Below are 56,827 nucleotides of genomic sequence, written 5' to 3'. Positions count from 1 at the left end.
GAAGTCGGCGGCGAAGGATGCGGAAGCCGGCGCGCAGTCGCTGGCGGAAGAGGGGGATATCGATACCCTGGTGCAGTGGATCCGCTATCTGCCTGCGAATCCTGACCCGTCCCGCATTGCGCTGCAGCTGAACCTGGCCTGGGCGCTAGCCCACCGCTTCCGGTTCAGCGAAGCCCGCCAGCTGCTGGACGCCATCGAGATGCAATCGGCGGCGCATGGCGAGGCGCTGGCCCACAGCGCGTGGGTTAAGCTGCGGGTGGTTCGCGCGATCTGCGAAGCCTTTGCCGACAATATCGACCGCAGTATCGCCATTGTCGAACCGCTGCTGCGCGAGGTGCCCTGCGGCGATATCTGGGTCGATGGTCTGGTGTGCAATATCCTCAGCTACTGCCATCTGGCGGACTCCCGGCCGCAACAGGCGCTGGAGGTGCAGCAGCGGGTATCCGGCGTTAGCCTCGCTAACCGCAACCTGTTCGTGACGGTTTACCGGGCGTTCGTCATGGCGCAGAGCTATCTGCGTCAGGGAAATCTCGCCGAAGCGGAACGCCAGGCGGCACGGGCGCTGCGCTACGCGGAGCGGCACGCCGGCGAGAACGCCAGCAGCGGCGCAACCCTTGCGCCCATCCTGGCGGAGATCGCCTGGGAGCAGGGGAAGGGAGAGCAAGCGCAAAGCCTGCTGGTTCCGCGTCTGGAGACCATCGACAGCTTTTGTCCGCCCGATGGCCTTAGCCGCAGCTACATCGTTCTGGCCCGCCAGGCCCGGGAAACGGGGCGGCTGGCGGAGGCCGAATCACTATTACTGCATGCCGAAGGACTGGCGGCCCAACGCGGCTGGCTGCGGGCGCAGGCGCCGCTGCTGGCGGAGCGGATCGCCGTCGCGCTTCACGCGGGCGACAAACAGGCCGCTGAGGCGCTGCTGCTTCGTCTGCAGAGCCTCAGCCAGACGGAATCCGTCGGCGGATATATCACCATCGGCCAGAGCCGCCTCCTTATTGCCGCCGGCGAACCGCTTGCCGCCGCGCGGCTGCTGGATACGCTGGCCGGCGTGCGGGAAAGCAGCGGCGAGCGGCTGTTCGCCGTGCGTTTGCGGCTCAGGCAGGCGCTGGCCCTCTGGCGTGCCGGCGAGCGGGAGCTGGCGATGGCTATCTGCCGACCGGCGCTTGCGCGCGCGCTGCATCAGGGGCTATGGCGCAGCCTGCTGGAGGGGAGGGAAGAGATGGCTGCGTTGCTGGCTGAAATACACAAGCGCGGCGCGGCGGATGATGCGCTGACCGCCGATATCGCCGTTTTGCTGTCGCGCTTCGCCGCCGCCGGGATCGTGATTGATAGCGCCCGCCCGCAGCCGCTCGCCCTGCGGTTGACCGAACGGGAGCAGCAGACCCTGAGTTTGATTGCCGACGGCTATTCCAATAAGGGCGTCGCGCGCGAGCTGGGTATTTCGGCGGAAACCGTCAAGTGGCACCTTAAGCAGCTGTATGAAAAGCTGCAGGTGAAGGGGCGCATCCAGGCGGTAAACCAGGCGCGCGAATGGCGCCTGTTAGGCTAGCGCAATGGGGCGTTCTCGCTCAGCGCCGGGCCGCGGTAATCGCCGCCCAGCGCTTTAATCAGGGTGATATCGGTGCTGAGCCGTTGGACCTGGATATCCAGCAGCAAAAGCTGCTGCGCGATAGCCGGGCGACGCGCCTCCTGCGCCGCATAGTAGCTGACCAGCCCGCGCTGATGGTGCGCGCTGGCGCTGCGGGTGGTCACCATCGCCGCCGTCACTTTCTGCTGCTGCAGCGCGGCCTGCTGGTTCAAATCGTTCAGCTGGCTGGAGCTAATCGCCACGTCGCGCACTGCGTCCAGCACCGCCTGGTTGTACTGCTTAATCAGGATATTGCTCGCCGTACGCGTCGATTTCAGGGTGGCGTTTAAGCGCCCGCCGTCAAACAGCGGTAAATAGAGCCCCGGCAGTATGTTGATCTGCTGGAAGGAGGACTTAAACAGGTCGCCGACGCTCAGCGCGTTGTAGCCCCAGAAGGCCTTGATATCAAAGTGCGGGTAAAAGGCCGCTTTTGCCGCGTCCACCTGGCTCATCGAGGCGCTGACGTAGCCGCGCAGAGCCTGGAGATCCGGGCGGCGGGCCAGCAGCTCAAACGAGAGCGAGTCCGGGAGCGTTTCCTGCAGCGCCGGCAGCGCCACCGGGTGGATCTCCGGCATGCTATGCGCATCAGCGCCGATCAGCGCCCGCAGGGTTTCCCGATACTGCGTTATCGTTCCCTGCGCCGTAATCACCTGCTGCTGCGCCGCCAGCAGTTCATCCTGGGCGTTGGCGACATCGACGCTATCCTCGACGCCGCGCGCGGTACGATGCTCATGGGCCTGCACCGAGAGACTGGCGATGGCCTCCAGTTGGTTGAGTAATTCGATTTTCTGGAAGGTTGCCTGCATCGCGAAATAGAGCTGGGCGACGCTGCTGGCGAGATCCAGCTCGATACCGGCGGTCTCCGCCTGGCGGGCGTTCTTTTCGCCAATCGCGGCGGCGACGCGGGCGCGGTCGGCGCCCCATAAATCGATATTCAGCGTTGCCCCGACGCCGACCGTATTCAACGTGTACCAGGGGCCGTTTTTATCCACCGGCAGGGAGAAGGAGTAGGGCCAGGTGAACTGTTTATTGGTCACCCGCAGGCGGTTTTGCGCCGCCACGGCGGTAGCCTGAACGCCCATTGCCGACTGCGCCAGCTCCACCGTGGACTGCGATTGTGAAATACGCAGCCGCGCAGCCTGCATAGTGGGTGAATTCTGCAACGCGCGGTTGACCAGCATATTGAGCTGGGGATCCTGATAGCCTTCCCACCATCGCGCCGTCGGCCAGCCGCTGTTCGCGAGGTGGATCACCTGCGCCAGCTCGGCCTGCTGCGGGTTGACCAGCGGCACCTGGCCGGGATCGTCCTGGATTAACGCGCACCCGGTTAACAGCGTCAGGGCGAAGGCAAGCGCCGAGGTACGCCAGATGCGCGGAGGAGGAGTGATTTTTATCATGAGCGGGTTGCCTGTCGCGGAATAACGGAGGATGCAAAGGGCCACGTTGGCAGCGCTGCCAACGCGTTGACCAGCGGCGCGCCAAACGGATTCGCCGGGTCCGGGAGAAGCGCCTGAGAGCGTTCTGCGGCGATTTGCTGCGCGTCGAGACCGGCGGCGTAGTCCTCAAGCCGCGGGGCGCAGCGGGCTAAAAAGGTATCCCCCGGCGCCGCGTACAGGCGATAGCCTTCACTGAGGCGCAGGATCTCTTCTGCCTGACGAAAACTCGCCCGCGTCGGCCAGTTTTTGGCTTCCGGCCACGGGTGGGCGTAGGTTCCCAGCGGCTCGGTGGACACCCGGTTGATTAAGGTTTCGCTCTCGGTCAGCGCGGCAAAGAGCGGTACCAGTTGAACCTCATCGTCGCGGGCGGCGAGGGTCTGCGCCAGCTGGCGATAGAGCTGCGCCAGACGCGCCTTAAGCCGCGGCGCTTCGCTATCGGGCCATAAATAGAGATGAACAATCGAGGAGACCAGCACGCCGAGCAGGATACCGATAACCCGGTCGCGCAGTTCGGTAAGGTTGCTAAGCGGGCCAAACCAGCTGAGGAACGCCAGCGCGAAGGTAAAGCCTATCTGAATGCCGGCGTAGGCGATGCGCTCTGAGCCTGCCGCAATCCACGCCGCCAGCGCGAAAACCGGCAGGGTCATCGCCAGCAGGCCGCTCAGCGAGTCGGTCCAGGGCTGCACAAAGACGATCAGCAGTAGCGCAATCAGCGTGGCCAACAGCGCGCCGCCGATGCGTAGCCACGTTTTCTGCATGGTGGCGCCCAGGCCCGGCTGGGCGACGATCACGCAGCTCAGCATGATGGTGTGGATGCCCTGCCAGTCTGCGGCGGTGTAAAAGACGTAGCACAGCAGCGTCGCCAGCAGCGTTTTCAGGGCAAAGTGCAGATAGGCCGGGTTGGACCACGCGTCCGGCAAAAGCAGCGGCGCTTTTTCCACTTCGCCCCGCGGCAGCGGAACGGCTTCGCCGCGCGCCAGCCGCGCCAGCACCTCGGCGATTTCCTGCAAAATGGCGCTGTTATCACTATCGCGTGGGACCACCAACGTCTGAATATCCGCCGCTGCCGTCGCGGGCAGATTGTCCGCCAGCGCGTTAAGTTCGCGGGCTATCCGCCGACGCGCATCGGGATGGTCGTCGCCCGGCTGGAGCAGCGCCGTCAAATGGTAGCAGCGCAGCGCGGCGGCCATCAGCGATTGCCAGGCCTGCGGGCTGGCGGCGATCTCCGGCGTGGCGCGCGCGGCCTGCTGATACAAGGACTGCAGCTGGTTAAACTGCCCGGCGATCTCGGTAAAGGTAGGCTGCGGCTCTCCTTCATCCGGTTGGCTAAGCACCTTCGCCGTCTGGCGCAGCATCACCACCAGCCGGGCTTTAAACTGATAGCCGGGAAAGGCCTGCTGGAAACAGGCATTGACCAGCAGCGTCACCAGAATGGCGGTATTAATCGCCACCCATAGCCACAGCAGCAGGCGTACCAGAATTTCGCTCTGGCTGGTCATCGACGGGAAGGTTTGGGCGTAGATGACCGCCAGCGCCACCACGAAAAACGCCAGCCCCAGCTTGCCGAGCACCCGCATCAGGTAAATGGCGCAGAAGAACAGGATCACCGAGGCGACCAGGCGAATTAGCGGATAGTCATAGGTCCACTTGATAATCAGCAGCACGCCGCCGAGCGCGACGCTGACGGTGAGCACGAAAACCACGCTGACCAGCTTAATCATCAGCACGTTAGGCTGGCTGACGTAAAACACCACGATCAGCGCGACGGCGAGGAAGGGAATATGCAGCGTCATAAACAGCACGATCAGCACCGCGCAGCTGAGCGTCAGGCGCAGGGTGTAGTTCGCCCGCCCCGGCGCATCGCGGAGTTCACGGGTGAGAAACGGCCACAGGCTCTGCATCCCGTCTCCTTATTGCGGCTGGAGAACGGCGCTGGCGGAGGCGCCCATACGGAACAGGGCCGGGTCGGGGTCTTTGACGGCGATTTTGACCGGGAAGCGCTGGGAGACGTGGACCCAGTTGATACTCTTCTGGATGACCGGCAGGCCCTCGATGACGCTGCCGCCGTCGGGCAGAACGCCGGTGCCGACCGAGTCGACCACGCCCTCGAAGGTGCGGCCGTGGTTGGTCATGACGGTGATTCTGGCCGGAACGCCGGGCCGCACGTTCTGCAAGTCGGTTTCGCGGAAGTTCGCCACCACGTACCAGTGGTCGTCATCCAGCAGGGTAAAGACCGGCTTAAGGGCGGAGGCGTACTGGCCGATCGTCGTTTTCAGCGCTACCACCACGCCGTTAAAGGGCGCGCGGACTTCGGTAAATTCGAGATGCAGCTCGGCCAGCGCAATCTGCGCGAGGATCCCCGCCCGCTGCGCCACCATGGCATCAACGCCGGTCACGGCGGCGGAAGCCTGTTTCGCCTGCAACAGGGTGGCCTCCAGTTCGGCGCGCGCCGCTTTTTCGGCCGTTCGCGCCTGATCAAGATCTTCTTGTGAGGCAAACCCTTGCGGCACCAGCGGTTCAAGACGAATGCGTGAAGAGGTGGTCTGCTTAACCAGCGCTTTAGCGCGTTCAACGGCGGCGCTGACCGACTGCGCGTTGTACTCCTGCGCTTTGATCGTGCGCTGGGTCAGCATAATCTGCGCATCAAGCGTGGTCAGCCGCGCCTTGGCATCATCAAGCATCGCCTGGTAGGGACGCGGGTCGATGCGGAACAGTAGATCGCCTTTTTTCACCCGCTGATTGTCGCGAATCGGCATCTCGACGATCCGCCCGCTCACTTCCGGCACCACGTCGATGGTGTCGGCATACACGTAGGCATCGTTGGTTTCCGGCGAGGTTTGCAGCTGCCAGATAACCACAATCAGCGCCACGATAGCGGCGAGAACGAGCGCCAGCAGGGGCCATTTTTTGCGGATAACGCTTGAGCGGGATTGAGTCATAGGTATCTAGTTTACGAAGAACAGGAACCACAGAATCGTGGCGAACAGGAACATCAGCGCCAGATAGCTGAAGACCAGCGGAGAAAATCGCGACTGCCATCCTTGACGCACAATCAGGATATGGCAGGGAATAAGTAATAGCGAGGCGCCTAATAAGCAGAAGAACCAGCCTGGAAAGGCGGCGCCTAATACCGGAATCGCCGGGGATAATGAGCAGCCGGTGAGCGTAAATAGCGAGAATAAGAGCGAAGGGCGCGCCAGCTTTACAATGCGATTCAAGACTAAATACCTGAGTGCTCGGGTTAGGATGGAATGAGTTTAATCTCACTGCCGGGGAAATTAAAGATGGATATAACAGAAGTGTCCGTATTTTATCGGCAATCAGAACATTTTCTTTGGCTAAAGAGTGCATAGAAAATCATTCATTCTGCATTAACGGCGTGCGGCTACCGAAATAAAATTTCACCCGTCGCCGATAGTCAGCGGTTGTTGGCAGGGCTATGCTTAAAGACAAAGCTATAAAAAATAGTCAGAACTGAGGCAATGTCATGGATAAAGAACTACTGGAAGCGGGCTATCGCGCCTATACCGGCGAGAAGATCGATGTCTACTTTAACACCGATATCTGTCAGCACTCGGGCAACTGCGTGCGCGGCAGCGCGAAGCTTTTCAACCTGAAACGCAAACCGTGGATCGTCCCCGATGAAGTGGACGTGGCCACGGTGGTTAAGGTTATTGATACCTGCCCGAGCGGCGCACTGAAGTATCGCCAAAAATAAGCGAGGAAACGATGGAAATACTGGAAGGTCATAATAAGTTTTACGTCAATGACGCCGACGGGAATCAGGTGGCGGAAATTGTTTTTGTGCCCACGGGCGAGCACCTCAGCATTATTGAGCATACCGATGTCGACCCCAGCCTGAAAGGCCAGGGAGTAGGGAAAAAGCTGGTGGCGAAAGTGGTGGAAAAAATGCGCGGCGAGCAGCGTAAAATTATTCCACTATGCCCGTTTGCCAAACATGAATTTGATAATACCCGCGAGTACGATGATATCCGCGCCTGAAATAAATGCGCCAGCGCGCTGGCGCAACTATTTTAGCCTGGTGCGGCTGGCGACGTATTCTGGCGATTTTTCATCCGTCGATAAGGCTCAGATTGCGACCGGATAAAAGCTGGTGGATAAGGTCACTGACGTTTTCCCGCTCCACCGGCGGCGAGATGAGATAACCCTGAAAACGATCGATTCCCAGCGCTTTCAGTCGGTTGAATTTATCCAGGCTGTCCACGCCTTCGGCAACACAGCGGCTACCGGTTAGCTGGCAGTAGTAAAGCAGGCTTTTGATCAGAGCCAGGGCGTGAGGATCGCGCTGCATATCGTTGACGATGCTCATATCCAGCTTATAGGCGCTGAAGCTGACCGATCTCACCGGAAACATGACGCTACTTTGTGAAAAGCAGTCATCGAGCATAATGGCAAAGCCCTGCTTGCGTAGCCGGGAAATATTGTCGGCAATTTTACTCTGCAGGTTGAGGTCCAGGGTTTCAGCAAATTCCAGTACCAGCCTCGAGGACAGATGGGGCTCGCGCAGCTGCTGGCGCGCGGTCTCCAGCATGCGGATCAGGTTGTCATTGCTGGCGATAGCGGCGGGAATATTGACTGAGAAATAAAACTCACCTGGATGTAAATTGATATTCTCCACGGCCTCGCGAAGCACAAAGGCCGTCAACACCAGCCAGGCGTACGCGGAACGTATCTGCGGTAAAAACTCGCCGGGAAGCAGAACCTGTCCTTTTTGCCGCCAGCGAGAGAGGATCTCTAACCCTTTTAGCCGCATCCGATCGTCAGTGATGGGCTGGAAAACCGGGAAAATTTGCCGACAGTGAATCGCGTGGACAAATTCGCGCTCAAAGGCGGAAAGCGCGGCATCCGGCTGGCTCTTCTGCCCTTTTGTCTGGCTCCCGGGGAAACGGGTTGCCAGCTGAGGATAATGTTCCACCATTTTTTTCAGTCCTGCGGTTCGCTGGTTATAAAGCGTTTTGTGACTAATGCCGCGGCGCTTTGCCTGGGCGTTGACGCTGTATCCGCTGAGTAGACCGAGAATGGCATTGAGCTCCGGCCGGGTGAGCCCGCCAGGGCGCTTTCCGCCGAGGCGTATCTCTTCGTCGGCAAGCTGCTTAAGCGAAGGATATCTTTGCAGAATGTAGTCCTGGAGCACTGCGGTCAGGCTGGGGACGGGCAGGTCCGAGGCGGCGGATCGCACTTCAGAAAGTAAATGGTGATCGATGACCTGATGCAGCAGCGTATGCCACAGCCAACTGGCCGGGCTGCGGCTAAGGATCAGCATCGGCAGCGGCGTTGCCGAATGTTCGAGAAACGCAGCGGCTTGCTGTAGGGTGGCGAGCAGCCTGGCCGGGGTTTCCGGCAGAAAAACGATGATGCGGCGAATGTCCGCGTCGCCGGGAAGCGTCGTCGCATCCGACGGCAGCACAACGGGCTGCATGCTGTTGGCCATCATCACTTTGACTAATCCATCGGCGACCAGCGAGCAGGGCGAAAGAATATAGTCCATTCCCGTTCTATCACGCGCCGCTGGCGCGTTACTGGTAAACAAAGGTCACCCCAATAATGGATTGCACGTTGCCCGCGGTGACCTGGCCGCTGGTACGCGCATAGGTTGCGGTGAGTCCCAGGTTGACCGCGGAGGTGCCCACGGTTCCCATGGAGACGGTACTGTTTGAACGCAGGATGGTGCCATTGCGCAGTAGCTGAACGCCAATGCCCTGAGCCGGTGAGGCGGAGGAGGTATTGGTGAAAACGGTGTTGGCGCTATCCGCCGTGGTGCCGGAGAGGTAAAAACCTATCTTTTGATTTTGCCCGCAGCGTACCGTGAGCGGAACAGCGGTCGAACCCGGGTACTCAGGCAGCGTTACCGTGACGTTGCGAGCGGAAACATCGCAGCCGCCCGTCGGGATGATCACGCTATTGTTGGCATAGATGTTCCAGGTAAATTTTGAGGTACGAACGTTACCGCCGCCGTTGATATCGGAGCCCACCTGATACATCACCAGCGTAGCGATATGCGAGCCGGCGCTTATCGCCAGTCCGGAGGCGGTGGATATTGGCGTCAGGTAGAGCTGGGTATTCCAGCTCGTGTAGTTACCGGAAGTAAAGTTGTGGCTGGCAGTTGGGGAATTTAGCGGGAAACTGTAGCTAACCCCGTAATATTTTAAAGAGCCCGTGAAGTTGGTAAGCAGGCCGCTATAGGCCGATCCCTGTAGCATGCTTACCATGTCGTTGCGCCTGTCCGGTGCGTCATTTTTACAATAAATCGAACTGGATAAGTCGACGACCAGGTTCTGCCCGGCCCCGAGGCTTGGCTGCAGGTTAACGTAGACGTTGGATACTTTTCCGCCGGAATCGCTATTTAATATGGTGCCGGTGGAGTCGTAGCAGGTATAAGCTCTGACGCTGGTGGAAAAGCCCGCTAACACAAGCGCCAGCCACAGCGCCTTGACCAGCGCCATACGACATCTAAGGGGGGCGGTAATCCGCTGATTCATAACGTTCTCCTGCCTTATAGCCAGGTGTAGGTGACGTTAATCACCGCCTGGATTGTTCCTTGCGTTGGCCCGCCGTTAACCGTCAGCGCTCTGACGCGCAATGGAAAGCGGGTGGATTGCGTGGCATCGTTGATGGCCACCGTTTTGCTTGTGCCGTTGTTAAACCGGGCTCCGCTGGTGTCCTGCAACTCCAGCTGGAGGTTGCCCGCCGTTCCCTGATTTTTGTAGTAGCCCGTGCTGTCCGCCGTTCCGTTGAAGGTGGCGGTGACCCGCGAGGTGCCGACCGGACAGTTGCTGAGATCGAGGGTGACGTCATGCCAGCCTGATGCCGAGCCGGGTGAAAGCATATTAAAGGTGTATAAATCACCGAGGTCGACGGTGGCCTTCGGGGTGGCGATGGTGCAGGGTTTGGCCACCACTTTGCCGTTAACGGTAATGGTCACATCGGCGGCTTGGGGGGCGCTGGCGAAAGTCATGATTACCGCTAGCAGCCAGGGTGCATGAGTCCATTTCATTTCAGCCTCCGGTTACTGAAATTCAAGCGTGAAGGTTGCGGTGGCATTAACGTGTCCTGCCGTAATCGGGACGCGCGCGGCCATCAGCCGGGCGTAAAAGTTCAGGGTGTTGGTCTGCCCGGGTTTCAGCGTGGTCCACGCGATGTTTGACGAGGGGGCGTTGAGCAGCAGGGGGGCCCGGCTGCCGTTAAGGATCTGCACGCCGATGCCGGACGCTGCCGATACGCCGCTGTCCAGCTTAAGCAGGCTGGTGTTGTCGCTATCCGCTATGCCGGTAAAGCCGACTTTAACCGCGGTGACGGAGCCGCCGCAGGGCGACAGCACGATGCGAAACGGCACCAGCGGCGTGGTCGTGCCGACGGCATTAAACTGTTTGGCGGCGTTATTCATCAGATCGACGGTAAAATCTTTTGACTCACCTGCGACGGCGCAGGTGTTATCCCTGACATATCCGCTAATCGTGATGGTGCTATCGGCGGCAGGAGTGCTGAAGGAGACCAGAGAGAGTATGGCGCCCAGCAGATACAGGTTTTTTCTCATCATCATGGTTTCCTTAGCGGCACGCTGCCGACAGCTGGCTTAACGCCTGGTTCTGGCTTTCCGGCGGCAGACGGTAGTCGGCTTCACAGCTGGCATCGGGCCCGTCTCCCCACTTCGCGCGCACCTTGCCCGCCATCGGCATTCCGCTCAGATAGACCTGACCGTTATCGGCGACGATGCTGCTATTCTGGCTATCGACAGCGGCGGCTATGGCGCCAAAAGGAACCGGTTTACCGTTGTGGGTCAGCGTCATCAGCAGTTTCATGCCGACGCTGGCCTTAAATTCAGCGCGCGCAATCGCCCCGTGGGTGGGCACAATACTGACCACCGCATCATCAAGGTCGACGTTGTTGGCCAGCGTATTGGTGTTCAGCGCCACCCGGTTTTCCCGGTATTCGGTGGCGTAGGGCAGAACGGCGTAGCCGCGCCAGTCGGTCCGTACCCCGGTCTGGTTTTCTACCTTCACGCCATCCGCTCCGGGGGCTTTGATCAGCACCACCGTGTCGTTCATCGGCTGGCTCAGGGTGATGCCATCAGCGTGGGCCAGCACGCCGCCGCTCAGGCCGTAGTAGAGCTGTTTGATACCGTCGCTGCGGCTGTAGCCGACGTTGGCGTTACCGTAGCCGCCGCGGTAATTCAGCGCCGCGTATCCGGTGCCGCCGCTGTTGCCATCGCCGCCGCCGGCGTAGCCGGTCTGTACGCTGTAGCTCAGGTTGTTGTCCTCCAGCAGTGTGCCGTACAGCCCCGCCAGGCTGGTGGTCCTGCCGTTCAGATCGTTGGACATGCTGTAGCTGGCGTTTCCGTTTCTCCAGGCGGAGGTGCTGTCGGAGCGCATCCAGTGGCTGAACGGGATACTGATGTTGAGCGCCAGCATCTGGTCACGACCCTGCTGCCAGGCGTTTTTGGTCAGGCTGTAGCTCAGGGTCCAGTTGATATCGTCGACGGCGGCGTTAAGCCCGGCCTGGAGCTGCTGGTCGGCGCTGTTGGTTCCCCAGTAGGTCTGGTGGCTGCCGCTCAGGTAAAGCGTGGCGGTACGCCCCAACTGCTGGGTAACGCTGAGCTGTACTTTGCCGCGCTTGTTGTACGCGAGGTTGTAGTAATCGGTGAACTTCGGCTTCATCTGCATCACACCGTCCTGGGTCTCGACGTTGTAGCCGCTCATCCGGCTGTAGGTGGTGTCGGCGAAGCTGAAATAGCCGCGCGTCGAGTAGCGGTAGCCCACCAGTTGAATATTGGTGCCGGTATCCGTCAGCGACTTGTTATAGAGGAAACGTACCGACTGCCCCTGACGCTCGCTGTCATCGGGCAGGGTGGCGTTGGCCTGGGTGATATCCAGCGACAGCGCCCCCAGCTCCCCCATATTTTTGCCGACGCCGAGGTTAAAGGCGCGGTAGCGGTCCGCCAGCTGGGTGCCGCCGTACAGCGTCCAGCCCCCCGGGAGACCACGCATTACGGTGCTTTGGAAGAACTTTGGTTTGTCCTGCCGATCGTTACCGCTGCGGTACTCCCCGGCGGTGACGGCATAGCGGGTATGGCCCTCGCGCTGGAGCACCGGAACGGACGAGTAAGGGACGGTGAAGACCTGGCTGCTGCCGTCGGCCTCTTTGATGGTCACCTGCAGATCGCCGCCATTGCCGGCGGAGTAGAGATCGTTGATGGTGAACGGGCCGGGCGGCACCGTGCTCTGGTAAATCTCATAGCCGTTCTGCTTCACCGATACCTGAGCGGTGCCGCGGGCAATGCCGTGGATCACCGGGGCAAACCCCTTCTGGCTGTCCGGCAGCATATTGTCGTCGGAGGCAAGCTGCGCGCCGCGGAAGTTGATGCCGTCGAAGACGTCGCCGTTGGTGTAGCTGTCGCCGAGGGTCAGGCGCGAGCGCAGCAGCGTAATATCACGTTCAAGCCAGGTATTGATGTGCTGCCACTTGTTTTCACTGGTCGACGAGCTGCCGCCGCTGCTGTAGCTCCAGGTGGTGTTGTCGCGCAGGCGCCAGGCGCCAAGGTTCAGCCCGCTCTGCAGGTTCAGGTACGCGTAATTGCTGCTGCCGCCAACGTCGTTGTGCACGTTGTTGCCGGTGAAGTTGTAGTTCAGCAGGCCGGCGTTAATCCCGTGGTCCCAGAGCTCGGGCGGAATATAGCCGCGGGCGCGGTTGCCCATAAACGCCTGGGGTACGGTCAGATACAGCCGCTGCAAGCCGACATCGAAGCGGGTAGTGGCGTCCTTGATGGTTTTGGTTAACGGTACGCAGGCATCGGATGCCAGAGCGCCGATCCCTTCAATGGATAACGTGTTGACGCCCATGCTGGCCAGCTGTCCGCGCGTCAGGCAGGGGACCAGCGAGCGATCGTTTTCTCCGCTATTAAAAGTGACATCGCGGGTGGTCATAAACCCGTCATTGAGGTAAATATCGACGCGATAGGTTCCCGGAGGGACCTCCTGGCCGCTGGCGAATCCTGATAAATCCGCCACGGCGGCAGGGTCATCCGCTAAAAAACGCGGATTAAAATAGAGCTCCGCCTGCACAGAAAAGATCGGTGCGGCAAGTAACAGAGCCAGCGTGATTTGAGCGAAAGCGCGCGTATTCCCCGGCCCGTGGCTGCTTTTACGCTCGGAGTCCAGGTCGTCGAGTCCATATTTCAGATGTGACATAGTCCCTCCGGTCCAAAGTCGCCCGGCTGTCAGTTCTTATTTTTATTTCCGGGAGGACGTGGCCTCCCGTCAGTTATTGCGTGGCGCCCTGTATCCGCGGGGTCAGCGCGCCGTAGTCGTTAATCGTCCGGTATGTAATTTCGCGACCGGCATCGGCGGGCAATTTAACGCTGGCTTCACCCATCGGCGGAACCAGCGCATTTTCCAGCACTCGGGTACCGGCGTTGAGTTCGGTGACCGTCAGGTAGTAGGGGGTGGGATTGATCAGCGTAAGCGTGCCTGCGCCGCGGCGAAACCTCAGCTTTTCCGCAGCCTGATCCGGCGGCAGCGCCAGCTTTGCCGGGCGGTAATAGAGCTTGATGCGGCTGATGATCGCCAGCTGTAGGGTGTTGTCGCTGAGCTTTGATTTGTCCATCGACGGGATCGCCTTGACGTTCATCCAGAACAGCGTTTCCCGATCCTGCGGCAGCTGGTTGTTGGTGGCATCAATGATGCGCAGGGTGTTCTCTTTTTTCCCCTGCATGGCGAACAGCGGCGGGGTGATGACAAAGCGGCCATCCTTCGCGCCGTCGGCATTCTCCACCCATGACTGGATTAAATAAGTGCTCTTTCCGTCGTTGTTGGTGACCGCCAGCTGAACCTGTTTTTGTCCGGCAGGATAGATGACGCGGGTCGCCCCCAGCGCCACGCCAGCCTCGGCGCGAGCGGTAAATCCCATGGTGGCTATCATCAGCGCCCCCGCCAGTAAACCGCGCGTTATCGCCCGTGTTGTTCTCACGTTTACCCCTTTTATCGTCACCGTCTTTTCCTGTTTTCGGTTCGTCTGCTGATTCATTACTGGTAGGTCAGGGAGAACCAGGCCTGAGCGTTGGCTGCGCCTCCGGTGACCTGATGCCCTGTTGCCCTGTATTTCGCCACGAAGTGCAGCGTGGTTAGCCCGGTATACAATTTTGTCCACGCGGCGGGAGGGCTATTTAGTGGGATCAGATGGTCATCTTTATCAAACAGAGCAACGCCCACGCCGGTTGCGATTCCTGGTCCTTCACCGACCGAGAGCACGTCCGGGTTTTTACCATCGGCGATGCCGTGAAACGCCACGCCAACGCGCTCGCTGACTGCGGTGCTGCACTCCTGCAGGTGGATATCGAAGGGAACCGGATTCGTATCTTCCCCGGCTGAATGAAGCCGATTACTGCCGATCTGTCCCATATTGACCGTCATCTGCTGGTCGCCAGCTTCAACGCGGCAGGACTCGGCAATGATGATGCCCTGAAAGCGCATATTTCCGCCGGGCAGCGTGACGTTCCATTGATTACCGGCCAGCGCCAGCGATGGGAGCAAAAATATCAACAGACCTGACTTCATCCTTTGCATCGTTATCACCCGAGTTCCGTTATGGATAACGGGCCTTCCTGGCCCGATATGCTTCCCTGCCTGATGAATGAATTACTGGTATTGCACTTTGAAGGTCGCGTCAGCGTTAGCGGTACCGGCAGTGGCTGCAGCGGTCGCATAGTAGCGCGCCTGGAACGGGATGACGTTGGTGCCATCGTTCAGGGTGGAAGCTGCGCTGAAGGTCGCGCCATCCAGCACCAGCGGCGTACCGGTACGGTCCAAAATCTGCACGCCGACGTTATTCGCGCTGCCTGCCGCGGAGCTTTGCAGCGCCAGTACGGTGGTGTTGGTGCTGTCAATTGCGGTACCGGTGAAAGCGACGGCGGCCTTGGTGGCCACGGTGGTATCACAATCGTTCAGCTGAATATTGAAACCGACAGCCGTACTGGTGCTGCCTGGAGTAGCGAGTTTTGCCGAACGAACCTGGCCCATTGGAACGGTCTGATCGATTGAACCCGCGTCAATGGCGCAGGCTGCGTTGACGACTTCCCCTTTAAAATGCACCGTGCCGCCATTAACCGTGGTGTCGGCCAGCGCCGCCGCGGAGCTCAGAGACAGGGCTGACAGAACAACCATTGCCAGTGTTTTGATCTTCATGTTGTTTTCCTTTGTACAATATCGGGATTACGAACCGATCTGGCCGTCATCATGACCTCCAGGTATTTCATGTATCAGCCGAAGTTTTCGGCTGCGGTTCTGCATGTTTTTCACCCAAACAATGAGACATTTGGGGCCATTTTGACTCATTGGTGAATTTGACTTAAATTTTGATATTGAGGTTACGTATTTAGAGTTTTAAGCTTATTTTTTAAATTTTACCGATATAATAAGTTGAAATAATAAGGCATGAACGAGCCATGGATGGCTATCGGCAACGCATCGTCAGAAAGGATGGCCAGCGAAGAGAAGAGAGATTCTGAAAAAGAATTAAAATAAAAAGTCATGATTAATCAATGTGATATTGATTTTCATGCTCTGTTTGATACATTCGGTGGTTGCAAAAGGTTACTGAATATTTTTATGATGCACACAGTTTGGCCCCAATTGACCTGTTCGGTAAGTTATTTTCCCTTATTTATCAAATTCTTATTTTCAACTTTCTGATTTTGTAAATTCAACTCCATCAGGTTATGGCGTTCCCAGAGTCCGGCAAATCGCGCGGCGTTGCTGGCCGTATAGCGTACGGTATGGCGAATGTTTCGATGGCCGAGGTAGTCCTGGATAAGGCGGGTATCCGCTCCTCTCTCCGCCAGCTCGTAACCGCAGGCATGGCGCAGCATATGCGGGTGAGTATGCGTTGCCGTCCCTGCGTCTATGCCGGCGGTTCGGATAATTCGGTAGGCTTGTTGACGGGAAAGCGGGGTACCGCGTCGCGATATAAACAGCGCATCGGTTTTTTGCGCGCCTTTCCAGGCGGCGCGTAACTGGCTCCAGCACCTGATGGCGTCACATTCATCGATCATCAGGGGATGTACGGTGGAGAATCCATTCTTCAGCCGTCGAATATTGATGCGGCCTTCGACCAGATCGAGGTCGCGATAGTGCAGATCGAGTAATTCACTAATCCGCATACCATGACGAAAAGCGAGCAGGATAAGACAGTAATCCCTCTCTCCCGTTTGCCCATGACGGGCTGCCTGCATCATCGCCTGTACTTCTTTACCGGTAAGAAAACGACGTCGGTTCACAATAAATAACTCCTGATATGATCTTGAAAATTAACACGACCCAGCTGACCGCTGGGGGCGCTCACAAATAATCCGTAAGGTTAATCACGTATTATATGAAGGGGATTATCATAGTTGAATAATGACATTATATAGCGGCTGCGGCGCAGAATATTGTCAGATAGTAAATCTTATTCTTATAGATTTTATTGATAGCCACAACATCGGCGTCGTGGTTCTCTTTCAGGTGTATAAAAATGAAAGGAAAAAATATGGTTGCGAGTATTTTAAACGGATGAGTGTTGATGCATTTATATCCAGGGTTATGCGTGGGGTGTTAATAAGATAAATCATCACTGAACTGTGAACTTGCCGGAACAATAATCATAAACAGCGTATGGTTATCTTTTTAATGTTTGCCGCTGCCAGTTGGTTATTTTGACGCCATCCTTGGCATCGAGTGCTACGGCAGAACAGGGCTCCGCTGTCTGTCTCTGCTTTCGTCCCAGATACCATAGAAACGGCCAGCGTTGCTGGCGGTATACCATACGGTATGGCGGATGTTGCGGTGACCCAGGTAGTCCTGGATAAGACGAGTATCAATGCCCATATTGGCCAGGGCGAAGCCACATGAATGGCGGAGCATATGCGGGTGAATTTCGAGCGATAGCCCGGCATTATCGCCAGATGCGGAAATAATCTGATAAAACTGCTGGCGAGACAGAGGATTACCTTTTCGCGAAAGAAATAGCCATTCACTGTCGGATTGCGGGTATGCGGCGCGGACCTGTAGCCAGTTTTTTAATGCACGGATTTCTTTATTCAACAAAGGATGCGTTGTCGAAAATCCATTTTTGAGGCGGTGAATATAGATGCATTTAGAACTGAGGTCGATATCGGAAATTTGCAGGCGGCATATTTCACTTGCGCGTAATCCGTGAATAAAACACAATAATGTCAAACAATAATTACGCGTGGCATGTGCGCCACTGTTGGCCGCTTTGAGTAATGACTCAATTTCGTTGTGAGTCAGGAAGTTCCTTTTTTTTAAAATAGCATTGCTTTTCATTGAGTTCCCTTTATTATGCAGTCGGCTAACGCATTTTTTGGCCGTTATCAGGTAATGATTAAGCTCGTCTGCATGTGCATTATTTATTGCTGCTGCGGGCAATATTTAAGCGATGTGACTTCTTTTGGATAGGCAGTTTTTATATTTATATTTTTGTTTGGCGTTACTCTTTGGGATAGGGCCCATATCCTGCTCATTGTTTTCTCCTTAAGTGGGTATACAGCAGTATATAACTTCTAATATTGTTAACCATACTGCAAAAATCTTCTTATGAATAGGGGGAACAGGAAGCACAAGAATTCTGGCGGATGGTAAGAGTTATTTTATTTAAAGTGAGATAAACCTTAGCTGCTGCTAAGAGGATTATATCGGAAGGGCGCATAATCAAAAATGAGGCTGATAAGGATCCCGGAGTCGCGTGTGGGCTAATTTAAAGTGAGGTTATGGCTGATGAAAAAATAGCCGTGAAGCGGGGCGTTTTTTTAATAACGCAGTGGCGAGAGCAGACCGGCCGCTCACGCCTTATACTTCCCCCTACCTCAACTGCTCCACGAACAGCAGGGTGGCTACGGCGACCATCATCACGCCGGAAGCCATACTGACCTTTCGTGCGATTTGAGGCCGGGTCGCCAACAGCGCTCTGGCGCCGTAGCCGACCAGTAAATAGACCAGCGTGCAGGTCACCAGATGTATACCGCCCAGCGCCGACATCTGCTGGGCCAGAGACCAGCTCCCCTGGGGGTCGGTAAACTGCGGCAGCAGGGCCAGAAACAGAAGAAAGACTTTTGGGTTCAGACCGCTAATGCATAGCCCCTTAATCGCCCAGCGATTCCAGCTATCCGCGCTGTATTGCTGGCTGCCTGGCGTTGGCGGATGGCGCAAAACAGCGATCCCCAGCCACATCAGATAGCCTGCGCCCAGCAGGGTAATCGTCGACAGCGCCAGCGGGTGGCCGGCGATTAACACGCCGATTCCGGCGACGACGATCAGCGTGGCCAGCAGGTGGCCAGACATGAGTCCCGCGACGGCGGGTATCACGCGGCGTCCGTTGATTCCCGCGCTGATGGTATAGGCCCAGTCAGCGCCCGGCGTGATGATCAGCAGAAAGGAGACCAGCCAAAAGCTGGCGATAAAGCTCATTTCCATGGTCAGCGCACCTCTGCGTGGTAACGGCAGTTTCTCATCATTTTCCCTCGTTAAGCGGCGGTTGTTTGAGGGAAAGAATATCGAGTTTATTGCGCAATGAGCTTTCAATGTTATGCTCTTAAGCGGTCTTCTGAGGGAAAATATTCCAAATGGATAGCATCGATCGAAAAATTCTTGCTGAGCTCCAGGCCGACGGGCGACTGTCGATAACCGAGCTGGCCGAGCGGGTGAATCTCAGCCTTTCGCCCTGTCATCGACGGCTGCGGACGCTGGAGCAGGAAGGCGTCATTACCGGCTACCGGGCCAATCTGGATCCGGCCAAAATGGGCTTCAACTTCCTGGCGATTGTCTTCGCGACGTTAAAAGAAGGCGATAAGAAAGCGGTGAGCGCGTTTGAGGACGCGGTAGAAGAGATCCCGCAGATCGTGCTGGCGCAGCGCCTGTTTGGCGATCCGGACTACCTGATGCACGTGGTGACGCGCGATCTCCCGGCGTTCCAGAAACTGTATGATGACAAGCTCTCGGCGATGCCGGGCGTGCAGCACCTGCGCTCTACGCTGGTGATGAAGACGGTTGTGCAGGATCGCCCATTTCCGCTCGGTAAGGGGTGAGCGTAACACGGAGGACAGATGCAGCATCGCCTCCGGGAAAATAATGGCAACAATGTCAGCGACTTATTCCAGGCCGGCGTGGGTTAACCCTTTTCCAGCAGGCGCATAAAAACCGTCAGCGCTTCATCCAGCTGCTGGCGCTGCGTTGCGGAAAGCCCGCTCAGCAGCTGCCGCTCATTCTCCACGTGGCTTTCCACCGCCTTATCGATAAGCTCTCGTCCCGCTGGCGTTAGCGCCACCAGCATACTGCGGGCATCTTCCGGGTTCGGCTGGCGGCTTATCAAGCCCCGTTTTTCCAGCGCCTTCAGACGATGGGTCATGGTGCCGGAGGTGATCATTAACGTTGAAAAGAGCTGGGTTGGCGACAGCATGAACGGATCGCCCGCCCGGCGTAACGTCGCCAGCATATCAAACTCCCAGCGCACCAGATCGTGGCGCACAAAGGCCGCTTCGATGCGCGGCTCCAGCAGCATCGTGCAGCGTTTCAGGCGGCCGATCGGCCCCATCGGGCTGCAATCGAGATCGGGGCGCTCCCGTTTCCACTGTTCAAGAATGCGATCCACGGCGTCGGTCTGCGGTGATTTGTCCATTAATGCTCACTTGTCTTGATATCAAGATAATTGTCGGTACATACTTAGGCCACAATTTACCTTGATGTGAAGATAAAATCATGGCCTTTGTTTCACGTAATTTGATCGTTGATTTACTGCTGACCGCGCTGGCGCCCGTCATCTGGGGCAGCACCTATATTGTGACCTCGCAGTTTCTGCCGCCCGATCGGCCGTTTATCGCCGCGCTGCTGCGGGTTCTGCCGGCCGGGATCGCTCTGCTGATCTGGAGCCGCCGTCTCCCGCTGCGCGCCGAGTGGTGGAAGCTGATCGTCACCGGGATCCTCAATATCGGCGCGTTTCAGGCGCTGCTGTTTATTGCCGCCTATCGGCTGCCGGGCGGTCTGGCGGCGGTGATCGGCGCCATTCAGCCGCTGCTGGTGATGCTGCTGGCCTGGTGCGTCGATCGTCAGCGATCGCCCTGGCTGGCGGTGCTCTCGGCATTGATGGGGATCGCAGGGATGGCGATGCTCCTGCTGTCACCGCAAACCACCCTTGAACCGCTGGGGATTACCGCCGCATTTCTGGGGGCGATGAGTATGGCGCTGGGAACCTGGCTATCGCGCCGCTGGGCGATCGCTTTGCCGGTCGTCGCGCTAACCGGCTGGCAGCTGCTGATTGGCGGTATCGTACTGGCGCCGATGGCGTTTCTGGTCGATCCGCCGCTGCACCATGTGACGCTGACTCAGGCGGCGGGCTATCTCTGGCTGTGCGTTGCCGGGGCGATGCTGGCATACGGCCTGTGGTTTCGCGGCATCGGCCGCCTTTCCCCGGTGGCGGTGTCGGCGATGAGCCTGCTGAGTCCGGTGACGGCGGTGCTATTAGGCTGGATCTTCCTTGGACAAAAAATTGAGGGAATGGCGCTGGTAGGGTTGGTGATTGTGCTGCTCAGCGTGCTGTCGATTCAGCGTGCGTTATCGAATAAGAGAGCCGTAGTGGATCGCAGACGGTAATGAACCTGTAGCCCGGGCAAGGCGCGTCAAGCGCCGCCCCCGGGTTCAAAGCGCAGAGTCGCTGAATTTCCCGGAGGCGATGCTGCGCATCTGTCCGGGCTACCGGACTGCAGACGGTAATAAACCTGTAGCCCGGGCAAGGCGCGTCAAGCGCCGCCCCCGGGAGCAGAGCGCAGAGTCGCTGAATTTCCCGGAGGCGATGCTGCGCATCTGTCCGGGCTACCGGACTGCAGACGGCGGCGAACTCGCCGCCCGGGCTGTGGGTTCACTGTTCGCCAGCAACAAAAAAAGCCCCATTAAGGGGCTCGACATTGCTGCGTGCTTATTATGTGGCGGGAGCCAGACCAGCCGCCGTCAGGCGACCTGTCCGGCAGCTCCCTCTGCAACCATTCGGTTATTTAGACAGCTCGGCGGTCATATGAACCTGATTACCGGTATACGCTTCGGTAATGTGGTATGACTGGCCCTGATCTTTAGCAATGGCGGCGATTTTGGCTTCGGCGTTGTCCAGAGTGTCTGCGGTTACGCTAACAGGCTGAGCGAAGCTAGCGAAAGAGACCAGAGACAGCATACCGGCAGCGGCAAGTAATTTTACGTTTTTCATGGTGTTTATCCTTTTAACTTTTATGGTGGAAAGCGTGTTTGCTTTCGATGGACTTATAATAAGGCTGCTAACTATAACGTGCGTTGCAAAAAGTGCGATTAAGATCACATTTTTATGACGACAGGATGACGGGTGACTAAATTTTTGTTTTTTATTTTCAATAAAAACAAATGGATGAGTTAGCGTGAACGTGTTTTTCGTCACGGAAAATAATCTGACCAGAAACGCAATTTTCCTGCTTCGGCTCATTAATCATTGTTTTTGTGAATGCAATGGGCGCTTTTTGAGCGAATAGGGCGGCTATATTTCGCCCGTCAACGAAGCATTGGGCTCGGGTAAAAAGCTACTGTGACTCTCACACTGATTGCGTGAGGACGACGAAATGATTGCAGTACTCTTTGAAGCCGAGGTCACTCCGACGAGCCAGGAGCGTTACCTGGCGCTGGCGGCAGAGCTGAAGCCGCTGCTGAGCAACATTGACGGCTTTATCGCCATTGAGCGTTTTCAAAGTCTGAGCACGGCGGGGAAAATTCTGTCGCTCTCCTGGTGGCGGGATGAGGACGCGGTGCTGGCATGGAAACGCAACCTTTGCCATCAGGCTGCGCAGAAAGAGGGGCGGGAGAGTATTTTCGCCTGTTATCACATTCGGGTGGCTCAGATGCTGCGCGAATACCGTTCTTCCCATTCCGATCCCCTGTAATATGGCTACGGTTTGCGGGGGGAAAATAAGCGAGGCGCTATGTTAAAACCTGTTGAGCTGATTGAAGACGACGAGTCGCTGGCCGAGGCGATGGCGACAGTGGCGTCGGCGATGGCCGATGCCTCGCGGCTAAAGATCCTTTGCGCCTTAATGGATGGCCGGGCGTGGACGGCCACCGAGCTTTCCGCCGTGGCGGATATTTCCCCCTCGACCGCCAGCGCGCATCTTAGCCGCCTGGTCAACAGCGATTTATTGATTTGCCTGGCCCAGGGCCGCCATCGCTACTACCGTCTGGCCGGTAGCGACGTCGCCGATTTGCTGGAGAATATGATGACCATGGCCGGCAAGCGCGCGGTGACGCTCTCAACCAGCACGCCGGTGAATTTGCGCGTTGCGCGCACCTGTTACGATCATCTGGCCGGAGAAGTGGCGGTATCGCTATATGATTTTATGCTGCGCGAAGCGTGGATAGCGCCTGACGGTACGGCCCTGACGCCCGCCGGAGAAACGCATTTTGCCCGCCTGGGGGTGACGGTGAAGCGCACCTCGCGGCGTAAAGCGTGCTGCGGCTGTCTGGACTGGAGCGAACGCCGCTTTCACCTTGGCGGGGCGGCTGGGGCGGCGCTGCTGCAGCACGGTCTGCAGAAAGGCTGGTTTACCACCACCGCGGGATTTCGCGAAGTGACGATTACGCCGGCAGGGTGGCGCGCGTTGCATCTGCATTTTCAGCTGGCGGAAAGATCGTCGCGGATGATTAATTAAGCGTGTTCTCTATGGGGAGAAATAGCCTTTTATGGCAAGATAAGTTGCTGTTTTGTTAATTCCATATCGCCTTTCTCCGTTCAATGTAAATAACAATGCCTTTGTTTCTTGCTATCAATCCCCCACAATTAATAGTTGTGAGCTATCTGTTATATTGATTAACAGCTCGTGAACATATGTATATTTGTCAGCGAAAAATAGCATTCTTTGACGCCGACAGCCTCGACGAATTCTTTCATTGAATTCGTTCCTGACGCCTTAAATATTGCGGCTTCCGGTCAGTCGAAGTTTCTATTAACAGTTGCACAAGTGAGCATCGCAAATCGCTTCTGACTTTTGTGCGAATTAACTGTTTGCTCATTGATACTTAATTCACTCTGACAAGGAAATGGCAATGAAAAAGGTTCTTCTCTCTGCTGCAATGGCGACTGCGTTTTTTGGTATGGCTGCAAATGCTGCTGATACCAATGTAGGCGGCGGTCAGGTTAATTTCTTCGGTAAAGTTACCGACGTATCTTGTACTGTTTCCGTAAACGGCCAGGGCAGCGATGCGAACGTATACCTGTCTCCGGTTACTTTAACTGAAGTTAAAGCTGCCGCGGCGGATACCTATCTGAAACCGAAATCTTTCACCATCGATGTTTCTGACTGCCAGGCTGCTGATGGTACTAAACAGGATGATGTGAGCAAACTGGGCGTGAACTGGACCGGCGGTAACCTGCTGGCTGGCGCAACCGCTAAACAGCAGGGCTACCTGGCTAACACTGAAGCCGCTGGCGCGAAGAATATCCAGCTGGTTCTGTCTACCGACAACGCGACCGCGCTGACCAAAAAAATCATCCCGGGCGACAGCACTCAGCCTAAAGCGGTCGGCGACGCATCTGCCGTTCAGGATGGCGCGCGCTTCACTTACTACGTCGGCTACGCGACCAGCACCCCGACGACTGTTACCACCGGTGTGGTTAACAGCTATGCGACTTACGAAATTACCTACCAGTAATATCGACTGAGAGATAAAGCCGCCTCGCGCCGGGGCGGTTTATACCCGTCATTCAAATTATTCAGGGTATACAACAATAATAAAGCGGCCACTGCTGCCGCTTATTTTTTATTCTGAGGTCAGCATGAAGCGTATTGCCCTTTTTTTCTGTTTCATTTTTAGTTTTGCGGCCCACGCCAATAATATTATTGTCAACGGCACCCGCTTTATTTATCCAGGAAATGAAAAAGAAATAACGGTGCAGCTCTCTAACACCGCCGACCGTCCGGCGCTGGCGCAAGCCTGGCTGGACAACGGTAATGCCGACGCGACGCCGGATACCATTACCACGCCATTTATTATCACGCCGCCTATTTCCCGCGTAGATGCGAAAAGCGGTCAGACTCTGCGTATTAAACTCGGCAGCAGCGCGGGTCTCGCGAAAGATAAAGAGACGCTGTGGTGGCTGAACCTTCTGGAAATACCGCCGGTTGAGGCCAGCCAGAAGAATGAAGGGCAAAATATTCTGCAGCTGGCGATTCGTTCGCGCTTTAAGTTTATCTATCGTCCCAGCGGATTAGGCAATCGCGACGCCGCGGCAGAGAAATTAGCGCTCTCCGCTAACGGCAGCAGCCTGTCCGTCAGTAACCCGACGCCCTTTTATATCACCGTAAGCCGTATCTCCCGTAACGGCGGCAAAGCGCTCAACAGCAAAACGGTCATGTTTGCCCCACAGTCCAGCCAGACCATCGCCCTCTCTTCCGCAGTGAGCAAAGGCGAGATCCTGACCGTTAACAACATTAATGATTATGGCGCAGATGTCGCAGTGAAAGTTACCGTCAAATAAGGGAAACGATCATGAAGCAGAGGTCAATCTGCCCGGGAAGATTAAGCACGGCTATCGCGGTTGCGCTGTGCTGCTTTCCGCCATTTTCCAGCGGACAGGAAAACCCGGGAACGATCTATCAGTTTAACGATGGTTTTATCGTCGGCAGTCGCGAAAAGGTCGACCTGTCGCGTTTCTCGACCAGCGCGATTAGCGAAGGCGTCTACTCCCTTGATGTGTATACCAACGGCGAGTGGAAAGGGCGCTACGATCTGAAAATCACCGCCGGTAAAGATGGCAAAATGGGCATCTGCTACACCAAAGCGATGCTGATGCAATATGGGATCTCGCCGGAAAAGTTTAACCCGCAGCTCAGCGAAAAAGCGGGCTTCTGCGGACGCCTGCAGGAGTGGCGCAACGAGGCCAACGTCAAAGACACGCTGATTCAGTCCTCCCTGAGACTGGATATTGCCGTACCGCAAATCTACGAAGATCAGCGCCTGAAAAACTTTGTCAGCCCGGAATTCTGGGATAAAGGCGTTGCGGCGCTGAATTTAGGCTGGATGGCCAACGCCTGGAACAGCCATATCTCCTCGGCCAACGGCTCCGATAACAGCAGCGCGTATCTTGGCGTTAACGCGGGCCTGTCGTGGGACGGCTGGCTGCTCAAGCATATCGGTAACCTGAACTGGCAGCAGCAGCAGGGGAAAGCGCACTGGAATAGCAACCAGACCTATCTGCAGCGGCCGATTCCGCAGATTAACTCGATAGTCAGCGGCGGGCAGATTTTTACCAACGGCGAATTCTTTGACACCATCGGCCTGCGCGGGATCAATCTGGCGACCGATGACAATATGTTCCCGGACGGGATGCGCTCCTACGCCCCTGAAATTCGCGGCGTGGCGCAAAGCAACGCCCTGGTGACGGTGCGCCAGGGCAGCAATATTATCTATCAGACCACGGTGCCGCCGGGGCCGTTTACCCTGCAGGATGTGTATCCTTCCGGCTACGGTAGCGACCTTGAAGTGTCGGTTAAAGAGGCCGATGGCTCGGTCGAGGTATTCAGCGTGCCTTACGCCTCGGTGGCGCAGCTGCTGCGTCCGGGGATGACCCGCTATGCGCTCTCTGCCGGTAAAGTCGACGATAGTTCGCTGCGTAATAAACCGATGCTCTACCAGGGAACCTGGCAGCACGGTATCAATAACTTGTTCACCGGCTATACCGGCGTCACCGGATTTGATGACTATCAGGCGTTCCTGCTGGGGACCGGGATGAATACCGGCATCGGCGCGTTGTCATTCGACGTCACCCATTCGCGGCTGAAGAGCGATACCCTCGACGAGCACGGCCAGAGCTATCGCGCCACCTTTAACCGCATGTTTACCGAAACCCAGACCAGCATCGTGCTGGCGGCGTATCGCTACTCCACCAAAGGCTACTACAACCTGAACGACGCTCTGTACGCCGTCGATCAGGAGAAGAACTACAGCAGCAACTACACCGTATGGCGGCAGAAAAACGGGATGACGTTTACCGTCAACCAGAACCTGCCGGACGGCTGGGGCGGCTTTTACCTGAGCGGTCGGGTAGCGGATTACTGGAACCGTTCGGGGACGGAAAAGCAGTATCAGTTTAGTTACAACAACATGTACGGTCGGCTCTCGTGGTCGGTCAGCGCCCAGCGCGTCTATACCCCGGATAGTTCCGGCCACCGCCGCGACGATCGCGTTTCTCTCAACTTTAGCTACCCGCTGTGGTTCGGTGAAAACCGCACCGCTAACCTGACGTCGAATACCTCGTTTAATAATTCGCGTTTCGCCAGTTCGCAGATTGGCGTCAACGGTTCGCTGGATAGCGAAAACAACCTCAACTACGGCGTGTCGACGACCACCTCCACCGGCGGCCAGCACGATGTGGCGCTGAACGGCAGCTACCGTACCCCATGGACGACGCTGAACGGCAGCTATAGCCAGGGTGAAGGCTATCGCCAGAGCGGCGTGGGCGCCAGCGGGACGCTGATCGCGCATCAGCACGGCGTCGTATTCTCGCCGGAAAGCGGCACCACCATGGCGCTGATCGAAGCGAAAGACGCCGCGGGCGCGATGCTGCCTGGTTCGCCGGGGACCCGTATCGATAGCAACGGCTACGCCATTCTGCCGTATCTGCGGCCTTACCGGATTAACGCCGTTGAGATTGACCCGAAAGGCAGCAACGACGATGTCGCCTTCGGCAGTACCGTGGCGCAGGTTGTGCCGTGGGAAGGCAGCGTGGTCAAGGTCTCCTTCGATACTACGCTGCAGAACAACATCACTCTGCAGGCGCGCCAGGCAAACGGCCTGCCGCTACCGTTCGCCGCGACGATTTACAACCCGTCCGGGAAAGAGATCGGCGTGGTGGGGCAGGGCAGCATGATGTTTATCAGCGACGCCAGCGCGCCGAAGGCCACGGTTAAGTGGAGCGGCGGACAGTGCTCGGTGGAATTAAGTCAGGAAAAAACAAAGGAAACGCTATGTCGCTAATGAAAAAAATGACGCTTTTTATTGGCTTAATGGCGATGGGGATCACGTCGGCATGGGCGTACTGTACGCGCCTGTCGCAGCCGACGGTAAGCCTCGACATGGTAGTGGGCCGGGTGGTGGTTCCACCGGATCTGCCGGTAGGGTCGGTGATCGTTTCCCGCGACTGGACAATGTCGGCGCCGGGCGGGGCCAGCTATAGCTGTAGCAGCGGCACTAACCGCTTTGTGGCCAAAATCGTCGCCCCCGGGGCGACCGATCTGGGCAATAAAATTTATTCCACCAACGTGCCAGGTATCGGCCTGCGGTTTAGCCGCGGCGGGGCGACGGTCAATATCATCTATCCTGGCGCTTACTCGAGCTACGTTAGCAGGACCACGAATTATTCGCTGGAAGGCTCCCGCTTTACGCTGGAGGTGATTAAAACCGCGAGCGTGACCGGCAGCGGTACCCTGGCGGCAGGTAAGTACACCTCTTATGACTGGGAGAACGGCAATAACCCGATCCTCGAAACCCGCCTGAGCGCCAACGCCATCACCGTGGTATCGCCCTCATGTACCATCCTGAGCGGCAAAAATATGAACGTCGATGTCGGCACCATCAAGCGCAGCGATCTTAACGGCGTCGGCACCACCGCGGGCGGGAAGGATTTTAATATTGAGCTGCAGTGCAGCGGCGGGCTAAGCGAGTCGGGATACGCCAATATCCAGACCTCTTTCTCCGGTACGCTGGCGAGCGGCACTACGGTGAGCCGGGGCGCGCTACTGAACGAAAAAGCCGGCTCCTCGCTGGCGAAAGGGATTGGTATTCAGGTTCTGAAGGATGGCGTACCGCTGGAGTTCAATAAGAAATACAGCGCCGGGACGCTGCGCACGCAAGAAACGCGCTATATCACCCTGCCTCTGCACGCGCGCTTCTATCAATATGCGCCGACCACCAGTACCGGTGAGGTGGAGTCGCATATGATCTTTAACCTGACGTACGATTAATTCGGGAGGCGGGTATGCGTGATTCAGCACAATTGAAAAATAGCAAACGACTCATTCAACTGGCCCTGATAAGCGGGATGCTGATTGCCTCCCCGGCGTCGGCTTTTGAGACCAACTACGATCGGGGACGGGTGGATTTTGCCGGACGGGTTACCGATATCTCATGCAGCGTGGCCCTTAACGGCGGCAACAACGCCGGGAGCGGCAGCGTCTGGCTGGCGCCGGTCAGCCTGGCGGAAGTCCACGAACGGGGCGCCGGGGCATTTATGAAACCGCAGCCCTTCACGCTGGAGATCTCGAACTGCCAGCTGCGACACGGCGGCGGCGCGGCGGATAAAAACGCGATCCACCTGGTTAACGTGCGCTGGGTTGACGGATTTACGGTCAATGCGGTCAGCAATGAAAATGCTGGTTATCTGAGGAATACGCGGGCGGACGGCGCCAGCCATATTTTCCTCGCGCTGTCGACTAATGACAATAATACGCTGGATAAAAGCAATAAAATTGTTCCCGCCGACCCCTTACAAAACCGGGTGCCGCTGGTAGAAAAAGCGGTGGATGGCGGCGTATTTACCTATTACATTGGCTACGTTACGCCAGCGCCGGAAAAAGCAACCAGCGGTCCGTTGACCAGCTGGGCGACCTGGGAACTTGTTTATAATTGAAGGGTTGATGGTCTTGCGCAAATGTTACAATAAATGCCGGAATCATCCGGCATTTATTTAAACGGTGAGACCTTCTTTAACCAGTTGTTCAATGCTGACTTCTTTCCAGTAGTGTCCCTGAATAGCAAACCACTCCATCCCCTGTAACCACGCCTTATGCGCTTCGCTTTCTACGCCTTCAATAATTACGTTATGGTGGTTGCGGGCAAGAAAGGTGACCAGCGCATCCATTAACGGTCGGCCGGAATCTTTTTGCATTAAAAGCCAGAAGAAGTCTTTATCGATTTTGACATAATCGAAATGATAGTCGCGAATGGCGCTAATACCGGCGTTGCCAGAACCGAAATCATCAAGCCAGAGCGTGGTGCTTTGCGGATTGCTCCAGGCGGCGAGTGCATTATTTAATAATTTATTGGAGTTCTCGGTAACTTCAAAATGGACGCAGCCGATATGGTTGACGAGCGCTTTAATCTCCGGGCGTAGCAATACGTTAAGTATATGGTCATCAACGTTGATAGTCGCCGAGATGCGATTTTGCTTAAACCACTGTTTATGTTTTTCAATGAGTGCCAGCTGTTCCATAAAAATGCTTTCACGTAATCCGGTATTGGCGTAGCGAAAGAAGTTTTCCGGCGATATGGACATGCGGTCAAAACGGCTCAGGCACTCCACGGCGACGAGCGTACCTTCTGGGGAAAACATTTTTTGAAAGACATAACGAACGGATATATCGCTACGTGATAAATTATGGTCGGAAAACAGAGTGGCGTTCATTATCTCTCGTCAAAAATATGGTCAGAGGTAAAGAGAGGGGGATATTATAGGTGACCTTTCTGCCGATGGGAATGATTATTAATGGCTTGTTGCCAATAAATTATCGGCTTTGATTGGTCACCCACATATTTTTAGTTTTAACACTGATACATATTGACTATGCTTTTGTTCATTATCCGCGAACTATTCATTCCTAGTTTTTTCATAATATGTACCTTATGGCTGTGGACCGTTTTATGATCGATGTCGAGAAGCACTGCAATCCTTTTATTGTTGTTGCAGGCAATTATTAACTCCAGCACCTGAAGCTCCCTGGCGGTTAGCTTTCTGCGGGTGCACAGACCCTGGCAGCCCTCGGCGGTTAAGGGCCTGCTGAGGATGGCTGAATACGCTGACAAAGAGGATTTTTCTGTGAGAATCAATAGGTTTTCCAGATCAAGCAGTTCCCGGAACAGGCTGGAAAGCTCGCTTTTGACTATCAGAACCAGCATGGCGCAATGCGCGAGGCGATTGCGCAAAGTGTTCAGTAAGGCAACCGTTGTGGCCGCTGAGATATCTTTATGGATGATATTGATAATAACGGTCGCTGTCGGGGGAGCGCAGACTCCTTTCACTATATCCTGAAAGTTCAGGGTCGTGATGTCCGTGGCGTGATCGATCAAGTAATCATGAACTGATTGTCCGATGATATTATCATCAGTGTAAAGCAATATACTGTCCAATGGTTCAGACTCTCTTTTTTCTCTTGGCTTCCATAATCAAGTCGAGCAGCACTTTCTCTATTCTCTTCTTGTTATCAAGATGACGAAATTTAAACTGGCAGGAAATTTGGTAGTAGCTATCCGACTCCTCGTTATCATCTAACGTCACCATGACAACGTTTTTTATAACTAAATCTACGGTCACTTCGCCATATTCAGCGAGGGCCAGAATGGCGTTCTTAAGGATGGCGTTATGGCTGAGGAATTTCAGATTGGGGCTCTTGGTCATCAGAGCACAACCGCCATCCGAAATGTCTTTGATTTCGAATAGATAGTTTTCTCCATTTTTATGTCGACCGTGACAGAAGAATTCGTGCTCGTGGCGCAAACGGAATCGGGGATCGCGCCGACGTTGTACCACCTGGATACATTCCGGCAAGGTAAAAGCGACCTTGCGGCATTTTCCTTCGCCGCCGGCGTAGCTTTTCTTTAGCGTGGAGCAAAACTCGATTTTTCCTGAATCGCTATGCAGAATAAATTTAACTTTATGCCCGGTGGGGATTTTGCTGGTAGTTAAGATATGAAACTCGGCAAAATCCACCCGCGCTAGCTGGGTAATAGTGCTTTTGTTATTAACAAAAACTTCTATCTCCGCCTGCTTTCGGAGCTCTTCCCTGAAAATAGCAATGATTTCATACTTACTGGTCTTTATCGTTCCCTCTGTCATGTGCAATCCTTGTAAATTGTTATTGTGTGTGGTTGATTTTTTATATAGCAATGCAAACATTCTGATTGTGTTAACCAGATGTTTTTATGAGCGTTTGATGTTGTTAGCTATCTTTGCAGCTAAATTGATTTGTATAATCTTTGAATGAGATATTGTTTTTCCTGTAATCAAGACTCCGAAAATTTTGGCGAGACAAAAACGACAGAAGCCTCCAATTAGGAGGCCAGTCGGAAAAGTATAAAGCTATGCTTTGCATAGGGTTATCCGCAAGAGAATAAAGCAGATAACGCCTAATTTGTAGGATGTATAGTGCCAGCGGCGTTAAGGTAATTCCAGGCAAATATTGAGATGAAGGCTTCTGCGAATATCCATCCGCAGAAGCCTGAAATCAGGCGTGGGGCTGGAGATTATCGAGGGTGGCCAGCGCTTCAGGCGGAAGCGTTAATTGCGCGGCGGCGAGATTTTCATGCAGATGCGCTAGCGAAGAGGTGCCCGGAATGAGCAGGATATTCGGCGAGCGCTGAAGCAACCATGCCAGCGCCACCTGCATCGGGGTCGCGTCCAGCGAAGCGGCGACATCGTTAAGCTCCCGGGCCTGTAGCGGCGTAAAGCCGCCGAGCGGGAAAAAGGGCACCCAGGCGATATGCTGCGCCGCCAGCTCGTCGATAAGCGGGTCATCCTGACGGTTCGCCACGTTGTATTGGTTCTGAACGCAGACGATGGGCGTCATTTTTTGCGCATCGCTCACCTGTCTGGCGGTAACGTTGCTCAGCCCGATATGGCGAATCAACCCGCGCTCTTTAAGCTCCAGCAGGGTGGATAAAGGCTCCTCCAGCGACCCTTCTGCCGGGCCGTGAGTGCCGAGCATACTGCGTAGATTCACCACCTCGAGCACGTCAAGGCCCAGATTGCGCAGATTATCTTCCACCGCCTGAGTGAGCTCCGCGGGAGACATCGCGGGGAGCCAGTTGCCTTTTTCATCGCGGCGAGCGCTGACTTTGGTCACGATGCACAGATTGTCGGCATAGGGATGCAGCGCCTGGCGAATGAGCTGATTCGTGACGTGCGGGCCATAAAAATCGGAGGTATCGATATGATTGACGCCCGACTCGACCGCTTCCTGCAGGACGCGGATAGCGGTTTGCGGATCTTTTGGCGGGCCGAAGACGCCGGGCCCCGCAAGCTGCATCGCCCCGTATCCCAGACGATAAACCTGACGATCGCCTAACGTTGCGGTACCGGATAATTTTACGCTGGACATATAAACCCCTGCTCTAATGGTATGCAAGGGATCAGTGTATGTCCGTCAGGGAGATTGGGGGGATGAGAATGTTGGCAGAACGTGCGGCGAGCAAGACACTCGCCGCAGAGAAAGGATCAGCTAAAAAACATCACCGATACGCAGAGCAAACCGACAACCAGGGTAATGAAGTTACCCACCGAGCGGTAGGGCTTCAGCGTCGGAATAAGGTACGTGGAGAGGGTCGGCATGATGAACAGGATCATCGCAATAAGCGGGCCGCTAATGGCGTAAATCATTGAAATGGCATTGGGATTGATAAAGCACACCGCGAAGGTCAGCGTCGATACCAGCAGGATCGACATCGCCCGGTTGAACGCGCGGCTTTTACGAATACCCGCCTGGGCGAGCGAAGTTTTGACGATTTCGCTGGCCCCTTCAATCACGCCAAAATAGGTACCGAGGAACGATTTCGACATCGCCACCACCGCTACAATAATTCCGGTGACCGCCAGCCACGCCGGCGACCCCGGCATCATCGACAGGGCGGAAAGAATGGTGACCCCCTGATTGCGCGCGGTTTCGATATAGCCCGCCGGTATCGACAGCAGGCAGCTGAAGACGAAAAACAGCACGCTGGCGCAGATGAGGGTGTAGGCCACCTTCATGATTTTTTTGCATTTACCCATGGCCTGCTCGCCGTATTTTTCCTGCTGATCGATAGCAAAAGTCGAGATGATCGGCGTATGGCTAAAGGCGAAAACCATCACGGGAATGGAGATCCAGATTTGGTGGAACGTGTGCGGGGTCAGCTGCATCTGGCTGGTCAGGTAAGCCGGCTGCCAGCTACCCATTAAATAGATGGAGAGGAACAGGAAACAGGCGATCAGCGGGAAGACTAAAAAGCCCATCACCTTGATGGTGACGCGGCGGCCCATTAAAAAGATCAGATTCAGCACCAGCACGACGGCCAGGCTGAGCAGCGCCCGTACCTGCGAGGTGATGGGGACATGCCGGGATAGCTGCTCCGCGAGCGAGTTAGTAATGGCGACCGCGTAGATCAGCACGACCACGAAAAAGGCGAGGAAATAGAGACCGGTAATCAGGCTGCCGATCTTTTTACCGTAGTAGTGGTTAACGGCGCCGGTAATCCCCTCGCCCGGGGCGATGTTGGCGGAGAGAATAAACTGGCTCAGTGCTTTATGCGGCCAGTAGGTCAACGGCCAGGCGACCAGCGCGGTGATGAAAAGAACAATGGCGCCCGCGGATCCCAGTTGGATCGGCAAGAATAACGTGCCAGCGCCTACAGCAGTGCCATATAAGGCGAAACTCCAGAGAGTTTCTTCTTTAGACCAAATTTTAGACATTATGCGACTTTATCAACCAGAAAACGAACAAAAAGGAGTGCAATTTATCACATTTATGAATGGGCTGCGGCGATAGTTTCTGGCTAATAAGTGAAGCGGCGGGGCGCCCGTCAATCAATCGGGCGATCCGTGCAGGATGAGCGGCGGGCGGCGATTCGCTGCTGGCGAACCTTCATCACGCGCTCGCGCAGCGTATCCCACGCCCAGTTGAAGGCCATGGTGTAGGGCAGGAAGAACAGCATAAAGCCGATTTCCAGCATAAACGCCTGCATCAGCGAGACGCCCAGCACCAGCGCGACCATGGTGACGCCAATAAGAATAAAGCCTGACTCAAAGCCGATCGCGTGCAGCGCGCGGACCCGCAGGTTGCGGACGACACGGGAAACCGGCCACAGGCGGTCAAACAGGGCGTTATAGATAATGTTCCAGACCATCGCCAGCGTCGCGAGCAGGATACTGAGCCCGCCCATTTCGACCACCGAACGCTGCATTAGCCATGCGGCGGTCGGGGCGAGGATCAGCGTCGCCAGACCTTCAAAGCTGATAGCGTGAATGACCCGTTCCGTCAGCGTTTTGCGCTGGGCGTTGACTTGTTGCATGGCTTGTTGCCTCCGGACTTTATAAGAAATTACCCGGCATTTTATGGATAAATATGATAAACAAAAGATAGTATCCATCGATAAAGTAGATAGTTCATGCGCTATTCTCCCGAAGCTTTAACCGCTTTTGTCGAATCCGTGGCCTGCGGTTCGTTCTCTGGCGCGGCGCGGCGGCTGCGTAAAAGCCAGTCCACCATCAGCACCGCAATCGCCAACCTGGAAGCCGATCTTGGCGTGACGCTGTTCGATCGCACCTCCAGGCAACCGACGCTGACGCCGCAGGGCGAACAGGTGTTGAGCTATGTGAAGGCGATTCTGGCGGCCAGCGACAGGCTGGATGAACTGGCCATTTCGCTGTCTGGCAACACCGAAGCGCGCCTGACCTTTGTGCTCTCCGATACGCTGCATCCCGATGTGCTAGAAGATCTGCTGGCGCAGTTCGATCGCCGTTTTCCGCATACCGAATTTGAGTGCCTGATTGGCGAAGATGACGACGTTATCGACCTGCTGCAAAAGGAGCGGGCGCAGGTAGGGCTGATTGAGGCCAGGGAGAGCTACCCGACAGAAATAGGCAGCATCCGCCTGCCGATGCAAACCGAAATGGCTATTTTCGTGGCGCCCCGGCACCCGCTGGCGGCTCAGGGTAGAGTCACCCGTGACGAGCTGTTCAGCTGGCGCGAACTGCGCCTGAGCACCTATCTGGACAATTCGGCTGAACCGGCGCGCGGCCTGGTCTGGTCAGCGCCAAACTATCTGCTGCTGTTCAGCATGGCGGCTCAGGGGCTGGGATGGTGTATTTTGCCCAGCGCGCTGGTGGAGGAGTTTGCCGGCAGCGGAAGCCTGGTGGCGCTGGATATTGCCGGCTGGCCGCGGACGATCTCTACCGATTTGCTGTGGAATAAAAAAGCGCCGCCGGGCGAAGCCGGAAGCTGGCTGCGTCAGCATCTGCAGGGGCATGGGCGCAAATAGGGGCCATTTTTGCCATCGCCGACGATCTTTGTGATTTCCCTCACTTTTTTTAAACAATTGCGAAATTTTTTGATAACAATTCACTACTATGATGCTGTTTCTTTGCGCAGAGGCGGAGCAGAGGTAGAGGATGAAAGATGTCGTAATCGTCGGCGCGTTGCGAACGCCAATCGGCTGTTTTCAGGGCACGCTATCGCGTCATTCTGCGGTGGAGCTGGGCAGCGTGGTGGTAAAGGCGTTAGTGGAGCGCAGCGGCGTCGATCCGCAGAGTATTGATGAGGTGATCCTCGGCCAGGTTCTGACGGCAGGAACCGGACAGAATCCGGCGCGTCAGTCGGCGATACGCGGCGGGCTGCCTAATACCGTTTCTGCCATTACCATCAACGACGTCTGCGGTTCCGGGCTGAAAGCGCTGCACCTGGCGACTCAGGCGATTCAGTGCGGCGAAGCGGACGTGGTGATCGCCGGAGGGCAGGAGAATATGAGCCGCGCCCCGCATGTGCTGACCGATAGCCGGACCGGCGCGCAGCTGGGCAATAGCCAGCTTATCGACAGCCTGGTCCACGATGGCCTGTGGGATGCGTTTAATGACTACCATATGGGCGTGACGGCGGAGAACCTGGCGCGCGAGTACGGTATTAGCCGTGAATTGCAGGACGCGTGGGCGCTTAGCTCGCAGCACAAAGCGCGGCGGGCGATTGACTCCGGCCGTTTTCGCGATGAAATCGTTCCGGTGACCAGCGAACTCAACGGTATTCCGCGGCTGGTGGATACCGATGAGCAGCCGCGCGTCGACCCCAGCGCTGAAGCGCTGGCCAGCCTGCTGCCGACTTTTGACCAGCAGGGCTCGGTCACCGCGGGCAATGCCTCAAGCATTAACGATGGCGCGGCGGCGGTGATGATGATGAGCGAGACCAAAGCCGAGGCGCTGGGGCTGCCGATTCTGGCGCGGATCCGCGCCTTTGCCAGCGTGGGCGTCGATCCGGCGCTGATGGGCATCGCCCCGGTCCATGCTACCCGCCGCTGCCTTGAGCGCGCGGGCTGGAAGCTGGATGAAGTCGATCTTATCGAAGCCAACGAAGCCTTTGCCGCCCAGGCCATTTCGGTGGGTAGGGTGCTGGAATGGGACGAGCGGCGGGTGAACGTCAACGGCGGCGCCATTGCGCTGGGCCACCCGATCGGCGCTTCCGGCTGCCGGATCCTGGTTTCCCTGGTGCATGAGATGATCAAACGCGACGCCCGCAAAGGGCTGGCCACGCTGTGTATCGGCGGCGGCCAGGGCGTGGCGCTGGCGGTTGAACGTTAATAAGCCCTTTCTGATATCAGTTTAGTGAGCCTCCGCGCGGAGGCTTTTTTGTTTTTGTCGCCTGGCCTTTTTCCCTCACAAAATCCCTCCCTGGCGCGCTATTTTGTTGAGCGTTGTCACGTCTTTCTGTGCCACCTTTTTTGAAACAAATAATTACGATCGCGATCACTAAAACATTATTGCCTAAAAAATAAAATACGGTTTTATAAAAACGAAACGATATTTTAATTATGAGGGGTAATTTATGTTCGCAAGATCTCTGGCCCTTGCTGCACTCTGCGGCATGTCTTTCGCGGCTTCAGCTGTCACGGTAGATTTACGTCACGAATTCATCGATGGGGGGAAGTCGGACAAGAGCAACGCCGACCGCGTTTCCGTCTCCCATCGTTTTGATAACGGCTTTGGCTTCTCCGTTGAAGCGAAGTGGAAATCGGGTGGCGATAACGCCAGTCAGCCTTATTCGGATGTTGTCGGTAATGGTCATGAAGAGACCATTAGCTGGCGCTGGAAGGCGGATAAGAACTTCGCGGTAACGCCGGGATTTGTTATTGAAAGTAACGATAGCCGTTCAATCTATAAGCCTAATCTGCATGTGCAGTACAGTTTCGATAATGGTTTCTACGTTGCCGCCCGCTATCGTTATGAATACACGCGCTATCCGGCGAGTGCAGGAAAAGATGACGATAAGGTTAACCGTGGTGATGCCTGGGCCGGTTTTGTTTTAGGCGACTGGCGTACCGAGCTGAACTATGTTTATGCGCGTAGTTCGGAAGGGGTTAATCGTAACGACAATAAACCGTACTCGCAGGAGTACAACCTTAAGGTTGCCTATAAGCTGGATAAAAACTGGGCGCCGTACGGCGAGCTCGGCAACGTTGGCGTCAACGATCGCAGCGACCGCCAGACCCGTTTCCGCGTAGGTGTCGCCTACTCGTTCTAACTTAAAAAATATCCTCATCGTTTTCCCCCGGAGCGGTCAGCCGGGGTTTTCTGTTGGTATGAATCCCTCTTCCCGGAGGCGGCGCAATGCGCCTCTCCGGGCTACCCCCTATGCACGTCATGTAGCCCGGATAAGCGCAGCGCAATCCGGGGAAAACGGCGGGCACAAAAAAGCCCTCCAAAAGGAGGGCAAGGCCAGTTACAGAAACACTAACTCAAACAGTGGCTAACGCTATGCCTTCAGCATCTCAGGCTGTGACGGCAGCTTCGCGATATACACGGCAGGTTTACCGTCTTTATCGGAACTGAACAAAATGGCGCTATCGTCCGGCGTAAAGGACGGGTGCGGGTGGGTCACCTGGCGACTATTGGCTACCGTTGCCCAGGAGGTATCGTGACGCGCGACGCGGAAATAGGCCTGCTTCGCGACATCGAAAGCGTACAGATACGGGTCGTTATCAATGGTGTAGCCGCTGGTGTCTTTGACGTCCACCGGGGTACCGGAGCCATCGCCAACCAGCATCGTGCCGTCAAAGTTACTCATCAGATGCGAACAGGCCGGCATCTGCATCACCGCTTCATTGACGCCGGTATCGGGGTTGAAGCTATAGATAGTTCGCCCCTGCTGGCCCTTCAGATAAGAGACGTACACCAGCGCGGAGCCGTTCGGGACCCAGAATTCGTGGGTGCAGCTTTCGCCCTCAGCATGCGCTTTGACTTTACGCACGTTGCTGCCGTCTTCATTCACCATCCACATCCGCGCATCGACCAGGTCGTGCGGGCCTTCATGGCAGAAGGCGACGGTATTGTCATCGAACGGACGATAGATCGGGTGGCCCAGCCATTTTTTCTCTTCGTGGATCACGCGGCTTTCGCCGGTTTGCAGATCGACGCGCAGCAGGCGGCAGCGGGGGCCTTTGTGGAAGAAATCGTGGAAAATCTGCCAGTCGTTAAGCGGCGTCCAGTCGCTTTTGGCAATCTCGATGCCGACCAGCTTGGTGCAATCGCTGTTGGCCACCCAGGTGCCGTAGCCAACCCAGTCATCGGCGACGCGATACACTTCGCGCTCTTGCAGCGTCGTGAGGTTAACTTCCAGCAGCGTCCGGTCGTTCTTCACGTAATAAAGGGATTTATCATCCGGGGAAAGGAAACCGCCAAACGTGTTATCACCGGCGCCTTCCGTTAGCTGCACCGCCTCGGCTTTTGCGAGGTCCAACAGATAATAGTTCCAGTTGCCGTCGAACTCGCCGGCGAACAGCAAATGGCTGCCATCGTTAAAAAAACACTTCTGATAGAAATAGTTACGATGACAGGTCACTTCCGGTGGGGTTAAACGGGTGATCTCCGCGCCGGTGTCCGGATCGCGGCTGACTTCATAATTCAGTTTAACCCGCATGCCTTTAGCCATGATGTACTCCTTTGCCTTCCTGAGATGCCGCTCGCCTGCGTTGACCGGCCAGTGGAAGTAGAATTAAAAGATGGGTGTTAATTTATCAAAACATCGTTTCATTATTTGTGATGGCGGACGCAATTCGCAACAACTTCTTGCTGCAGATCGCGTTTTTTGCGCGACGTGCGGCACGCATCCCGGCGGTCTTTGATTTCTTGTCGATTTTCTTCAATCTATGGTCTTTTTTTAAAGTTAACTATAACTGACTGTATTTTAATGAATTAAATCAATATTTCCGGATTAATCCTCCGGCGCTTCGTGATCTGTTTTGCATTTTTAACATTTATCAGTCTTAAAATTGAAACGATGTTTTAATAATAATTGAAAATGACTTTAGCCGGGGCTAAGATGTGCTCATAGTAAAACGGAACTCTGTTTTATTTTTAGAAGGGTCAATCCCTGAGAGTTCTTCAAACCATAAGGGTCTGCACAAGCAGCAGGCTGGACTATCAGAACCTTGCCTGTACCTACACAGGCTCTGAAAGATTAAGGAACCAAGTATGATTCTCGACGCATTCTCCCTGCAGGGCAAAGTGGCCGTGGTCAGCGGCTGTGATACGGGTCTGGGCCAGGGTATGGCGGTGGGCCTGGCGGAAGCCGGCTGCGATATCGTGGGTATCAATATTGTTGAACCGACGGAAACCATTGAGCGCGTCACGGCGCTGGGCCGCCGTTTTCTCAGCCTGACCGCCGATCTGCGCCAGATTGACGGCATTCCACAGCTGCTGGAGCGTGCGGTAGCGGAGTTCGGGCATATCGATATCCTGGTTAACAACGCCGGTCTGATCCGTCGCGAAGACGCGATTGAATTCAGCGAGAAAAACTGGGACGACGTGATGAACCTGAATATTAAGAGCGTGTTCTTTATGTCTCAGGCGGCGGCGAAGCACTTTATCGCTCAGGGTACCGGCGGCAAGATTATCAATATCGCCTCGATGCTCTCTTTCCAGGGCGGGATCCGCGTACCGTCCTACACGGCGTCTAAAAGCGCGGTGATGGGCGTGACCCGCCTGCTGGCGAACGAGTGGGCGAAGCACGGCATCAACGTCAACGCGCTGGCGCCGGGCTATATGGCGACCAACAATACCCAGCAGCTGCGCGCCGACGAACAGCGCAGCAGCGAGATCCTCGACCGTATCCCGGCGGGACGCTGGGGTCTGCCGAGCGACCTGATGGGGCCGGTAGTCTTCCTGGCCTCCAGCGCTTCTGACTACATCAATGGCTACACCGTGGCGGTGGATGGCGGCTGGCTGGCGCGCTAACGTTTGCCGCGTTATCAGCGCAAAATGGAACCCTGCTGCGGCAGGGTTTTTTTATGGCTCAATATCAATTGTCCATATGATGAAATTGAAATAGTCCATATGGTTTACTTGTTTCCTGGCAGAGTATCTATGTTTAGCAAGGGCCGATGAAGTTGAAATGCTTATTTTCTGTTCTTTGGAAAGTTGAATGTCCATCACAAAACCATTGCCTGTAGCAACTTAATCCATATCTTTGGCTTGTCACGCCTGACACCTTGCGCCGCCGATCCCGTAGTTTCATCGTATCTCTTACTTCGTCTGGCGGGAAAAAAATGACCTCAATCAGTCACGACTCTACAACCATGCCGCGTACGCAGCGCGATACCCGGCGCATGAATCAGTTTGTCTCGGTTGCCGCCGCGGTGGCAGGATTGCTGTTTGGCCTTGATATCGGCGTAATTGCCGGGGCGCTGCCCTTTATTACCGATCATTTCGTTTTATCCAGCCGCCTGCAGGAGTGGGTGGTGAGCAGCATGATGCTGGGAGCCGCTATCGGCGCGTTATTTAACGGCTGGCTCTCTTTTCGCCTCGGGCGCAAATACAGCCTGATGGTGGGTGCAGTGCTGTTCGTGGCCGGTTCCGTGGGCTCCGCTTTTGCCGGCAGCGTCGAAATGCTGCTGGCGGCGAGGATCGTTCTCGGGGTCGCGGTGGGGATCGCCTCTTATACCGCGCCGCTGTATCTGTCGGAAATGGCGAGCGAAAACGTACGCGGCAAGATGATCAGCATGTATCAGCTGATGGTGACGTTGGGGATCGTGATGGCGTTTCTCTCCGATACCGCGTTCAGCTACAGTGGCAACTGGCGAGCGATGCTTGGCGTACTGGCGCTGCCGGCGCTGGTGCTGATTATTCTGGTGATCTTCCTGCCGAACAGCCCGCGCTGGCTGGCGGAAAAAGGGCGTCACGTGGAAGCGGAAGAGGTGCTGCGGATGCTGCGCGACACGTCCGAAAAAGCCCGCGACGAGCTGAATGAGATCCGTGAAAGCCTCAAGCTGAAGCAGGGCGGCTGGGCGCTGTTTAAGGTCAACCGCAACGTGCGGCGGGCGGTATTCCTTGGCATGCTGCTGCAGGCGATGCAGCAATTTACCGGGATGAATATCATCATGTACTACGCGCCGCGCATCTTCAAAATGGCCGGCTTCACCACTACCGAGCAGCAGATGGTGGCGACCCTGGTGGTCGGGTTAACCTTTATGTTCGCCACCTTTATCGCCGTCTTTACCGTCGATAAGGCCGGGCGTAAACCGGCGCTGAAAATCGGCTTTAGCGTGATGGCCATCGGCACGCTGGTGCTGGGCTACTGCCTGATGCAGTTTGATAACGGCACCGCCTCCAGCGGTCTCTCCTGGCTGTCGGTGGGGATGACCATGATGTGTATCGCCGGCTATGCGATGAGCGCCGCGCCGGTGGTGTGGATCCTGTGTTCGGAAATTCAGCCGCTGAAGTGCCGCGATTTCGGTATCACCTGCTCAACCACCACCAACTGGGTGTCGAACATGATTATCGGCGCGACCTTCCTGACGCTGCTGGACGCTATCGGCGCGGCGGGAACCTTCTGGCTATATACCGCGCTGAACGTCGCCTTTATCGGCGTGACTTTCTGGCTGATCCCGGAAACCAAAAACGTCACCCTTGAGCATATTGAACGCAAGCTGATGTCCGGCGAGAAGCTGCGCAATATCGGCAATTAACTATAAGGACTCGCGCGGCAGCCACGGGCTGGCAACCCGTACCGTCTCCCGGTGGCTGTCGCCGTTAATAATGTGCAGGGCGCTCAGGCGCCCAATATCATAGTGCGGGAGCTGCACCGTTGAGAGCGGCGGAAAAAACAGATCGCCGATCCCCACCATATTGTCGTAACCCACCACCGCCACATCCTGCGGAATGCGCAGCCCCTGCGCCAGTAGCGTCTGATAGACCATAAACGCGATGCGGTCGTTGCCGCAAATCACCGAGTCGAATGGCAGCGTGGGTTGCTGAATATGCGCCAGCACGACAGCGGGAATATCGCGATAGTGCTCATCGCCATAGGCCATATAGCTGTGGTCGAGCGTATCCGGGTCAATCCCCGCTTCCCGGCAGGCGCGTTCCAGTCCCTGCCGGCGGCGGACGGTCGCCAGATGATTCGCCGGCAGATGCAGGCACAGCGGACGGCGGTAGCCCGCGGCCAGCAGGGCCTGCACCGCCGTATACTGACCCTGTTCGTCGTCCGGGATATAGCTGGCCACCGGATCGTGCAGGCTTTCGCAGTTGGCCAGCACGCAGGGGAGGGTTAACAGCTTGGCCGGAAGCGGCACCTGGCGCAGGCCCATCGTGGTATAAATAATCCCGTCCGGACGGTGGGAGAGCAGCAGGTCGACAATGGTTTCCGGGCTATCGTCAGAGAACATGTTGACCACGAAGCTGTTCCAGCCGTGCGCCCGCGCGGTCTCTTCGATGGAGAGCGTAATCTCCACCGAGAACGGCGTGGTGACGGTATCCAGCGCCAGCACCCCGATGGTGTTTGGCGTCGCGTGGGCGCCGCGAATTTTCTTCGCCGACAGGTCGGGGACGTAGTTAGTCTCTTCGATAGCCGCCTGGACCCGAGCCAGGGTTTCCGGCTTGAGTCTTTCCGGGCTGTTTAGCGCCCGGGAGACCGTCATCAGCGACACATTCGCCAGCTTTGCCACATCTTTCAGAGATGCCATATTAAGTGCTCCACCCCTGCCGTCGGCAACGGGTTTTACTAAGTTACTGATGTAAAAGGATCATACGATATTCTATCGTACACCCGGTGCCGATGCAGACGAGGAATATTTGATCGCGATCGCACTCTCGTTATGTTAACGTTAACTTTTGTGATTAACATCATGAATCTCAGCAAAACGACATGAGATTCGTTTTTTGTTAACGTTACCATATCAGCATTACTCCTACATGAGAATGTCATGATGAAAGCGCACCCCTCACAAAGCTATCCGTTACTCAGCGCGTTACTGTTTTTCTTTTTCGTGACCTGGTCCTCTTCAGGTTCTCTGCTCTCGATCTGGCTGCACCAGGAAGTGGGCCTTAAACCGGGGGATACCGGGATTATCTTCTCGGTGCTTTCCGTCTCGGCGCTTTTCGCGCAGGTGTGTTATGGCTTTATACAGGACAAACTCGGCCTGCGTAAAAATCTGCTCTGGTACATTACCGTTCTGCTGATCCTCTCCGGCCCGGCCTATATGCTGTTTGGCTATCTGCTCAAAATTAACGTCTTGCTCGGCAGCATCTTCGGCGGGATTTATATCGGACTGACCTTCAACGGCGGTATCGGCGTACTGGAGTCCTACACCGAGCGCGTCGCGCGCCAGAGCCAGTTTGAATTCGGCAAAGCGCGGATGTGGGGCTCGCTGGGCTGGGCGGTGGCGACATTCTTCGCCGGTTTGCTGTTCAATATTAACCCGCATTTAAACTTCGCGGTGGCCAGCTGCTCCGGACTGGTCTTTTTTATACTACTGGCGCGACTGCGGGTCTCTTCCGCGCCGCACGCCATGCAGGAGGCGGTATCGGGCGGTAAAGTGACGCTGGAGGATGCTCTGCGTCTGCTGACCCTGCCGCGCTTTTGGGCGCTGGTGTTCTTCGTCATCGGCACCTGTATCTACGGCGTTTACGATCAGCAGTTCCCGGTCTACTTCTCTTCCCAGTTCCCGACCTTACAGGAAGGCAACGAGATGTACGGCTACCTGAACTCGTTCCAGGTGTTCCTGGAAGCCGCCGGTATGTTCTGCGCGCCGTGGCTGGTTAACCGTATTGGCGCGAAAAACGGTCTGATCTTCGCCGGGATGGTGATGGCGATGCGGATGGTGGCGTCCGGGCTGGTGGAAGGGCCGCTGCTTATCTCCATTACTAAACTGCTGCACGCGGTCGAGCTGCCGGTGCTGCTGGTCTCCATCTTTAAATACAACAGCCTGAACTTCGACAAACGTCTCTCCTCAACGCTGTATCTGGTGGGCTTTGCCTGCACCAGCTCGGTTATCGCGACGGTGCTGTCGCCGCTGGCTGGCTATAGCTATGAGAAATACGGCTTCGCCCAGTCCTATCTGATTATGGGACTGCTGGTGTTCTGCACCACCTTTATCTCCATCTTCTTGTTGCGTTCCAGTAAGTCCTCTTCGGACCCGCTGATGCCGCAAACTTCCGCTATCTGAATCAAAAGAGTAATCAATATGACGTATTCCATTCCCCGGGCCGAGCAAGAACTGCAGGCCAAACATGAAGAGCTGAACCTGCGCTGGTATCCGCGCTATCACCTGGCCGCCCGCGCGGGTTGGATCAACGATCCCAATGGCCTGGTCTGGTTCGACGGCTGGTATCACGCTTTTTACCAGCACCATCCGTACTCCACCCAATGGGGACCGATGCACTGGGGTCACGCGCGCAGTAAGGATCTGGTGCACTGGGAGCATCTGCCGGTAGCGCTGGCCCCGGAAGGCCCGGAGGATAAAGACGGCTGCTTCTCCGGCTCCGCGGTGGTGGATGGCGATACGCTGGCGCTGATTTATACCGGGCATAAATTCCATGGCGATCCCAGCGATGAAGCCAACCTGTATCAGGTGCAGTGTCTGGCGACCAGTCGCGACGGGATTCACTTCGAGCGCCAGGGGATCGTGGTCGACACCCCGCCGGGCATGCACCATTTCCGCGACCCGAAAGTGTGGCGAGAAGGGGACAGCTGGTACATGATCGTCGGCGCTCGCGATGGCGATACCGGCCAGGTGCGGCTGTATCGCTCAGCCGATCTGCGCCAGTGGCAGGACGCGGGCGTGCTTGATGAAGCGGAAAAAGAGATGGGCTATATGTGGGAATGCCCGGATTTCTTCGCCCTCAACGGCAAACATATCCTGATGTTCTCCCCTCAGGGGCTGGCGGCGAAAGGCTATCGCAACCGCAACCTGTTCCAGAGCGGCTATCTGCTCGGTGAGTGGCAGCCGGGGCAGGCGTTTGTACGCGAGGGGGAGTTTGTCGAAATGGATCACGGGCACGATTTCTACGCTCCGCAGAGCTTCCTCACGCCCGATGGTCGCCGCATTGTCATCGGCTGGCTGGATATGTGGGAATCGCCGCTGCCGGAGCAGCAGGACGGCTGGGCGGGCATGCTTTCGCTGCCGCGGGAGCTGAGCCTGAGCGCCGATAACCGTCTGCAGATGCGTCCGGCGAAAGAGGTTGAGAGTATGCGCGGCGCCAGCTTCCCGTGGCCGGTCACGACGCTGAAGAACCAGCAGACCACGACGGTGGAAAACTGCGAGGCGATGGAGGTGATCCTGCACTGGGACTGCGCCAGCAGCAGCGCTGAACAGTATGGCCTGAGCTTAGGCGATGGTCTGCGCGTTTACGTGGATGCGCAGATGCAGCGCCTGGTGCTTGAGCGACACTATCCGCAGTATGGCCTCTGCGGCACCCGCAGCGTCCCGTTGACCGAAGGCGCCGATCTGAAGCTGAGGATATTCTTCGATAGCTCTTCGGTAGAGGTGTTTGTGAATGATGGCGAGGCCTGTCTCAGCAGTCGTATATATCCTGACGCCGCTCGCCGTGAATTAGCGTTATTTTCCTGGAGCGGCTCTGCATATTTAAAAGAAGCAGGAGCCTGGCAGCTGGAATAAGTTTTACTGAATAGTTGTTAATAACCCGTCTTCGACGGTGGACGGGTTATTATTGTCGAGCTTTACCCATAAATAAAAAATACTATTTAACTAAATAATAAAGGGTTTTCCGATGAATAAAATCTGGGTCGGTTGTGTTCTGACGTCTTTATTTACCCCTCTGGCTAATGCTCAGGCGCCGTTATCCCTTGAGGAGCGGCTGGCACAAATGGAACAACGCCTGAAGGCGACCGAACAGCGGGCGGCCAGCGCGGAGGCGGAGATTCGCGCGTTGAAAAACCAGGAGGCGCCGGGGACGGTGGCGAGCGTCGCGCCGGCTAAGCCCGCTTTGCAGCTTAATGATTATGGTGAGTTAAAATTCTATGGCGACGTTGAGTTTAATATGGACGGCGCCAGCCGTACCGGTAGCCTGACGTCGGTAAAAACCAGCGCCAATAAAAACTGGGCGCCGGGGGATAAAGAGCGCTGGGATATTAACGGACGTATTCTTCTCGGCTTTGATGGATTACGCAAAGGGGCTAACGGTAAATATGCCGGATTCAGCGTGCAGCCGCTGGCGGATATGAATGGCAAAATGAATCTTGATGACGCGGCCTTTTTCTTTGGTCAGCAGGATGACTGGAAAATTAAAATCGGTCGCTTCGAAGCCTACGATATGTTCCCGCTTAATCAGGATACGTTTATTGAATATTCCGGTAATACGGCGAACGACCTGTATAGTGACGGCTACGGCTATATTTATATGATGAAAGAGGGGCGCGGACGCAGCAGCAGCGGCGGCAACTTCCTGCTCAGTAAAAATCTTGATAACTGGTACTTTGAGGTCAATACGCTGGTGGAGGACGGCAGTTCGCTGTTCGTGGATCAGCGCTATCACGGCAACGCGCTGGATAACAGCAAAAACGTGGTTTATGTGCGCCCGGTCGCTGCCTGGCAATCCGGTCCCTGGTCGGTGGCCGCGGCGATGGAGAGCAACCTCGTCAATAACGCTTATGGCTATGAGACTCAGAACGGTCGCTGGGTCGATCAGTCCAGCCGTACCGGCTACGGTATGACAATGAGCTGGAATACGCTGAAAACTGATGCCGAGGACGGGGCGGTGGTGAACGTAAGCACCGCGTATCTGGATGCGGCGGACGAAAAGGATTTCAGCGCCGGTATCAATGCGTTATGGCATCGCGTGGAGCTGGGCTATATCTACGCGCATAACAAAATCGACCAGTTTAATATGTCCGGCGTCAACGCGGAGTGCGATGGCGACTGCGCCATTCTGGCGCCGGGGCGCTACGACATTCACACCCTTCATACCTCATGGCATCTGCCGAATATTATGGATATGCCGAACTTTAATATCTATCTCGGGGCCTATGCGTCATGGCTCGATTCATCGGCGGCGAAAAGCGGCAATACCGATGAACGCTACGGCGCGCGGGTGCGGTTTAAATATTTCTTCTGACGATTTTTCCCGGGTCGCGGCGTAAACGCCTTACCCGGGCTACGGGATCGCAGGCTGTGGTGAACTCGTAGCCCGGGCAGGCGCTTTGCGCCGCCCCCGGGGAAGCCGGGGGATAAGTCCCGGAGGCGATGCCGCGCATCTGTCCGGGCTACGGGATCGCAGACTGCGGTGAACTCGTAGCCCGGGCAGGCGTTTACGCCGCGACCCGGGGAAGCCGGGGGGGAATTCCCGGAGGCGATGCCGCGTATTTGTCAGGGGCTAGGGGATCGCACACGGCGGTAGCCCGGCTAAGCACCGCGCGAGCCGGGACGTTGCCGAATCACTACACCTCCGCCAGATACAGCGCGGGCATGCCATCTTTATCGGAGGTAAACAGCACCCAGCGGTTGTCCGGTGAAAATGACGGATGCGGATGCGTCGCCTGGCGCTCGCCCTCAATCACTTTCCAGGTGGAGTCGTGGCGGCACACCGCGGTCTGCTTATCGGCGGCAATATCAAACATCCAGATAAACGGATCGTTAAGCTGGATATCGCCGGTGCTGTGCGGCGCGCCGTCACCGACCACCAGCGAGCCATCGTGATTGCTCATCAAATGTGAACAGGGAGGAATGGCCATCAGCTGGCGGTTCTCCAGGGTTGCCGGGTCGGCGCGATACAGATAGCGATGCGGATCGTTTTCCTGATGCGCGACATAGTAAAGCGCGGAGCCATCCGGTACCCAGAATTCGTGCGTAAAGCTCTCACCCGGCTGGTGCTGGCGCACCTTGCGCATGTTGCTGCCGTCAGCGTTGATAAGCCACATTCTGGCATCGATAGCATCGCGCGGACCTTCATGGCAGAAGGCGATGGTGCTGTCGTCAAACGGGCGGTAAATCGGGTGGCCGAGCCAGCGTTTTTCCTGCAATACCACGCGCTGTTCGCCGCTGCGCAGATCGATATTAATCAACCGGCACTCCGGCTCGGTGAAGTAGAATGCGCGGAACTTGCCCCAGTCGGTCAACGGCTGCCAGTCGCTTTTTTTGATTTCGATTCCGACCATCTGACTGCAATCGCTATTGGCGACCCAGGTTCCGTAGGCTACCCATTGGTCATCCACCTGATATACGACCTGTTCCTCCAGCGAGGCCAGATCCACGCGGCGCAGCTGCTGGTTGTTTTTCACATACCACAGCGACCGGTCGTCGGCGGAAAGGAAACCGCCAAAGGTGTTATCGCCCGGCCCGTCGGTGAGCTGGGTCGCCTGCTGGCCGGCGATATCGAGTAAATAGTAGTTCCAGTGGCCTTCAAACGCGCCGCCGAAAATCAGCTTGCCGCCATCCTGGGTAAAGCATTTTTGATAGAAATAGTTGCGATGGCAGATAACATGCGGTGGCGTCATCCGGATCACCTGGTGACCGGTTTCGCTGTCCTGCGTGTGCAGAAAGCTCAGCGGGATGATTTTGCCTTTCATGATTCACTTCACTCCTTGCTAAAAAAATACCCCGCAGCCGGAGCTGCGGGGTAGATACGGATAGCGGTCAATTAGCGCATCGCGCGGCGCAGGATGCGGTCAGACTGACGCTGGAAGTCAATTGCCGTCTCTTCCACGGTTTTCTGCCCGTAGTCGATGTACTGCAGAGAGGTGCCGAACTGGGCGACGATCTGCGGGTCGTCAAAGTACGGCGACACCGAGAGTTTGGCTGGCAGGGACTGCGCCAGACGCAGGCCAGATACCGCCGGATCGTCCTCTTTGATCGCGCCGTTTTCGGTCAGGTACTGCACCGCGACTTTGCTCAACGGCACGCCGCGCTCCAGGCCCAGCGTCTCAACCCCTTCTTTGCTGTTCAGCAGGAAGTTGATCACCTTCGCCGCCGCTTCCGGGTTTTTAGTCGATTTACCAATCGAGAGCATTTGCGCAGGTTTAAAGAACAGACCCGCGTCGGTGGCGCCCGGCAGCATCGGATAGCTGCCCAGTTCCAGCTTCGCCGGCGGCTTCAGGTTGTCGGAGTATTTGTTAATAGTGGAGTTCCACATATAGGTCCCCGCCCACTCACCCTGAATCCACGGCTTCATTTCATACATGTTGCTCTTACCGAACGAGGCATAGTACTTGGTGTCCGGCATGACGTGGCTGTCGATAAGCTTTTTATACATCTGGAAAAATTCGACCCACTGCTCTTTGCTGTAGGAGAATTTTTTGGTTTTTTCATCGATAGCCGGCTGGTTGTACTTCTGAATCATATATGAATTCAGCAGCGCCAGGGTATCCTGGTGCTCCAGCACGACCGGGTAATACTGTTTACCCAGCTTGCTCTCGAAGGTTTTACCCGCCGCCATCAGCTCGTCCCAGGTTTTCGGGTACTCGACGCCCGCTTTTTTCCAGGTCTCGTCGTTGAAGTAGAACACGCGCGCGGTGACGGAGATCGGAATACCGTTAAGCTTGCCGTCCACCGTAGTGGATTGCAGCTCTTTGGCGTCAAACTGGCTCAGGTCGATCACGTCCTTCATCTTATTCAGATCGTAGAAGCCTTCGCCGTTTTTCGAGAAGATCGGCAGCCAGTTCCAGTTGGTTTGCATCACGTCCGGCTCGGTGCCGCCGGCGATTTGCGTGGTCAGACGCGAAAGGTGACCGTCCCAGCCGGTATATTCCGCCTTCACGTTGATATCCGGATTGAGTTTATGGAACTCTTCCAGCGCCTTCAGGGTCACCTGGTGGCGGCCGTTGCCGCCCCACCATGACATACGCAGGTCGACATCCTTCGCCATGGAAGGTAACGCGGTAAGGGCCAAAGTTGCGGAGATTGCGGCGCTTAAAAGCACTTTTTTCATTTTAATACTCCAGGGTTCACAGAGAGATGTTCTGTTCAGTTTTGGCGTCAAAGATATGACACTTGTTGAGATCGAATTTGAAATGCACCTTGCGATGCAGCCCTTTCTCAATCATGGGCTTCGCTTCATCTGACGGCACGCGGGCGGTCAGTTCATAATCGGCGACCTTCAGATAGACGAAGAATTCATGGCCCATGTTTTCCACGCGTACCATTTCGCCGGTGCATGAACCTTCGGCGAACGGTTCATCGGAGATGGAGACAAACTCCGGGCGCACGCCGAAGAACACCTGCTGGTTCTTGTGGGTGTCGACCTTGCTCTGCAGCCTGTCGTTGAGCGGCAGCAGGCCATCGCCAACGGTCAGATGCAGGCGTCCCGCTTGCTCAACCAGCTGGCTGGGACGAATATTCATCTCCGGCGCGCCGATAAACCCGGCCACAAACATGTTTTTCGGCTTGTGGTAGAGGTTGTCCGGGGTATCCACCTGCATGATATGGCCCAGCTTCATCACGCAGATGCGGTCGCCCATGGTCATCGCTTCGGTCTGATCGTGGGTAACGTAAACGGTGGTCGCCGGTTTACCGGATTTCTTCAGCTGCTTGTGCAGGTCGGAAATACGGATACGCATCGAAGCGCGCAGCTTGGCGTCGAGGTTGGACAACGGTTCATCGAACAGGAACACATCCGGCTTCTTCACAATTGCGCGGCCAACCGCCACGCGCTGGGCCTGGCCGCCGGAAAGCTGGCGCGGCAGGCGGTCCAGCAGCTCTTCCAGCTCAAGGATTTTCGCCGCTTCGTTAACCTGGGCTTCAATTTGATCCTTCGGCAGCTTGCTCAGCTTGAGGCCGAAGGCGAGGTTCTCGCGCACCGTCATATGCGGATAGAGCGCGTAGTTCTGGAACACCATCGCGATACCGCGCGCTTTTGGCGCGAGGTTGTTCACGATTTTCTCGCCGATCCGCACTTCGCCGCCGCTGATGGTTTCCAGACCGGCCAGCATGCGCAGGGTGGTGGATTTGGCGCAGCCGGACGGCCCAACGATAACCATAAACTCGCCGTCCGCGATTTTCAGATCGATACCATGTACCGCCTTGAAGCCGTTGGAGTAGACCTTTTCCAGTTTGTTGAAAATAACTTCAGCCATGATATTTCCCTCTTAACCTTTAATTCCGCTGCTGGTAACGCCCTGTACGAAGTAGCGTTGTGCCAGGAAGAACACGATGATGGACGGCAGAATGGAGATGCTCGCCATTGCCAGAATTTCGTTCCACGGAGCGCCTTCCGTGACGTCGATGGACATTTTCAGCGCCAGCGCGATCGGATATTTATCCACGCTGTAGACGTAAATCAGCGGACCGATAAAGTCGTTCATCGACCACATGAACTGGAACAGCGCCACCGAGATAATCGCCGGTTTCAGAATCGGCACCACCACGTACCACAGCACCTGAATGGAGTTACAGCCGTCGATCTGCGCCGCTTCTTCCATGTCGCGCGGAACGCCGCGCAGGAACTGAATCAGCATGAAGACGAAGAACCCCTGGGTGGCGAAGGCCAGCGGCAGGTACAGCGGCAGATAGCTATTCAGCATGCCCATTTCACGGAACATCAGGTACTGCGGGATCAGCAGTACGGTGCTCGGCAGGAGCATGGTGGTGATCAGCGTGGCGAACCAGAATTTCTTCCACGGAATTTCGAAGCGGGCAAAGCCGTAGGCCACGATGGTAGAGGAGATAATGGTCAGCAGCACTTTCGGGATCACATACTTGAAGGTGTTCAGCATGTAGTGGCCGAAGTTGTACTCGGTGCCGGTTTTCCAGCCGTTGATAAAGCCATCCCAGGTCGCGTGGGCAGGCCACAGGCTCAGGGTGGTGAAGATCTCGTGGTTCGGTTTGAACGACGCCGAGAACATCCAGACCAGCGGGTAGAGCATCAGCAGGCCGACGAACAGCAGGATCACATAGCGGATACTGGCGTTGATTTTCTCACGACGCAGCGTCCGCGCGACTTCGCGTTCGGCGATGTCCCTTGCTTCAGACATGTGTTGGATATCAGCCATTTTTGCCTCCCTTATCGGCGGAGTAGAACACCCAATATTTCGAAGACTTAAACGCGATGGCGGCAAAAACTGCGACCACCAGGAACAGCACCCACGCCAGCGCCGCGCCGTAGCCCATATCGAAGTACTTAAAGGCGGTGTCGTAGATATAGAGCGAGAACAGATAGGTGGAGTAGGTCGGGCCGCCGCCGGTAATGACGTACGGGCCGGTAAACTCCTGGAACGCCTGAGTGGTCTGCATGATGAAGTTGAAGAAAATCACCGGCGTGATCAGCGGCACCGTGACCTTCATAAACATCTGCCATTTTGACGCGCCATCGATCATCGCCGCTTCATATTGTGATTGCGGAACGTTCTGCAGCGCCGCGAGGAAGATAACCATGGCCGAACCGAACTGCCAAACGCGCAGCAGGGTAACGGACATCAGCGCCAGCGAGGGCTCGCCGAGCCAGTTGACCGGATCGAAGCCGAGCACGCCAATAAAGCTGTTCAGCAGGCCATCGATAGCAAACAGCGCTCGCCACAGAACGGCAATCGCCACCGAGCTACCGAGGATGGACGGGATATAGTAGGCGGTACGGAAAAAACCGATGCCGCGCAGCTTAAAGTTGAGGACAAAAGCGATCCCCAGGGCGAAAGCCAGTTTTAACGGGATGGTTAAAAAGACATACGCGAACGTCACGCCCATGGATTTCCAGAAGAGGCCATCTTCGGTCAGCATGTAGCGATAGTTTTCGATGCCGTTAAACACCGGTGGACTCATCAAATCGTACTCAGTGAAACTGAGGAAGAAAGATGAAACAAAGGGAAAGGCGGTAAAGACTATCAGCCCTATGATATAGGGCGATATCCATGCCAATCCCAGCATTTTGTTTTCATTCATACATACCTACCTGGCTTGCGAGTTTGTAATACGGATTCGGGGTTACTGCCTTTCCCGCGGCCCGTGCCGCCGGAAAGTTAATGCGTTCCTGGTATGTCAGCGGTAAATCCTTCCCTGGCGATGGTTGATTGGTTGAAACTTTTCTTTCTTCTTATCCCTGAAGAACATGTGTTTTTTGATTTTGTCTTACCCGGCGTCCTGATTTTGTAAAACGCCGTTTTAATTTTATTTTATTGCTATTTATTACGGAGTCATTCGGTTGATCGCGGAAATGTGATCAAAGTCGAAACGATGTTTCAAAAAGGTGCTGGAGCGCGCATTTTGCAGAGATGAGAAGTCAGAGATACGGATGAGAGTCCGACGGAGAGAGGCTAGTCAGGCGAGATTGCTTGCGCTGCTAATCATTGCGGTGCGACATACTTTATGACAATTATTTGTAGCGGAAAAGTTCAGAAAATGGTGGGCATGCGCGGCATGCCCCGGGGAGGAGAGATTACTGTTGCAGAAAATCCTGACGAACGGGGGTAAAGGTATCAAGCAGCGTACCCGACTTCAGGCACACGCAGCCGTGCATAATGTTCGGTTTCTTGTAGAGCGTATCGCCGGCGCTGACCACGTGCTTTTCATCACCGATGGTGAACTCAAATTCGCCGGAGAGCACATAGGTGAGCTGCTCGTGCGGGTGATTGTGCATCGGCCCGATAGCGCCTGCTTCAAAGTTCACTTCAACCGCCATCATCTTGCCATCGTGCGCAAGAATACGGCGGGTGACGCCATTGCCCAGATCTTCAAGGGTGGTCTCTTTATGAAAAATAAACATCCGCTGGTCCTGTAATTAAATGAAACAATGTTTCATTTAATCTATCGCATAATCTTCTAAAAGGAAACGATCGCCTGGAGAAGTGGAAAGTCGATCACAACTTTGTTTTACTGAAACTTCACGCACGGAGGGATGATGAAAACGATTGGTCTGTTAGGCGGCATGAGCTGGGAATCGACGATTCCTTACTATCGTCTTATTAACGAAGGGATTAAAACGCGCCTCGGCGGGCTGCACTCCGCCAGCCTGCTGCTGCATAGCGTGGATTTCCACGAAATTGAAGTCTGCCAGTCCAGCGGCGACTGGGAGCGGGCGGGCGAGATCCTCGCCCGGGCGGCGCTCGGGCTACAGCAGGCGGGCGCCGAGGGGATTGTCCTGTGCACCAACACCATGCATAAGGTCGCGCAGGCCATTGAAACGCGCTGCGATGTGCCGTTCCTGCATATTGCCGATGCGACCGGTCGGGCGATTACCGCGAAGGGCCAGCGCCGCGTGGCTCTGCTGGGGACGCGCTATACCATGGAGCAGGATTTTTATCGCGGCCGCCTGCAGCAGCAGTTCGCTATCGACACGCTGATTCCAGAGGCGGAAGATCGTGAACGTATCAACCAGATCATCTTCGACGAACTGTGTCTGGGAACCTTTAGCGCAGACTCGCGCGACTACTATCTTCAGGTTATTGAGCTGCTGGCGGAGCAGGGGGCGGAAGGGGTGATTTTCGGCTGTACCGAAATCGGCCTGCTGGTGCCGGAAGAGAGCAGCCCGCTGCCGGTATTTGATACGGCCGCGATTCATGCGGCGGACGCGGTGGAATTTATGCTGTCGTAAGTACCGCTTCGAGCGGGGTGAGGATGCGCGGCATGCTCTCTTGCAGATGGCGAGCGAAAGCATCGACCAGCGCGGAGCCGGGACGGTGCAGCGGGCGCACCAGGCTAACGGTAAAAGGCACTTCAACGCTAAAACGGCGTACCACCACACCGTTCCCGGCATAATCGAGGGCGGTGAGCGGGTTAACCACCGAAATGCCGACCCCGGCCCGCACCATCGCGCAAATGGAGGCGGCGCTGTGCGTCTCCACCACCATCCGCCGTTTGACCTGATGTTCGACAAACAGGGCATCGAGCAGCTGGCGATAGCTATCGGTGCGCGACAGGCTAATATAGTTTTCGCCGTGAAAATCCACCGGCGTCAGCGCTGGCTTTGCCGCCAGCGAATGGCCCTGCGGCAGTACGCACACTTCATTGAGGGTCAGCAGCGGCGTACGCTCGGTTCCGGCGGGGGTATGCAGGGTTTCCGTTAATCCCAGATCGTGGCGCTGGGCCGATAGCCACTCCTCCAGCAGCGGTGACTCCTGAGGGACGATTTGCAGGCTGACGTCAGGGTAGCGGGCTAAAAACGGCGCCAGCAGTAGCGGCAATAGCGATTGGGAGAAGACCGGCAGACAGGCTATCGACAGCTCCCCCTGGCGGAACTCGCGCAGGCTTTCCGCGGCGCTGACGATTCTGTCCAGGCCATACCAGGAGCGCTGGACCTCTTCAAACAGACGTAATCCCTGAACCGTAGGCTGCAGGCGCCCGCGGGTACGGGAGAATAGCGTCAACCCCAGCACCTTTTCAAAACGCGCCAGCTCGCGGCTAACGGTGGGCTGCGAGGTATGCAGCATGCGTGCGGCCTCGGTCAGATTGCCGGTGGTCATCACCGCATGGAAGATTTCAATATGGCGCAGGTTGACGGCGGGCATGGGTGTTCCTTAAGTGGCGCAAGCCATATCATTTTTGCATAGACTGGCAATAAAACGATATTTTTTATTACGTACGCGCTGTGGCGTAATCGTAAAAAACAGAGATAACGCACACACACAGCACCGGAGTTCTTTATGCCACACTCGCTTTACGCCACCGATACCGACCTGAGCGCAGAAAACCTGCTGCGTCTGCCTGCCGAGTTCGGCTGCCCGGTTTGGGTTTATGATGCGCAGATTATCCGCCGCCAGATTGCCCAGTTGAGCAAGTTCGACGTGGTGCGTTTTGCGCAGAAGGCCTGCTCCAATATCCACATTCTGCGCCTGATGCGCGAGCAGGGCGTGAAGGTCGATTCGGTGTCGCTGGGCGAGATCGAGCGCGCGCTGGCGGCGGGGTACGATCCGCATCAGCATCCGGACGATGTCGTCTTTACCGCTGACCTGATCGACGACGCGACGCTGGCGCGGGTTAAAGAACTGCAGATCCCGGTCAACGCCGGATCTATCGATATGCTGAGCCAGCTGGGCGAAGTTTCTCCTGGCCATCGCGTCTGGCTGCGCGTTAACCCGGGCTTCGGCCACGGCCATAGCCAAAAAACCAATACCGGCGGCGAAAACAGCAAGCACGGGATCTGGCACAGCCATTTAACGGCGGCGCTGGAAGTGATGCGCCGTTACCAGCTCCAGCTGGTGGGTATTCATATGCATATCGGTTCTGGGGTCGACTATGGCCACCTGGAACAAGTTTGCGGCGCGATGGTGCGACAGGTGGTTGAATTCGGCCAGGATCTGCAGGCGATCTCCGCCGGCGGCGGGCTGTCGATCCCGTATCACGAAGATGAAGAGGCGATCGACACCGATCACTACTTCGGCTTATGGAACGCCGCGCGCGAGCAGATCGCTAAACATCTGGGTCATCCGGTGAAGCTTGAGATCGAGCCGGGTCGTTTCCTGGTGGCGGAATCCGGGGTGCTGGTTTCTCAGGTTCGCAGCGTGAAGGAGATGGGCAGCCGCCACTTCGTGCTGATTGACGCCGGGTTTAATGATTTGATGCGCCCGGCGATGTACGGCAGCTATCACCATATTACCGCTCTCGCTGCGGATGGCCGCGATCTGCGCGCCGCGGCGCAGATTGAAACCGTGGTGGCCGGGCCGCTGTGCGAATCGGGCGATGTCTTTACCCAGCAGGAAGGGGGGAAAGTGGAAACCCGCCTGCTGCCTGCGGTGGCGCCGGGGGATTATCTGGTGCTGCACGATACCGGCGCTTACGGCGCGTCGATGTCTTCTAACTACAACAGCCGTCCGCTGCTG

Annotated in this window: 54 protein-coding genes (2 of these 54 cut by a window edge); 22 read left to right on the top strand and 32 right to left on the bottom strand. The window is 56.2% G+C overall.

Features of this window, described 5'->3' with window-relative positions:
* Positions 1-1,546, top strand: the 3' portion of a protein-coding gene (locus tag BWI76_RS23625) for a LuxR C-terminal-related transcriptional regulator (RefSeq protein ID WP_064371641.1). Its footprint begins 1,166 nt before the window's first position; only the last 1,546 of its 2,712 coding nucleotides appear in the window; its start codon lies beyond the left edge, outside the window; the stop codon is at positions 1,544-1,546.
* Here the strand turns inward: BWI76_RS23625 and BWI76_RS23620 are convergent.
* The 4 genes from BWI76_RS23620 to BWI76_RS23605 are packed head-to-tail and all read right to left on the bottom strand — an operon-like array spanning position 1,543 to position 6,278.
* Positions 1,543-3,021 (bottom strand): MdtP family multidrug efflux transporter outer membrane subunit, encoded by a 1,479-nt coding sequence (locus BWI76_RS23620; protein WP_064371640.1) that lies wholly within the window; start codon positions 3,019-3,021, stop codon positions 1,543-1,545. The two genes, BWI76_RS23625 and BWI76_RS23620, sit on opposite strands and share 4 nt — an antisense overlap.
* Complete coding sequence (locus BWI76_RS23615) at positions 3,018-4,961, bottom strand: FUSC family protein (RefSeq protein WP_064371639.1); 1,944 nt, start codon at positions 4,959-4,961, stop codon at positions 3,018-3,020. The genes BWI76_RS23620 and BWI76_RS23615 overlap by 4 nt, the downstream gene beginning before the upstream one ends.
* 9 nt (positions 4,962-4,970) lie before the next feature.
* Complete coding sequence (gene mdtN / locus BWI76_RS23610; RefSeq protein WP_004134521.1) at positions 4,971-5,999, bottom strand: multidrug transporter subunit MdtN; 1,029 nt, start codon at positions 5,997-5,999, stop codon at positions 4,971-4,973.
* 6 nt (positions 6,000-6,005) lie between these two features.
* Positions 6,006-6,278: a YtcA family lipoprotein gene (locus tag BWI76_RS23605; RefSeq protein WP_004134523.1), complete on the bottom strand. Its 273-nt coding sequence runs from the start codon at positions 6,276-6,278 to the stop codon at positions 6,006-6,008.
* A gap of 269 nt (positions 6,279-6,547) precedes the next feature.
* On the opposite strand from BWI76_RS23605, the gene yjdI reads away from it, so the two are divergent.
* Both yjdI and BWI76_RS23595 read left to right on the top strand, forming a co-directional pair.
* Complete coding sequence (yjdI, locus tag BWI76_RS23600) at positions 6,548-6,778, top strand: 4Fe-4S mono-cluster protein YjdI (protein ID WP_004134525.1); 231 nt, start codon at positions 6,548-6,550, stop codon at positions 6,776-6,778.
* 11 nt (positions 6,779-6,789) lie between these two features.
* Positions 6,790-7,062: a GNAT family N-acetyltransferase gene (locus BWI76_RS23595; protein WP_004124777.1), complete on the top strand. Its 273-nt coding sequence runs from the start codon at positions 6,790-6,792 to the stop codon at positions 7,060-7,062.
* A gap of 70 nt (positions 7,063-7,132) precedes the next feature.
* Here BWI76_RS23595 and BWI76_RS23590 read toward each other — a convergent pair whose 3' ends face one another.
* The 11 genes from BWI76_RS23590 to BWI76_RS23540 form a co-directional block, all read right to left on the bottom strand.
* Positions 7,133-8,569 carry an EAL domain-containing protein gene (locus BWI76_RS23590; protein WP_004134527.1) on the bottom strand — a complete coding sequence of 479 codons (1,437 nt, stop codon included), beginning with the start codon at positions 8,567-8,569 and terminating at the stop codon, positions 7,133-7,135.
* 28 nt (positions 8,570-8,597) lie between these two features.
* Positions 8,598-9,560: a fimbrial protein gene (locus BWI76_RS23585; protein ID WP_004134529.1), complete on the bottom strand. Its 963-nt coding sequence runs from the start codon at positions 9,558-9,560 to the stop codon at positions 8,598-8,600.
* A gap of 14 nt (positions 9,561-9,574) precedes the next feature.
* The gene (locus BWI76_RS23580; protein WP_004134530.1) at positions 9,575-10,075 is read right to left on the bottom strand and encodes a fimbrial protein; all 501 of its coding nucleotides are present in this window, start codon (positions 10,073-10,075) and stop codon (positions 9,575-9,577) included.
* Between the two features lie 12 nt (positions 10,076-10,087).
* Positions 10,088-10,618, bottom strand: a complete 531-nt coding sequence (locus BWI76_RS23575; RefSeq protein ID WP_004134532.1) for a fimbrial protein — start codon at positions 10,616-10,618, stop codon at positions 10,088-10,090.
* A 10-nt stretch (positions 10,619-10,628) separates the two neighbouring features.
* Positions 10,629-13,265: a fimbrial biogenesis usher protein gene (locus BWI76_RS23570; protein ID WP_049099813.1), complete on the bottom strand. Its 2,637-nt coding sequence runs from the start codon at positions 13,263-13,265 to the stop codon at positions 10,629-10,631.
* Positions 13,266-13,338: 73 nt separating this feature from the next.
* Entirely contained in the window at positions 13,339-14,064 is a 726-nt protein-coding gene (locus BWI76_RS23565) for a fimbria/pilus periplasmic chaperone (RefSeq protein WP_049087098.1), read from the bottom strand.
* A gap of 35 nt (positions 14,065-14,099) precedes the next feature.
* Positions 14,100-14,639 carry a fimbrial protein gene (locus tag BWI76_RS23560; protein ID WP_004134538.1) on the bottom strand — a complete coding sequence of 180 codons (540 nt, stop codon included), beginning with the start codon at positions 14,637-14,639 and terminating at the stop codon, positions 14,100-14,102.
* A 72-nt stretch (positions 14,640-14,711) separates the two neighbouring features.
* The gene (fimA, locus tag BWI76_RS23555; protein WP_004134540.1) at positions 14,712-15,257 is read right to left on the bottom strand and encodes a type 1 fimbrial major subunit FimA; all 546 of its coding nucleotides are present in this window, start codon (positions 15,255-15,257) and stop codon (positions 14,712-14,714) included.
* Between the two features lie 464 nt (positions 15,258-15,721).
* Entirely contained in the window at positions 15,722-16,348 is a 627-nt protein-coding gene (locus BWI76_RS23550; protein ID WP_004134542.1) for a tyrosine-type DNA invertase, read from the bottom strand.
* 442 nt (positions 16,349-16,790) lie between these two features.
* Positions 16,791-17,396 carry a tyrosine-type DNA invertase gene (locus BWI76_RS23545; RefSeq protein ID WP_004134544.1) on the bottom strand — a complete coding sequence of 202 codons (606 nt, stop codon included), beginning with the start codon at positions 17,394-17,396 and terminating at the stop codon, positions 16,791-16,793.
* 534 nt (positions 17,397-17,930) lie between these two features.
* Positions 17,931-18,542 (bottom strand): LysE family translocator, encoded by a 612-nt coding sequence (locus tag BWI76_RS23540; RefSeq protein WP_004134546.1) that lies wholly within the window; start codon positions 18,540-18,542, stop codon positions 17,931-17,933.
* A gap of 149 nt (positions 18,543-18,691) precedes the next feature.
* Between BWI76_RS23540 and BWI76_RS23535 the strand changes: the two genes are divergently transcribed.
* On the top strand, positions 18,692-19,153 hold the full coding sequence (locus BWI76_RS23535; protein WP_004134548.1) for an Lrp/AsnC family transcriptional regulator: 462 nt from the start codon (positions 18,692-18,694) through the stop codon (positions 19,151-19,153).
* Positions 19,154-19,236: 83 nt separating this feature from the next.
* Here BWI76_RS23535 and BWI76_RS23530 read toward each other — a convergent pair whose 3' ends face one another.
* On the bottom strand, positions 19,237-19,743 hold the full coding sequence (locus BWI76_RS23530; RefSeq protein WP_024358574.1) for a MarR family winged helix-turn-helix transcriptional regulator: 507 nt from the start codon (positions 19,741-19,743) through the stop codon (positions 19,237-19,239).
* 80 nt (positions 19,744-19,823) lie between these two features.
* On the opposite strand from BWI76_RS23530, the gene BWI76_RS23525 reads away from it, so the two are divergent.
* Positions 19,824-20,714 (top strand): EamA family transporter, encoded by an 891-nt coding sequence (locus BWI76_RS23525; RefSeq protein ID WP_004134552.1) that lies wholly within the window; start codon positions 19,824-19,826, stop codon positions 20,712-20,714.
* A gap of 394 nt (positions 20,715-21,108) precedes the next feature.
* Here the strand turns inward: BWI76_RS23525 and BWI76_RS23520 are convergent, their stop codons facing one another.
* Positions 21,109-21,318 (bottom strand): YdgH/BhsA/McbA-like domain containing protein, encoded by a 210-nt coding sequence (locus tag BWI76_RS23520; RefSeq protein WP_014226701.1) that lies wholly within the window; start codon positions 21,316-21,318, stop codon positions 21,109-21,111.
* A 382-nt stretch (positions 21,319-21,700) separates the two neighbouring features.
* Here BWI76_RS23520 and BWI76_RS23515 point away from each other — a divergent pair, with 382 nt between their 5' ends.
* The 7 genes from BWI76_RS23515 to BWI76_RS23485 all read left to right on the top strand — a co-directional run bounded on the left by BWI76_RS23515 (position 21,701) and on the right by BWI76_RS23485 (position 28,755).
* Entirely contained in the window at positions 21,701-22,018 is a 318-nt protein-coding gene (locus BWI76_RS23515) for an antibiotic biosynthesis monooxygenase family protein (protein WP_004135007.1), read from the top strand.
* A 39-nt stretch (positions 22,019-22,057) separates the two neighbouring features.
* Positions 22,058-22,780, top strand: a complete 723-nt coding sequence (locus tag BWI76_RS23510) for an ArsR/SmtB family transcription factor (protein WP_004135009.1) — start codon at positions 22,058-22,060, stop codon at positions 22,778-22,780.
* A 394-nt stretch (positions 22,781-23,174) separates the two neighbouring features.
* Positions 23,175-23,780 (top strand): type 3 fimbria major subunit MrkA, encoded by a 606-nt coding sequence (gene mrkA / locus BWI76_RS23505; protein ID WP_004124717.1) that lies wholly within the window; start codon positions 23,175-23,177, stop codon positions 23,778-23,780.
* Positions 23,781-23,904: 124 nt separating this feature from the next.
* Positions 23,905-24,606 (top strand): molecular chaperone, encoded by a 702-nt coding sequence (locus BWI76_RS23500; RefSeq protein WP_004135011.1) that lies wholly within the window; start codon positions 23,905-23,907, stop codon positions 24,604-24,606.
* Positions 24,607-24,617: 11 nt separating this feature from the next.
* Complete coding sequence (locus BWI76_RS23495) at positions 24,618-27,104, top strand: fimbria/pilus outer membrane usher protein (RefSeq protein ID WP_004135013.1); 2,487 nt, start codon at positions 24,618-24,620, stop codon at positions 27,102-27,104.
* Positions 27,095-28,090, top strand: coding sequence for a fimbrial protein (locus BWI76_RS23490; RefSeq protein ID WP_084402811.1), 996 nt, complete (start codon positions 27,095-27,097; stop codon positions 28,088-28,090). The genes BWI76_RS23495 and BWI76_RS23490 overlap by 10 nt, the downstream gene beginning before the upstream one ends.
* 14 nt (positions 28,091-28,104) lie before the next feature.
* Complete coding sequence (locus BWI76_RS23485) at positions 28,105-28,755, top strand: fimbrial protein (RefSeq protein WP_004135017.1); 651 nt, start codon at positions 28,105-28,107, stop codon at positions 28,753-28,755.
* Positions 28,756-28,812: 57 nt separating this feature from the next.
* Here BWI76_RS23485 and BWI76_RS23480 read toward each other — a convergent pair whose 3' ends face one another.
* The 6 genes from BWI76_RS23480 to BWI76_RS23455 form a co-directional block, all read right to left on the bottom strand.
* Positions 28,813-29,529, bottom strand: coding sequence for an EAL domain-containing protein (locus BWI76_RS23480; RefSeq protein WP_004135019.1), 717 nt, complete (start codon positions 29,527-29,529; stop codon positions 28,813-28,815).
* A 137-nt stretch (positions 29,530-29,666) separates the two neighbouring features.
* Positions 29,667-30,251 (bottom strand): helix-turn-helix transcriptional regulator, encoded by a 585-nt coding sequence (locus tag BWI76_RS23475; protein WP_024358568.1) that lies wholly within the window; start codon positions 30,249-30,251, stop codon positions 29,667-29,669.
* A 4-nt stretch (positions 30,252-30,255) separates the two neighbouring features.
* Positions 30,256-30,957, bottom strand: a complete 702-nt coding sequence (locus BWI76_RS23470) for a flagellar brake protein (RefSeq protein WP_004135026.1) — start codon at positions 30,955-30,957, stop codon at positions 30,256-30,258.
* Positions 30,958-31,345: 388 nt separating this feature from the next.
* Positions 31,346-32,218 (bottom strand): aldo/keto reductase family oxidoreductase, encoded by an 873-nt coding sequence (locus tag BWI76_RS23465; protein ID WP_024358566.1) that lies wholly within the window; start codon positions 32,216-32,218, stop codon positions 31,346-31,348.
* A gap of 116 nt (positions 32,219-32,334) precedes the next feature.
* Positions 32,335-33,564, bottom strand: a complete 1,230-nt coding sequence (locus tag BWI76_RS23460) for an amino acid permease (protein WP_004135030.1) — start codon at positions 33,562-33,564, stop codon at positions 32,335-32,337.
* Positions 33,565-33,674: 110 nt separating this feature from the next.
* A complete protein-coding gene (locus tag BWI76_RS23455; protein ID WP_049085593.1) occupies positions 33,675-34,163 on the bottom strand; it encodes a multidrug/biocide efflux PACE transporter in 489 nt (162 codons plus the stop codon).
* 96 nt (positions 34,164-34,259) lie between these two features.
* On the opposite strand from BWI76_RS23455, the gene BWI76_RS23450 reads away from it, so the two are divergent.
* The 3 genes from BWI76_RS23450 to BWI76_RS23440 all read left to right on the top strand — a co-directional run bounded on the left by BWI76_RS23450 (position 34,260) and on the right by BWI76_RS23440 (position 37,378).
* Complete coding sequence (locus BWI76_RS23450; protein WP_004135031.1) at positions 34,260-35,132, top strand: LysR family transcriptional regulator; 873 nt, start codon at positions 34,260-34,262, stop codon at positions 35,130-35,132.
* Positions 35,133-35,262: 130 nt separating this feature from the next.
* The gene (locus BWI76_RS23445; protein ID WP_004124670.1) at positions 35,263-36,438 is read left to right on the top strand and encodes an acetyl-CoA C-acetyltransferase; all 1,176 of its coding nucleotides are present in this window, start codon (positions 35,263-35,265) and stop codon (positions 36,436-36,438) included.
* 244 nt (positions 36,439-36,682) lie between these two features.
* The gene (locus tag BWI76_RS23440; protein ID WP_024358563.1) at positions 36,683-37,378 is read left to right on the top strand and encodes a porin; all 696 of its coding nucleotides are present in this window, start codon (positions 36,683-36,685) and stop codon (positions 37,376-37,378) included.
* A gap of 231 nt (positions 37,379-37,609) precedes the next feature.
* Here the strand turns inward: BWI76_RS23440 and BWI76_RS23435 are convergent, their stop codons facing one another.
* Positions 37,610-38,785, bottom strand: coding sequence for an oligogalacturonate lyase family protein (locus BWI76_RS23435; RefSeq protein WP_024358562.1), 1,176 nt, complete (start codon positions 38,783-38,785; stop codon positions 37,610-37,612).
* 542 nt (positions 38,786-39,327) lie between these two features.
* Here BWI76_RS23435 and kduD point away from each other — a divergent pair.
* Together kduD and BWI76_RS23425 are read left to right on the top strand one after the other, a co-directional pair.
* On the top strand, positions 39,328-40,089 hold the full coding sequence (kduD, locus tag BWI76_RS23430; protein WP_004124661.1) for a 2-dehydro-3-deoxy-D-gluconate 5-dehydrogenase KduD: 762 nt from the start codon (positions 39,328-39,330) through the stop codon (positions 40,087-40,089).
* A 311-nt stretch (positions 40,090-40,400) separates the two neighbouring features.
* Complete coding sequence (locus BWI76_RS23425; protein WP_004132105.1) at positions 40,401-41,819, top strand: sugar porter family MFS transporter; 1,419 nt, start codon at positions 40,401-40,403, stop codon at positions 41,817-41,819.
* On the opposite strand, the gene BWI76_RS23420 is transcribed toward BWI76_RS23425, so the two are convergent.
* On the bottom strand, positions 41,820-42,815 hold the full coding sequence (locus tag BWI76_RS23420; protein ID WP_004132104.1) for a LacI family DNA-binding transcriptional regulator: 996 nt from the start codon (positions 42,813-42,815) through the stop codon (positions 41,820-41,822).
* Positions 42,816-43,055: 240 nt separating this feature from the next.
* Between BWI76_RS23420 and BWI76_RS23415 the strand changes: the two genes are divergently transcribed.
* From BWI76_RS23415 to BWI76_RS23405, 3 genes are all read left to right on the top strand, one after another.
* Complete coding sequence (locus BWI76_RS23415; protein WP_004124655.1) at positions 43,056-44,297, top strand: MFS transporter; 1,242 nt, start codon at positions 43,056-43,058, stop codon at positions 44,295-44,297.
* An 18-nt stretch (positions 44,298-44,315) separates the two neighbouring features.
* Entirely contained in the window at positions 44,316-45,749 is a 1,434-nt protein-coding gene (locus tag BWI76_RS23410; protein ID WP_024358561.1) for a glycoside hydrolase family 32 protein, read from the top strand.
* Between the two features lie 112 nt (positions 45,750-45,861).
* A complete protein-coding gene (locus tag BWI76_RS23405; protein WP_064371638.1) occupies positions 45,862-47,205 on the top strand; it encodes a carbohydrate porin in 1,344 nt (447 codons plus the stop codon).
* A 322-nt stretch (positions 47,206-47,527) separates the two neighbouring features.
* Here BWI76_RS23405 and BWI76_RS23400 read toward each other — a convergent pair whose 3' ends face one another.
* From BWI76_RS23400 to BWI76_RS23375, 6 genes are all read right to left on the bottom strand, one after another.
* A complete protein-coding gene (locus BWI76_RS23400) occupies positions 47,528-48,655 on the bottom strand; it encodes an oligogalacturonate lyase family protein (RefSeq protein ID WP_004132949.1) in 1,128 nt (375 codons plus the stop codon).
* A gap of 71 nt (positions 48,656-48,726) precedes the next feature.
* On the bottom strand, positions 48,727-50,013 hold the full coding sequence (locus BWI76_RS23395) for an ABC transporter substrate-binding protein (RefSeq protein ID WP_004124644.1): 1,287 nt from the start codon (positions 50,011-50,013) through the stop codon (positions 48,727-48,729).
* 16 nt (positions 50,014-50,029) lie between these two features.
* Complete coding sequence (locus tag BWI76_RS23390; RefSeq protein WP_004132950.1) at positions 50,030-51,157, bottom strand: ABC transporter ATP-binding protein; 1,128 nt, start codon at positions 51,155-51,157, stop codon at positions 50,030-50,032.
* Positions 51,158-51,169: 12 nt separating this feature from the next.
* On the bottom strand, positions 51,170-52,072 hold the full coding sequence (locus tag BWI76_RS23385; protein WP_024358558.1) for a carbohydrate ABC transporter permease: 903 nt from the start codon (positions 52,070-52,072) through the stop codon (positions 51,170-51,172).
* Complete coding sequence (locus BWI76_RS23380; protein ID WP_004115132.1) at positions 52,065-52,955, bottom strand: carbohydrate ABC transporter permease; 891 nt, start codon at positions 52,953-52,955, stop codon at positions 52,065-52,067. The genes BWI76_RS23385 and BWI76_RS23380 overlap by 8 nt, the downstream gene beginning before the upstream one ends.
* Before the next feature lie 493 nt (positions 52,956-53,448).
* Positions 53,449-53,775: a cupin domain-containing protein gene (locus BWI76_RS23375; protein WP_004132953.1), complete on the bottom strand. Its 327-nt coding sequence runs from the start codon at positions 53,773-53,775 to the stop codon at positions 53,449-53,451.
* Positions 53,776-53,910: 135 nt separating this feature from the next.
* Here BWI76_RS23375 and BWI76_RS23370 point away from each other — a divergent pair, with 135 nt between their 5' ends.
* Positions 53,911-54,603, top strand: a complete 693-nt coding sequence (locus BWI76_RS23370; RefSeq protein WP_024358557.1) for an aspartate/glutamate racemase — start codon at positions 53,911-53,913, stop codon at positions 54,601-54,603.
* On the opposite strand, the gene BWI76_RS23365 is transcribed toward BWI76_RS23370, so the two are convergent.
* Positions 54,590-55,516, bottom strand: coding sequence for a LysR family transcriptional regulator (locus BWI76_RS23365; protein WP_004132958.1), 927 nt, complete (start codon positions 55,514-55,516; stop codon positions 54,590-54,592). The genes BWI76_RS23370 and BWI76_RS23365 overlap by 14 nt on opposite strands.
* A 135-nt stretch (positions 55,517-55,651) precedes the next feature.
* Between BWI76_RS23365 and lysA the strand changes: the two genes are divergently transcribed.
* A protein-coding gene (gene lysA / locus BWI76_RS23360) for a diaminopimelate decarboxylase (protein ID WP_024358556.1) crosses the window boundary here: on the top strand, positions 55,652-56,827 show its 5' portion. 87 nt of this gene lie beyond the right edge of the window; only the first 1,176 of its 1,263 coding nucleotides appear in the window; it begins with the start codon at positions 55,652-55,654; the stop codon falls past the right edge of the window.

The sequence above is a fragment of the Klebsiella sp. M5al genome (assembly GCF_002090195.1).
GTDB lineage: Bacteria > Pseudomonadota > Gammaproteobacteria > Enterobacterales > Enterobacteriaceae > Klebsiella > Klebsiella grimontii.
The sequence above is the reverse complement of the archived record's forward strand: the minus strand, read 5'-3'. Positions and strand labels throughout refer to the sequence as shown.

What these genes read in the sequence shown, in the direction of transcription:
- BWI76_RS23620 (WP_064371640.1), bottom strand. Translation starts at nt 3,021, where the DNA reads ATGATAAAAATCACTCCTCCTCCGCGCATCTGGCGTACCTCGGCGCTT.
- BWI76_RS23615 (WP_064371639.1), bottom strand. Translation starts at nt 4,961, where the DNA reads ATGCAGAGCCTGTGGCCGTTTCTCACCCGTGAACTCCGCGATGCGCCG.
- mdtN (WP_004134521.1), bottom strand. Translation starts at nt 5,999, where the DNA reads ATGACTCAATCCCGCTCAAGCGTTATCCGCAAAAAATGGCCCCTGCTG.
- yjdI (WP_004134525.1), top strand. Translation starts at nt 6,548, where the DNA reads ATGGATAAAGAACTACTGGAAGCGGGCTATCGCGCCTATACCGGCGAG.
- BWI76_RS23595 (WP_004124777.1), top strand. Translation starts at nt 6,790, where the DNA reads ATGGAAATACTGGAAGGTCATAATAAGTTTTACGTCAATGACGCCGAC.
- BWI76_RS23590 (WP_004134527.1), bottom strand. Translation starts at nt 8,569, where the DNA reads ATGGACTATATTCTTTCGCCCTGCTCGCTGGTCGCCGATGGATTAGTC.
- BWI76_RS23585 (WP_004134529.1), bottom strand. Translation starts at nt 9,560, where the DNA reads ATGAATCAGCGGATTACCGCCCCCCTTAGATGTCGTATGGCGCTGGTC.
- BWI76_RS23580 (WP_004134530.1), bottom strand. Translation starts at nt 10,075, where the DNA reads ATGAAATGGACTCATGCACCCTGGCTGCTAGCGGTAATCATGACTTTC.
- BWI76_RS23575 (WP_004134532.1), bottom strand. Translation starts at nt 10,618, where the DNA reads ATGATGAGAAAAAACCTGTATCTGCTGGGCGCCATACTCTCTCTGGTC.
- BWI76_RS23570 (WP_049099813.1), bottom strand. Translation starts at nt 13,265, where the DNA reads ATGTCACATCTGAAATATGGACTCGACGACCTGGACTCCGAGCGTAAA.
- BWI76_RS23560 (WP_004134538.1), bottom strand. Translation starts at nt 14,639, where the DNA reads ATGCAAAGGATGAAGTCAGGTCTGTTGATATTTTTGCTCCCATCGCTG.
- fimA (WP_004134540.1), bottom strand. Translation starts at nt 15,257, where the DNA reads ATGAAGATCAAAACACTGGCAATGGTTGTTCTGTCAGCCCTGTCTCTG.
- BWI76_RS23545 (WP_004134544.1), bottom strand. Translation starts at nt 17,396, where the DNA reads ATGAAAAGCAATGCTATTTTAAAAAAAAGGAACTTCCTGACTCACAAC.
- BWI76_RS23540 (WP_004134546.1), bottom strand. Translation starts at nt 18,542, where the DNA reads ATGGAAATGAGCTTTATCGCCAGCTTTTGGCTGGTCTCCTTTCTGCTG.
- BWI76_RS23535 (WP_004134548.1), top strand. Translation starts at nt 18,692, where the DNA reads ATGGATAGCATCGATCGAAAAATTCTTGCTGAGCTCCAGGCCGACGGG.
- BWI76_RS23530 (WP_024358574.1), bottom strand. Translation starts at nt 19,743, where the DNA reads ATGGACAAATCACCGCAGACCGACGCCGTGGATCGCATTCTTGAACAG.
- BWI76_RS23525 (WP_004134552.1), top strand. Translation starts at nt 19,824, where the DNA reads ATGGCCTTTGTTTCACGTAATTTGATCGTTGATTTACTGCTGACCGCG.
- BWI76_RS23520 (WP_014226701.1), bottom strand. Translation starts at nt 21,318, where the DNA reads ATGAAAAACGTAAAATTACTTGCCGCTGCCGGTATGCTGTCTCTGGTC.
- BWI76_RS23515 (WP_004135007.1), top strand. Translation starts at nt 21,701, where the DNA reads ATGATTGCAGTACTCTTTGAAGCCGAGGTCACTCCGACGAGCCAGGAG.
- BWI76_RS23510 (WP_004135009.1), top strand. Translation starts at nt 22,058, where the DNA reads ATGTTAAAACCTGTTGAGCTGATTGAAGACGACGAGTCGCTGGCCGAG.
- mrkA (WP_004124717.1), top strand. Translation starts at nt 23,175, where the DNA reads ATGAAAAAGGTTCTTCTCTCTGCTGCAATGGCGACTGCGTTTTTTGGT.
- BWI76_RS23500 (WP_004135011.1), top strand. Translation starts at nt 23,905, where the DNA reads ATGAAGCGTATTGCCCTTTTTTTCTGTTTCATTTTTAGTTTTGCGGCC.
- BWI76_RS23495 (WP_004135013.1), top strand. Translation starts at nt 24,618, where the DNA reads ATGAAGCAGAGGTCAATCTGCCCGGGAAGATTAAGCACGGCTATCGCG.
- BWI76_RS23490 (WP_084402811.1), top strand. Translation starts at nt 27,095, where the DNA reads ATGTCGCTAATGAAAAAAATGACGCTTTTTATTGGCTTAATGGCGATG.
- BWI76_RS23485 (WP_004135017.1), top strand. Translation starts at nt 28,105, where the DNA reads ATGCGTGATTCAGCACAATTGAAAAATAGCAAACGACTCATTCAACTG.
- BWI76_RS23480 (WP_004135019.1), bottom strand. Translation starts at nt 29,529, where the DNA reads ATGAACGCCACTCTGTTTTCCGACCATAATTTATCACGTAGCGATATA.
- BWI76_RS23470 (WP_004135026.1), bottom strand. Translation starts at nt 30,957, where the DNA reads ATGACAGAGGGAACGATAAAGACCAGTAAGTATGAAATCATTGCTATT.
- BWI76_RS23465 (WP_024358566.1), bottom strand. Translation starts at nt 32,218, where the DNA reads ATGTCCAGCGTAAAATTATCCGGTACCGCAACGTTAGGCGATCGTCAG.
- BWI76_RS23460 (WP_004135030.1), bottom strand. Translation starts at nt 33,564, where the DNA reads ATGTCTAAAATTTGGTCTAAAGAAGAAACTCTCTGGAGTTTCGCCTTA.
- BWI76_RS23455 (WP_049085593.1), bottom strand. Translation starts at nt 34,163, where the DNA reads ATGCAACAAGTCAACGCCCAGCGCAAAACGCTGACGGAACGGGTCATT.
- BWI76_RS23450 (WP_004135031.1), top strand. Translation starts at nt 34,260, where the DNA reads ATGCGCTATTCTCCCGAAGCTTTAACCGCTTTTGTCGAATCCGTGGCC.
- BWI76_RS23445 (WP_004124670.1), top strand. Translation starts at nt 35,263, where the DNA reads ATGAAAGATGTCGTAATCGTCGGCGCGTTGCGAACGCCAATCGGCTGT.
- BWI76_RS23440 (WP_024358563.1), top strand. Translation starts at nt 36,683, where the DNA reads ATGTTCGCAAGATCTCTGGCCCTTGCTGCACTCTGCGGCATGTCTTTC.
- BWI76_RS23435 (WP_024358562.1), bottom strand. Translation starts at nt 38,785, where the DNA reads ATGGCTAAAGGCATGCGGGTTAAACTGAATTATGAAGTCAGCCGCGAT.
- kduD (WP_004124661.1), top strand. Translation starts at nt 39,328, where the DNA reads ATGATTCTCGACGCATTCTCCCTGCAGGGCAAAGTGGCCGTGGTCAGC.
- BWI76_RS23425 (WP_004132105.1), top strand. Translation starts at nt 40,401, where the DNA reads ATGACCTCAATCAGTCACGACTCTACAACCATGCCGCGTACGCAGCGC.
- BWI76_RS23420 (WP_004132104.1), bottom strand. Translation starts at nt 42,815, where the DNA reads ATGGCATCTCTGAAAGATGTGGCAAAGCTGGCGAATGTGTCGCTGATG.
- BWI76_RS23415 (WP_004124655.1), top strand. Translation starts at nt 43,056, where the DNA reads ATGATGAAAGCGCACCCCTCACAAAGCTATCCGTTACTCAGCGCGTTA.
- BWI76_RS23410 (WP_024358561.1), top strand. Translation starts at nt 44,316, where the DNA reads ATGACGTATTCCATTCCCCGGGCCGAGCAAGAACTGCAGGCCAAACAT.
- BWI76_RS23405 (WP_064371638.1), top strand. Translation starts at nt 45,862, where the DNA reads ATGAATAAAATCTGGGTCGGTTGTGTTCTGACGTCTTTATTTACCCCT.
- BWI76_RS23400 (WP_004132949.1), bottom strand. Translation starts at nt 48,655, where the DNA reads ATGAAAGGCAAAATCATCCCGCTGAGCTTTCTGCACACGCAGGACAGC.
- BWI76_RS23395 (WP_004124644.1), bottom strand. Translation starts at nt 50,013, where the DNA reads ATGAAAAAAGTGCTTTTAAGCGCCGCAATCTCCGCAACTTTGGCCCTT.
- BWI76_RS23390 (WP_004132950.1), bottom strand. Translation starts at nt 51,157, where the DNA reads ATGGCTGAAGTTATTTTCAACAAACTGGAAAAGGTCTACTCCAACGGC.
- BWI76_RS23385 (WP_024358558.1), bottom strand. Translation starts at nt 52,072, where the DNA reads ATGGCTGATATCCAACACATGTCTGAAGCAAGGGACATCGCCGAACGC.
- BWI76_RS23380 (WP_004115132.1), bottom strand. Translation starts at nt 52,955, where the DNA reads ATGAATGAAAACAAAATGCTGGGATTGGCATGGATATCGCCCTATATC.
- BWI76_RS23375 (WP_004132953.1), bottom strand. Translation starts at nt 53,775, where the DNA reads ATGTTTATTTTTCATAAAGAGACCACCCTTGAAGATCTGGGCAATGGC.
- BWI76_RS23370 (WP_024358557.1), top strand. Translation starts at nt 53,911, where the DNA reads ATGAAAACGATTGGTCTGTTAGGCGGCATGAGCTGGGAATCGACGATT.
- BWI76_RS23365 (WP_004132958.1), bottom strand. Translation starts at nt 55,516, where the DNA reads ATGCCCGCCGTCAACCTGCGCCATATTGAAATCTTCCATGCGGTGATG.